This is a genomic window from Streptomyces sp. NBC_00887, assembly GCF_045207585.1.
Window position 1 is genome coordinate 3,372,592 of the sequence record NZ_CP108788.1, and the last position, 56,834, is coordinate 3,429,425.

Here is a 56,834-nt window from a genome sequence, read left to right on the forward strand (position 1 = left end):
ACGGAATCCGCCGCGCATTCCGGGGCAGCTCCGCGAGTGGCGAAGTAGCCGTTCCCCAGGGTGCACAGAGACTCCCTGAGCCGCTCGGCATCCGGCTCGTAGCCCTCGTACGTCCACGTCCAGTCCGGCATCGTCAGTCCTTCTCGTCCGCGTCCAGTCCGGCATCGTCAGTCCTTCTCGTCCGCGTGGTCGTCGAGCAGCTCGGCCAGGTCGTGGACCACCAGGTCCGCGCCGTGCCGGAGCAATGCTGCGCCGGTGTCCGGTTCCGCGGCCCGGTCCACGCCGATCACCAGGCCGAATCCCCCGCGTCGGCCCGCCTCCACCCCCGCCAGGGCGTCCTCGACGACCGCGGTACGGGCCGCGGGTGCACCGAGCCGGCGGGCGGCTTCCAGGAAGAGCGCCGGGTCGGGCTTGCCCGCCAGCCCGAGGCGGGCGGCTTCGCCGCCGTCCACGAGCGTGTCGAAGAGCTCCAGCACTCCGGCACCCTCGAGGAGCTCACCGGCGTGGCGGGACGCGGAGGCAGCGGCAAGGGGAACTGCCTCGTGGCGCAGCGCGTGCAACAGCGTCACCGTTCCCGGGTAGGCGTCGATACCGCCCTCCCGCAACCGCTCGGTGAAGAGCCGCTCCTTGGCCGCGGCGACGGATCGCACCATGGCGTCGGACAGCCGCAGACCGCGTGAGGCGAGAAATCCGGCGGCGCCGTCCAGCCGCGACCTGCCGTCCACATACCGCAGATAGTCCTGACCCGTGTCGAAAGGGCGCCTCAGCTCAGGATCCGCGGGCGGGTGCTCCCGCAGGCACGCGTCGAAGGCCTGCTTCCACGCCGCGGCGTGGACCCGTGCGGAGTCGGTGATCACTCCGTCGGTGTCGAGGACCACTGCCTCCACGGCCCGCAGCGCGGCAATCATCGCTCGTACCCCCAGCGGTTCGACGGCGGGCACGGCCCGGGCGGCGTGATGGAGTGAGGCGTGGGCCGACCGGCCTGCAGCGTGCATGGGAGTGACCGGTCGTCCCGTGCACGGCAGCCGGTGCGGTCGTCGTGCCCCTCCGGCACGAGCGATTCCGGTTCACCCACGCCCAGGATGCCCAGGACGAGGGGCGTCTGCACCGTCCCCACCACCTTTCGGCCGGCTGATCGGGGATCCGGCCCCGCTGTCACCGTCCCATCGTGCGCGGTGCGGCGGGGATGGGCGCTTCGACCCTCTGCCGGGAGTTCGGTCCAACCCGTTCACCCGAGACCGCGCCAGGATCCGACGGCGCACCGATCGGGGTCGGCGCCGTCCTCGAACGGCTCACCCGCGCTTCCGGCCGGCCGCCGCGACACCACCGGAGGACGGGCGATCCGACCGCGACCCGGGAGTCCTCCCACGTGGCTCCAGCGGTCGTATGGATCGGGGTGATTTATGGTGACTCAAGGAATACGCCCCTACCGGAGGTGCAATGAAGCGCACCGCGGCAGCGATCGTCTCTCTGGCCGCCAGCGGGGCGCTGATCGTCGCGACACCGGCCTGCGACGAAGGCGGGTCGAAGTCGTCGAACGCCCACTACGGCGACTGTCAGGTCTCGGGACGCTACGGGGAGTTCCAGCTGTCGCCCGTGACGTCGGGCGCCCTCACGGTCAAGACGACCCTGCCCGCGCCCGGCTGGTGGAACGGCAGCACACCTGATTCCGTCAAGAGCGGCTACGAGTACTGCATGGCCGCCAACATCGCCTACAGGTCCGGACTCGACCGGGTGAAAGTGGTGAACGCGCCCTTCCCCGAGGTCGTGTCCGGCCGGACGAAGGACTTCGACCTGGCCCTGGCGCAGATCACGATCACCCCTGAACGGAGCAAGGTCGCCGCGTTCTCCCCGCCCTACCTCTCCTCGACCCTCGGAGTGCTGATCAGGGACGGTGAGAAGATCGACGAGGACAACATCCGCGACGTCCGCATCGGAGTGGCCGAGGGCACCACGGGTGAGACGTTCGTCAAGGACCGCCTCAAGCCGGCAAAGCCCGTCACCGTCTTCGCCAACGATCCCGAGATGGTCACGGCGCTCGAGGAGGACCGGATCGACGCGGTCGTCCACGACACGACGATTCTGCTGGCGTATCCGCAGAAGCGGGAGGGCAGGGTGCGACTGGTGGGCCAGTACAGGACCGACCAGGGGTACGGCGCCCTGTACCCGAAGGGGTCACCCGACAAGGGCGAGCTGGATCTGATCATCATGCAGCTGATCGACGACGGGACGCTCGCCAAACTGTCGGCCGTCTACCTCGGGGCCGCGTTCAACCAGGACCCGGCCAAGATTCCGTACTTCACGGCCGACGACGGCTCCTGAACGCTCCCGGCGCGCGTGCGCACACCCCCGGGTGTGCGGTGCACCGATTTTCCGTTCGTCTCACAGGTCCGCCATCAAGAGACCGCTCAGGTCCCCGGCGGCTCCGGTGCCGAGCGCCTGCTCGGCCCAGATGATCTTGCCTCGGTCGGTGTACCGGGTCCCCCAGCGGCGGGACATCTGCGCGACGAGGAACAGACCACGTCCCCCCTCGTCGGTGAAGGCCGCGCGGCGCAGGTGCGGGGAGGTGCTGGTGCCGTCGCCGACCTCGCAGATCAGGCTGTCACGGTCGCGCAGCAGCCGCAGGCTGATGGGGCTGGCTCCGTACCGGATGGCGTTCGTCACCAGTTCGCTGAGGATCAGCTCGGTCGTGAAGGCGGCCTCGCCGATCCCCCAGGCTTCCAGCTTGCGGGTGGCCTCGGTGCGGATCCGGGAGACGGCCGCGGGGTCGGGGGGCACCTCCCACTCCCCGACCTGCTCCGGGTCGAGCAGCCGGGTGCGTGCGACGAGCAGGGCGACGTCGTCACTCGACCTGGTGCGCAGCATCGCGTCGAGCACCGTCCGGCAGGTGTCGTCCGGGGTGGCGCCGTCCGCCCGGGCGAGCGCCTCCCTCAGCATGCCGAGCCCGGTGTCGATGTCACGGCCGCGGGCCTCGACCAGGCCGTCGGTGTAGAGGACCAGTCGGCTGTCGGCGGCCAGCTGGAGTTCCGCGGTCTCGACCGGCAGACCTGCTCCCACGCCGAGCGGTGGGGAGACGGGGACGTCGGGAAAGGTCACGGAGCCGTCGGGCGAGATCAGCGCCGGACCGGGATGACCGGCCCGGGCGAGAACACACCGCCCGGAGACCGGGTCGTAGACCGCATACAGGCAGGTGGCACCGGTGATGGACTCGGTGTTGCCCTCGACTGTCGCATCCCGGTCGATCCGGGTGATCAGCTCGTCCAGGTGCGCGAGGAGCTCGTCCGGAGGCAGGTCCAGGGCGGCGAAGTTGTGGACCGCGGTCCTCAGGCGGCCCATCGTCGCGGCGGCGTGCAGGCCGTGTCCGACGACGTCGCCGACCACCAGGGCCACCCGGGCACCGGGCAGCGGGATGACGTCGTACCAGTCGCCGCCCACCCCCGCCTGGGCGGGCAGGTACCGGTGCCCGACCTCCAGGGCGGACAGCTCGGGGAACACGCCGGGCAGCAGGCTGCGCTGGAGAGTGACGGCCGTGATGTGCTCGCGGGTGTAGCGGCGTGCGTTGTCGATGCACACGGCCGCCCTGGCGACGAGTTCCTCGGCGGGGGACAGGTCGTCCGACTCGAAGGGGTCCTGCTCCGAACGCCAGAACTCCACGACCCCCAGCAGTTGGCCACGGGCCTGCAGCGGCACCGAGATCATGGAGTGGATACCGTATTCGACGACTCTCTGGGTCCGCTCCGGGTCCTGGGCCCTCCACGCGTCGGCCGTGGCGAGGTGCTCCACCAGGACCGGCCGGCCAGTGGTCAGGCCCAGGAGGGCCACGGGGTTGCCGGGCACGTAGTGCATACGCGCCCCGACGGGGTCGAGGGGCGCGTCGTCCCGGATGCCCGCAGCGGCGACACGGCACATTTCCATACTCGTCCCCGTGGGTTCACCACCGTGCAGCACGGGGTCCAACAGCTCGATGGTGGCGAAGTCGGCGAAGCGCGGGACCGCCACCTCGGTCAGCTCCTCAGCCGTGCGCTTCACGTCGAGGGTGGTACCGATCCGTGTACTGGCCTCGTAAATCAGTCGCAGGCGCCCGCCCGCCAGGTCCGCCCGGCCGGCGAGGGCACGCAGCTCCGTCGTGTCCCGCAGGGTGGCCACGCTGCCCCCCTTCGGGCCCACCGGCCGCACATTGACCGCGAGCAGAGTGTCCCCGGCCAGGAAGACCTTGTCCGTGGCCGCCCTGCCCGATCCCAGCAGCCCGGCCAGGGCCGGGCTCAGCCCCAGTCCGGTGACCGCCGTGCCCTCGACCTCCGGCGGCAGTGCGAGCAGTCGGCGCGCCTCGTCGTTGGCCAGCAGCAGCCGTCCGTCACCGTCCAGGATGATCACGCCTTCACGGACCGCGTGCAGCACCGCGTCGTGGTGCTCGTACATGCGGGTCATCTCCACCGGCCCCAGGCCCCCGGTCTGGCGACGCAGACGCCCGCTGACCAGTGCCGACCCGCCCGCGGCCAGCAGCAGCGCGACACCGCCCGCGGCGAGGATCACCGGAAGCTGGTGCTCCACCACACTGGTCACCTTGTCCACGGTGACCCCCACCGTGACGAGGCCGACCGCGGTCCCCTGCGCGTCGAAGACGGCCACCGTCGAGTCGACCGCCTTCCCCAGACTGCTGTCGAACGTGGTCTGGTGGGGCTCGCCCTCGAGCGCCTCTCCGTAGGAGGTGGAGACGTGCTTCCCGATCTGGTCCGGATCCGGGTGGGTCCACCGGAAACCGTAGGGGCTCAGCGCCACGACGTAGTCGACGCCGGTCTTCACACGCAACGCCTCGGCATGTGGCTGGAGTGCCGCCGTCGGATCATCGCTCTTCATCGCCGTCGCGGTGCCCGGGGCGTTCGCGAACGACTCGGCCGCCACCAGCGACCGGTCGCCGGCCTCCTGGATCGCGCGGTTGCGGTCCTGGATCACGAGCGCCACCACGGCCGTGGCGATGAGCAGCAGGACGACCGCCAGTTGCAGCAGGAAGACCTCAGTGGCGACGCTGCGCGGCCTCAGCGACGACAGCAGACGCCGGGCGGCCGAGCGGTGAGGGGCGTCCGGGCCTGCTTCCGGCGGCCCGGCCTTCGGCGGCGGCACACGGTCGCGCCGTCGGCTCGCTGGGACGTTTCGCCCGAGTTTGCCCATTCTCTCAGTATCAGTGACCGACCCGTCCGGCGCGGCTCAGGACGGGCTCGGACTGGTCCGGTCGGCCCGGTGCCACGGCAAGCGGCGAGCAGCATCCGGACGCTGCCGCACCGCCTTCGGCCTCACCGAGCACACGACCGAAGGCCTCAGAAACGACGAAAAACCGGCGAGTCCTAGGACTCGACCGGCAATTCGTGCACGTACCGGGGACGCTCTTACGAACGTCCCGTACTGGTGTCCGAGGGGGGACTTGAACCCCCACGCCCGATAAAGGGCACTAGCACCTCAAGCTAGCGCGTCTGCCATTCCGCCACCCGGACAAGGTGTCTGTCGTTCACGGTGTGTTCCCCGTGGCGACAAAGAAAACAATACCAGGGGTTTGGGGCGCCTCTCACCTGCATTTTCGGTGGTCAGTGCGGTGCGGGTGGGGATGGAGTGCCGAACCGGCGGGCGGCGCGCGCCGACGCGCGTACGGTCTGTCGCCTGCCGTGTACGAGGAGTCGTCCGGGCTACCTTCGCGGGCATGAGTGGCACGAACGGTATGAGTGGCATGAGCGGCATGAACGATCGCACCGGGCCGCCTCCCCGCGCATCCCGGCCCGGCGCACTGGCCTCCCTGCGCGAGGATCTGCGCGACACGTTCTGGTTCGCGCCGACGGTGGGGCTGGCCTGCGCCTTCGCGCTGTGGTGGGCCCTCTCCGAGGTGGACACGAAGATCGTCACCTACCTGAAGGACGAGGAGGCGTACGAGGAGCTCGGGGACCTCCTCTCCTTCGCCGAGGACGCCAGGCTGATCGTCACCACGATCAGCGCGGCCATGATGACCTTCATCGGGGTCGTCTTCAGCATCTCGCTGGTGGCCGTGCAGATGGCGAGCGGGCAGCTCACCCCGCGCGTGGTCCGGATCTTCGTGCGGAGCCGGATCAGCAAGCTCACGCTGACCGTGTTCCTCGCGACGTTCGCGTTCTCGCTGCTGGTCCTGACGTCGTACGAGGGAGGGGCGGCCGCGAATCCGCGGCGGATCACCTCCGTACCGGTGCTGCAGAGCATGCTGACGCTGGGCATGGTCGGCCTGAGCCTGCTGCTGTTCATCGCCTTCGTCTCCTCCACGCTGCGGCTGATGCAGGTCGGCCCCGTCCTCGACCGCATCACGGGCGAGGCGGTCCGGGCTCTGGAGCACCAGCCCGGTGGCGAGCGCGGGGAAGCCCTGCTCGGGCCCGCGACGGCGTGGGTCGTGCACCGGGAGCGGGCGGGGGTGGTGAGGGATGTGAATGTGGCCCGGCTGGTGCGGGCCGCGCGCCGGCGTGGGGTGGTACTGCGGCTGATGCCGCGGACCGGGGACTTCCTGGTGCCGGGGACGCCGCTGCTGGCCGTGCACGGTGGGGCCGCGCCACCCCCGCCCGCACTGAGGCGCACCGTCGGCGTCGGGGTCGAGCGGACGGTGCACCAGGATCCGGCGTTCGGGCTGCGGCAGTTGTCGGACATCGCTCTGCGCGCCCTGTCGTCGTCCGTGAACGATCCGACCACCGCGGTGCAGTGCCTCGACCGGATCGTGCAGTTCCTCGCGGTCGCCGTGCGCCTGCCGCTCGGCCGGCTGTACCACCGGGACCGGCGGGGTGACGTGCGGCTGGTCCAGGAGGTGCCGGGATGGCCCGATCTCGTGGATCTCGCGTTCGAGGAGATCCGGGGGCACGCGGCCGGCAGTCCGCAGGTCACGCGGCGGATGCTGGCCGGGCTCGACGATCTGCTGCTCCTCGCGGCCGAGGAGCGGAGGAAGCCGCTGCTCAGGCACCGTGCGCTCCTGGTGGGGGCGGTGGAGCGGACGGTGCCCGAGGCTGCCGGGAGGGCCTTCGCCCTGGACCCTGACCGTCAGGGGATCGGCTGACGCCGCCGGCCGGTCACGGCATCAGGTGGTAGTCGGGGAAGTTGCCGGGCAGCCGCTCCCCCGCCGGACCCTCGGTCACTGCTCGCACGAGCAGTTCGCCGCCCACGAGGGCGCCGCGCCACGAGGCGCCGAAGCCGCCGAAGAGCTCGTCGCGGTCGCCCCGCGAACGGGGCTTGCCGTGGCCGGTCTCGAAGGCGCGGATCTGCGGGGCCAGTCGGTCGTACGTGGCGGGGTCGTCGGTGGACTGGGTGGCCACCAGTGCCCCGTTGGAGGCGGGAGGTAGGCCGCCAGGCAGACGGGCAGCATCTCGTTCCTCGCGGGATTCCTCGCCCGCCCCACACGTATGTGCCGTCGGGCGTCAGTCGCCGCAACGCTCCCGGAGCGAGTGCAGGTGCTCGCTGGACTTGCGGGCGAAGGCGAAGGACTCGACCGGGTTGTCGTGCTCGGTCTGCCAGTGGTGGTAGGTGCGGCCGCGGTGGGTCCGCTCGGTGACGCGGCTGAGGAAGGTCTTGTAGTCGATGTCCCCGTCGCCGACGTCCGTCATGTCGTAACCGTCGCGGGCTGCGTCGTTACGGGTGCCGTCCTTGACGTGGAAGAGGGGGTAGCGGTCGGGCTGCCTGAGTACGTAGTCGACGGGGTTGAAGGGGGCGGGAGTGCCGTCGGCCTTCTTGCCGAAGCGGAACTGCGCGCAGAACGCCCAGTAGATGTCCATCTCCAGATAGACCAGGTCGGGGTCTGTCTCGGCGAGCAGGACGTCGTAGAGCCGCACACCCGGCTTGTCGGTGGCGAACGAGAACTCCTCCGCGTGGTTGTGCTGGTAGAACTTCATGCCGCGCTTGCGGGCGGCCGCGCCGTAGGTGTTGAACTCCTCGGCCGCACGCTTCCAGCCGTCAACGGTGGAGCCGTAGCGGAACGGGCCGGACGCGGTGCCGATGTGCTTGAGGCCGAGGGCCTCGGCGTCGTCGAGGACCTTGGTGAGGTTCTGGGCGAACGTGTAGGCGCCGGGGTTGTTGTCGTCGTAGTAGCCGACGTGGCTGCCGATGGGGTTCAACCCGTGGTCCTTGGCCAGCTGCCTGAGCTGGCCGAGGGTGATGGCGCCGGCCGAGCCCTGGTTGTATCCGGCGAACTCGATCTCGTCGTAGCCGTAGTTCTCCAGCTCGGCGAAGACGGGGGCGAAGCCGAGCGTGGACACCTTGTCGCGGAGGCTGTACAGCTGGATTCCGAGGCGGCCGGGGGGCAGGACGGCACGGCCCTTGCCGTGGCCGTGCCCGTGGCCGGGCCCTTGACTCGTCCCTGCCGCCTGGGCGGTCGCGGCGCCCAGGAGGGTGGCGGCGGTGGCTCCGGCGGCGACGCCCAGGACGTTGCGGCGGCTGAGTCTGCGGGCCAGTTCGGAGTCCTTCGGGGTGCGGCTCGTCATCACGTAACTCCCTTTGTGGGTGTGGGGGCTGAGCGGATTGTCAGTGCAGTCCGGCAAGCCGGAGGAGCAGGGACTTCACTTCGGTGGCCTCGACCCGGCCGGTGAACGCGTGAGGGGTGGAGCAGAGGATGAGCGGACCTTCGTCGTCGCTCGTGGGAAGGCGGCCGTGGCTGCCGCGAATGGGTGAGGGGTCCAGGGGGACGACCGCCATGCGGTAGCGCATCCCGAGCTTCTTGCGGGCCACCGCGGTCACGGCCTTGACCCGGACGTAGGGGTCCTGGGGGTCCATGAAGAGCTCGACGGGGTCGTAGCCGGGTTTGCGGTGGATCTCGACGAGCTGCGCGAAGTCGGGCGCGCGGGCGTCGTCGAGCCAGTAGTAGTACGTGAACCAGGCGTCCTTCTCCGCGACGGCGACGAGTTCCCCGGAGCGGGGATGGTCGAGGTGGTGGGCCTTCTTGCCCTCGTCGTCCAGGAGCTGTTCGATGCCGGGCAGGTCCGCGAGGGCTTCCCGGGTCGCGTCCAGGTCCTCGGGGCGGCGTACGTAGATGTGGGCGAGCTGGTGGTCGGCGACGGCGAAGGCCCGGGAGGCCATCGGGTCGAGGTACTCCATGCCGTCCTGGGTGTGGACCTCCAGCAGTCCGGCGCGGCGCAGGGCGCGGTTGATGTCGACGGGCCGGTCGACACGGGTGATCCCGTACTCGGACAGTGCGACGACGGTGCGCCCCTCGGCGCGTGCGTCCTCGAGGAGGGGTGCCATGGCCCGGTCGAGGTCGGTCGCCGCCCGGTGGGAGCGGGGGTCGTCCGGGCCGTAGCGCTGGAGGTCGTAGTCGAGGTGCGGGAGGTAGCACAGGGCCAGGTCCGGGTTGCGGGTGGCGAGGATGTGCCGGGTCGCGTCGATGATCCACTGCGAGGAGACGAGATCGGCGCCCGGACCCCAGAAGTGGAAGAGGGGGAAGGTGCCGAGCTTCTCGGTGAGCTCGTCGTGCAGGGCCGGCGGCCGGGTGTAGCAGTCGGGCTCCTTGCGGCCGTCGGCGTAGTACACGGGGCGGGGAGTGACGGTCCAGTCGGTGTCGGCGCCCATCGCGTACCACCAGCAGATGTTGGCGACGGTGTAGCCGGGGTGGGCGCGGCGGGCGGCGTCCCATAGTTTGTCGCCCTCGACGAGGCCGTTGTGCTGGCGCCACAGCAGAACGTCGCCGAGCTCGCGGAAGTACCAGCCGTTGGCGACGATGCCGTGTTCGGCGGGGGTGGTGCCGGTGAGGAAGGTGGACTGGGCGGCACAGGTCACGGCGGGCAGGACGGTGGACAGGGGTGCCTGCACACCGGCTGCCGCCATGGCCCGCAGGTTCGGCATGTGTTCCAGCAGCTGGGGGGTGAGGCCCACGACGTCGAGGACGAGGAGCGGGGTGGGGACGGCGGTCATGGCAGCTCCTTGAGTCCGAGGTCGACCAGGAGGTCGCGGGCGAGGGTGAGTTCACTGGCGATGCCGTCGGCGAGCTGGGCGCGGGTACGGGGCCGTAGTTCCGCCGGGAGTGCCTGCCAGGTGTACGTCTCGATCTCGAGGTGCCGTGTCAGGGGCTTCCGGCCGCCGACGAGCCGGGTCAGCACGGACTGGAGCACGGGGAGCGTGGAGGTGAGCGGGGGCGCCGGGGGTGCGTGCAGCGGTACGTGGAAGTGGGAGCGCCAGGGGGTGCTGTCGGGGAGCGTCCCGCCGTTCAGGGCCTCGTCGAGGTCGTCGGTCCCCCGCAGGCCCGCGGCGGTGAGGGTGCGCGTCTGGTGCAGGAAGCGCGGTTCGGCGAAGGCGGCCAGTGCGGTGCGCACCTCGGGCAGGTGGGGGTGCTCCGCGTGCAGGGCCGCGGAGAGCTGGGCCTTCGCGATGGGCACCCCGGCCGCGGACAGGGCGTCGAGTGCGGTGTCCGGGTCCTCGAAGGAGGTGGCGAGGTGGCAGGTATCGACGCAGATGCCGATGCGGTCGTGGCCCACGGCGGTCAGGGGAGCGATGGCGTCGGCGGTGGTCTCCACGGTGCAGCCCGGCTCGGGTTCGAGGCCGATCCTGATGGACTTCCCGGTGAGCTCGGCGAGGGCGTCGAGCCGCTGTGCAAGCGTGGTGAGTGCCTTCAGCGCGATGCCGGCCGCCGTGGGATCGGTTGCGTACGGGGTGCGCCAGGCGATCGGCAGGGTGGAGATGGTGCCCTCGGCGACGTCGTCGGGCAGCAGTGCGGCAAGGAGCCTGGCGAGGTCGGTGGTGTGGGCGAGCCGTTCGGGGTCGGTCCAGTCCGGCGTGTAGACGCGGTACTTGACCTCCTCGGCCCCGAACCCCTCGTACGGGAAGCCGTTCAGGGTCGCCACTTCGAGGCCGCGGTGCTCCAGTTCGGTCCGCAGGGAGCGTAGGGCGGAGGGGTCGTTGATCAGGGTGCGGGCGGCGTCCTTGGCGAGCCAGAGACCGATGCCGATGCGGTCGCGGCCGAGCCGTTTGCGTACGGGCTCGCAGTGGTCGCGCAGCTGGGCGCGGACTCCGTCGAGGGTCTCCGCCGGGTGCACGTTGGTGCAGTACGCGAGGTGGACGACGGACCCGTCGGGGTGGCGGAAGCGCATCGTGTCACTCCCCGCCGCGGAGGATGGAGTTGCCCTCGTGAAGGGGGTCGGGGGCGGCGATGTCGAGCTGGAGCCGGCCGCTCTGTCCGTAGAAGGCGACCGGGTTGCGCCACAGGACCTTGTCGACGTCGTCCTCGGTGAACCCGGCCTTCAGCATGGCGTCCGCCACCTTGCGGGTCTTCAGCGGGTCGCTCCTGCCCCAGTCGGCGGCCGAGTTGACGAGGATCTTGTCGGTTCCGTGGTTCCTGAGGATCGTGACCATGCGGTCCTCGTCCATCTTGGTGTCCGGGTAGATGGAGAAGCCGGCCCAGCAACCGCTGTCGACGGCGTCCTTCACGGTCGTCTCGTTGAGGTGGTCGAGCAGGACGAGTTCCGGGGCGAGGTCCGATTCGCGGACGACGTCGATGGTGCGGTGCAGACCGGCGAGCTTGTCGCGGTGCGGGGTGTGGACGAGCGCGGGCAGCCCGTGGTCGGCGGCGAGCTGGAGCTGGGTGGCGAGGGCGGTGTCCTCGGCCGGAGTCATGGAGTCGTAGCCGATCTCCCCGACGGCGACGACGGAGTCCTTGACGAGGTAGCGGGGCAGCGCGTCGAGGACGGGCGTGCAGCGGGGGTCGTTCGCCTCCTTGGGGTTGAGGGCGAGTGTGCAGTGGTGCGCGATGCCGTACTGGGAGGCGCGGAAGGGTTCCCAGCCGAGGAGGGCGTCGAAGTAGTCGAAGAAGCTGGCGGGCGAGGTGCGTGGCTGGCCGAGCCAGAAGGAGGGTTCGACGAGGGCGCGGACGCCCGCGTCGTACATCGCCTGGTAGTCGTCCGTGGTGCGGGAGGTCATGTGGATGTGGGGGTCGAAGATGCGCATCAGGACTCCTCCGTGGGGGCGGGGGCGGGGGCCGTGAGATCGAGGACGGTCCGCAGGCCGACCGGGACGGCTCGGCCCGCCGCGGTGCGTTCGGCGGCGAAGTCGCCGAGCATGCGCGCGAGTTCGGCGTCGCCCCGGGCGCGGCGGCCGAGCTCGGCGATCGCCTCGACGGGGACCTCGGTGAAGAGGCACTTGAGGACGGCGTGCCGCCAGCCGTGCGTGTCGAGGTGGGCGGCGGCGTACGGGCCGACGGCCGCGGCGACCAGCCGGGTGTCATTGGTGCGCAGGGCGTCCTCGACGAGCGGAAGGGCGGTGGCACCGAGGTCCAGCCGGTGCAGGGTGAGCAGGACGGCCCGGCGCTCGGCGGCGGTGCCCTGTTCGTAGAGCCTGGTCACGGCGGGCAGTCCCGCCCGGGCTTCGAGGAGCAGCAGTGCGCGTACGGAGTCGGCGTGTTCGAGGCCGCAGTGCCGGCCCGCGGAGGCGAAGCGCAGCTCCCAGGGCGGGGTGCCCGCATCGGTGCCGGGGTGGGCGGCGGCGTGCGCGGCCTCGGCGAGCGCCTCGTCGAGCCAGGCTCTGGGCGCTCCGCGCAGCAGGGCGTCGAGTTCCTTGCGGCTGGTCAGCACGTGGCGGCTCCGTTCGTCGCTCCGGCGGCGCTTCGCAGGAACTCCATCGAGCTGCGGGCGAGTTCGGGCCCTGCGTGGGAGTGGCGCGGCAGCTCCACGACGGTGAGGCCGCCGTACCCGGTGGCGGCGAGGGCTTCGAGCACCGGTGGGAAGTCGATCTCGCCGTCGCCGAACGGCAGGTGTTCGTGGACCCCGCGTCGCATGTCCTCGATCTGGACGTGGCGCAGCCAGGGCCCGGCGGCCTTGACGCAGTCGACGGGCGGGGTGGGTTCCAGGCACTGGCAGTGGCCGATGTCGAGGGTGAGTCCGAGTGGTTCCGGGTCGCCGAGGAGGGTGCGCAGGTGGTGGAAGTCGGCGAGTGCCGCGAGGAGGTGGCCCGGCTCGGGCTCGATGGCGAGGGGGACGCCGGTGCGCGCTGCGGCGTCCAGTACGGGGGCGAGTGCGTCGGTCAGCCGTTGCCAGGCGGTGTCCGTGGTGGTGCCCGGCGGGGTGATGCCGCTGAAGCAGTGCACGGCGTGCGCGCCCAGGTCGGCGGCGACGTCGACGGCCCGGACGAGCAGCGCGGTGCGGGCCGCACGGTCCTCGGGGTCGGGGTCCAGGAGGGACGGGCCGTGCTTGCGTCGCGGGTCGAGGACGTAGCGGGCGCCGGTCTCCACGGTGACGCCGAGACCCAACTCGCTGAGGCGGTGGGCCACATGGCGGGTGCGGGCTGCGAGGTCGGGGGCGAGGGGGTCGAGGTGCATGTGGTCGAGGGTCAGCCCGACCCCGTCGTACCCGAGGTCGGCGAGGAGCCCGAGGGCGTCGTCGAGGCGGAGGTCGGTCAGACCGTTGGTGCCGTAGCCGAGGCGGAGGCTCATGTCGGGCTCACCTTCCGTGCGAGTCTGCGGGCGAGGGGGACGAGTCCCATGACGGCGAGCCCGCCGAGGGGTGCCCCTGCCCGGACGGCCAGCGCGGCCTGCAGCGGGATCATGGCCCGGATGCCGCCGCCGACGGCGCGCTGGGTGAGGGGCGCGGACGGGTTGAGGGCGGCGTGGAACAGGGGTGGTGCGGCGGTACGGAGGTAGGCCCCGGCGAAGGTGGCCAGCAGGAGCCGGTCGGTGACGGCCCTGTGGCCACGGGGTGGTTCCCCTGCCGCGCCCCTCGTGCCCGTCGTGCCCGTTGCCGAGAGCTGTGGTGGGCCTTGGTCGCCCGTTCGCTCGCGGACGACGGCAGCGCCGAGCGCCATGGTCGCCGCGAGCGCCGCGAGGGGCACTGCCGTGGACCCTCCCTGCGCCTCGTGGCGGGAGACGGCGGTGACCGAGTAGGTGTGCGCCCCGAGCAGGAGGGCGGCGGGGAGCGCGGTGCGGGTGGCTCCTCGTTCCGCCGCCCCCGCCGTGACCGCGGTCGCTGCTCTCGTCGTGGCCGGCCCCGTGGCCGTCGCACCCAGCAGGAGGTCCAGCGCGCGGGCGGCTGCCATGGCTGCCGGGCCCGCCTTCGTGTGCTTCAGGTGCAGGTCGTAGGCCCAGACCGTGGCTGCCAGGCCGGTTGCCAACGCCAGGGCGGGGCGGCCGGCGCGTGCCGCCAGGGTCAGGCCCGCGGCCGTCAGGACGCCCGCCGCGGCCAGCGCCGCGACGGGTGCGATCCGGCCGGACGGGATCGGGCGGTGCGGACGGTCGACGGCGTCCTCGTCGCGGTCGGCCCAGTCGTTGAGGGCCATGCCCGCCTCGTACAGGCACAGCGACGCCCCGACCGCGAGGGCCGTGCCACGGGTGGGGCGCCTGCCGGCGGCGGCCGCCCCGGCCAGTGCGTCACCGGGGACGGTGAACAGGGCGGACACCCGCAGCAGTTCCGCCCAGGCGCGGACGGGCACCCGGGTCGGGGGCCTGTCCGGTGCGGGCGCAGTCCCGCCCCCACCGGACAGGCTGTCTGGTGAGCTCACGCCCGGGGTGCGGCCGGCAATGCGAACACTCCGGGCACTCCTGGCGCCGAGCAGCGCCGGCAATCCTGTCAACGTCGCGAACAGCCGGAGCGGCCTCACAGGGCCGCCCGCAGCCGCTCGGCGAAGGCCAGCAGGACCGCGTACTGCTCGGACAGCGCTGCCGGGCCGCCGTCCGGGTCCTTGAAGTAGAAGCCGAGCTCCGGGCGCGGTCCCGTCAGACCGGTTTCATGGGCGCGGGCCATCAGCCGGGCCAGGTCCAGGACGAGTGGGGCGGCGAGCGCCGAGTCGCATCCCTGCCAGATCGTCTGCAGGATCATCCGGGAGCCGAGGAAGCCGTCGAACGCGATGTGGTCCCACGCGGTCTTCCAGTCACCCATCGCGGGGACGTCGTCGATGTGGACCTCGCCCTCGGGTGCCGCCCCGAGCGTGTCGGCGAGTACGCGTTCCTTGCCCGCGTTCTTCGCCGCCGCGGCGGCCGGGTCGGCCAGCGCCGCTCCGTCCCCGCCGCCCAGGAGGTTCGTGCCCGACCACGCCCGTACCGGCAGGGCGCGCTGCACGAACATCGGGGCGAGTACGGAGCGGAGCAGCGTCTGGCCTGTTTTGCCGTCGCGTCCCGCGTGAGGAAGTCCGCAGGAGTCGACGGCGTCCTGGAGTGCGGGGCTGCGCAGCCCCGTGGACGGGGTGAAGTTGACGTAGGGGCAGCCGGCGCGGAGCGCGGCCGCCGCGTAGAGGGAGCTGGCGGGCAGGCGGGTGGCGTCCTCGCCGGGTGCCGGTTCGGTCGAGGCGACGTTGATGACGACCGTGCGGGCGAGTGCGTGGCGGCGGGCGAAGTCGTCGAGGTCCGCGGCGAAGGCCGTGATGAGCTCCTCGTCGGAGCGGGTGTCACCGGGGAGAGGTCCCCCCGAGCGTATCTCCGCGTCCGCGGCGGCGAGTTCGGCCCGCACGGCCGACGGCAGTCCGTACGGCAGGACCTCTCCGGCGGCGAGTGCCTCGGCCCGCTTGGGCAGCGGGCAGTCGATGGTGTCGTGCCCGCCGAAGACCAGGGAGGTCAGGGCCGGAAGCCCGCTGTCGGCGAAGGGCGGTGTCTCGGTGACCATGCCGGTCGCCGGGTGCAGGCCCGCGGCGATGGCGGCGCACCCCGCGGTGGCGGTGGTGGCGACGGAGCCGCGTGCTCCGATGAACCAGACTCCGGTACGAACGGCGTGTGCGGTCACGGGCTGCCTCCCTGGGGGGATGAAGAGGGGGTGGAGGACGGTGGGCGGGGGAAGGTGTGTGGGCCTCCCCCGCCCACCGTCGGCAGAGGGTGGCCGCCCTACGTGGAGGGCAGCTCCTTCAGCTGGATGTTGCGGAAGGACACCTGGTCGTCGGCCCCGTGGTTCTGCAGGCCGATGTAGCCGTCCTTCAGGCTGCGCACCGGGTCGGTGTTGGTGAAGTCGTTGATCTTCACTCCGTTGAGGAAGATCTGGAGGCGTTCTCCCTGGACCCGGATCTCGTAGGTGTTCCATTGCCCGGGAGGCCGCAGGACCTGGTCACGGGCTTTGATGTTGGCCGATTTGAAGGTGTAGACGGCCCCGGTGGTGCGGTCGGCGGCGTCCGTGGCGTCGATCTGGATCTCGTAGCCGTTGTTCACCGCGGACCAGGGGTCGTCGGACTCCGGGAAGCCGACGAAGATGCCGGAGTTGTCGTCGCCCGCCATCTTCCAGTCGAGCTTCAGCGAGTACGACTTCAGCTCCTTGGCCTGGTACGTCAGCAGGCCCATGCCGCCCTCGGAGCGCAGTTCACCGTCGGTGACGGCGAACTGTCCCGGGCCGCTCTGCTTCCAGCCGTCGAGCGACTTGCCGTTGAAGATGGACCGGTAGCCGGTGTCCGGCCTGCAGTCGGCCTTCACCTGGCCGGTGGCGTAGCGCAGTCCGCCCAGCAGGTGCTGGCGCAGGGCGGGTTCGGCGTAGGACTCCTTGGTGTGGCCGAGGCCGGTGTAGAAGGAGCGGCCGCCCTGGTAGGCCTGGCACCAGGCGATGGGGTGGTCGCCCTTCATCTTCCCGCCGGTGTAGCTGGTCTCGTCCAGTACGGCCAGGACCTGGGCCTTGTCCCGGGGGTTGGTGCGGTAGTTGTACCACTCGTCGGTTCGGTCCCAGGCGTCGTCCAGGTGGGCGGTGGCCGGGTGGTCGTGGTTCTCCACGCGGACGGTCGCGGGCTGGATCTGGGGGTGCGAGTCGAAGTACGCGCCGACGAGCCCGCCGTAGAACTCCCAGTCGTACTCGGTGTCGGCGGCCGCGTGGACGCCCATGTAGCCGCCTCCGGTGGCCACGTAGTTCTCGAAGGCCTTCTGCTGGTCGCCGTTGAGGACGTCACCGGTCGTCGACAGGAAGACGACGGCGTCGTACCGCGCCAGGTTGCTGGTGGTGAACTGGCCGGCCTCCTCGGTGGAGTCGACGGTGATGTCGGTGTCCTTGCCCAGTTCCTTCAGTGCGGCGACGCCCGTCGGGATGGAGTCGTGGCGGAAGCCGCCGGTCTTGGAGAAGACCAGGACACGCTTGGCGGTCCGGTCGGGGGCGCTGCTCGAGAGCTCGAAGTCGTCGACGTCGTAGAGCGCTCCGGCACCGCCCTTGAAGACCAGGAAGAGCTCGGTGGCCTTCTTCGGCGCACCGCGCAGGGGCACGTCGATGTCCTGGAAGGTGTCCCAGCTGCCGGTCACGGGTACGGGCGCCGAGCCGAGGATCGTTCCGGTGGGCGATCCGGTCCGCACTTCCAGGAAGCCTCCCGCGCCGGCCGAGGAGACGCGGGCGGTGAGCTTGGTGGTGCCGTCGAGGATGTACGGGGTGAAGGAGATCCAGTCGTCGTTGTCGATGTCTCCGACGGTCCGGCCGCCGTGGGCGCTCGCCTTCTCCGGTGTGGTGATGCCGGAGGCGTCGTCGAAGTGCTCGGCCTGGCGGTGGCGCGGCTGCAGCTGGGCCTGGTCGCGGCCGGTGAGTGCGGCCTGGCCGCCGCCCCCGCCGTCGGTGTACGAGGCCGAGACGCCGCCGTAGATGTTGGCGTTCGGGTCGTGCCCGCCTTCCATCGCGGTCTTGATGGTGCCTTCGCAGCCGTGCTCCGTGGTGATGTCGTGGCCGTGGCTGTCGTGGCCCAGGGTGAACTTGATGACGACCTTGCTGCAGTCGATGGTGCCGTCCTCCGGGTCGGTGACGGTGGCCTTGAAGGGCACCTCGTCCCCGAACTCGAACTGCTGTCCGTCGGAGGGGAACTGCAGGTTGACGACGGGCGCGGTGTTGCCGACCGTCACGTGGACGCTCGCGGCGCCGGTGCGGCCGGTCGGGTCCTTGGCCGTCACCGTGGCGGTGTACGTGCCGTTCTTCTTGTACGTGTACGAGGGGTTGGCCTCCGTGGACGTTCCGCCGTCGCCGAAGTCCCAGGCGTAGGTGAGCGCGTCGCCGTCCCCGTCGGTGGTGCCCGCCGAGGAGAACTTCACCCTCAGCGGTGCGATGCCGGAGGTCTTGCTGGAGGAGGCCTCGGCGATGGGTGAGCGGCCACCCGTCGCGTTCTCGATGCGGTACACGGCGGAGTTCTCGTCGCCGCCGAACCAGTCGATGCCGTAGTCCAGGACGTACAGCGCCCCGTCGGGCCCGAAGGCCATGTCCATCACCTGGGTCCCGGTCCACGGGATGTCGTTGACGGACTGGACGGCTCCGTCACCGTCCTGCTCGATGCGCTTGATCCACTGCCGTCCGAACTCACCGGCGAAGAAGTCCCCGTCGTACTCCTCGGGGAACTTGACCGGTGAGTCGAGGTCCGCGTCGTAGCGGTAGACGGGCCCGCCCATCGGGGACTCGGAGCCCGTGCCGAACTCGGGCACGGACCCGCCGTCGTACGGGATCCAGGCGGCCTGCGCGGGGGGCAGGTCGACCAGACCGGTGTTGTGCGCCGACTCGTTCTTCGGGGCTGCGCAGTCGAAGGCGGGACCGGAGGTGTTCGTCGCGAAGTCGTAGTCGGTGTAGGCATCGTTGTCACCGGTGCAGAACGGCCAGCCGAAGTTGCCGGCCTTCGTCACCCGGGCGAACTCGACCTGGCCCGCGGGTCCGCGGCTCGGGTCGGCCGCGCCCGCGTCGGGACCGTAGTCGCCGACGTACACGATGCCGGTGGCCTTGTCGACGCTGAAGCGGAAGGGGTTGCGGAAGCCCATCGCGTAGATCTCGGCGCGGGTCCTGTCCGTACCGGGGGCGAAGAGGTTGCCCTCGGGGACGGTGTACGAGCCGTCGTCCGCGACCTTGATGCGGAGGATCTTGCCGCGGAGGTCATTGGTGTTGCCCGAGGTGCGGCGGGCGTCGAACGCCGGGTTGCGGTCGGGCCGGTCGTCGATCGGGGAGAAGCCGTCCGAGGCGAACGGGTTGGAGTCGTCGCCGGTCGACAGGTAGAGATTGCCCTGCGCGTCGAAGTCGATGTCGCCGCCGACGTGGCAGCAGATGCCACGGCTGGCGGGGATGTCGAGGACCTTCTTCTCGCTGGCGTTGTCGAGGGTGCCGTCCTCCTTGAGCACGAAGCGGGACAGCCGGTTCACACCGTCGAACTTCGCGAAGTCGGCGGCGGTGCCGGTCTCCGGCGCGTCGCCGGCGGGGGTGTCCAGCGGCGGGGCGTAGTAGAGGTAGATCGCCCGGTTCTCGGCGAAGCCGGGATCGATGCCGACCCCTTGGAGCCCTTCCTCGTCGTGCGAGTAGACAGGGATGGTGCCGGAGATCCGGGTGTTGCCGGCGCTGTCGGTGATGCGCAGCTCTCCGCCGCGGGAGGTATGCAGCACGCTGCGGTCGGGGAGCACCGCCAGCGACATGGGTTCGCCGGTCTCGGCGACGCCCTTGGCGAGGGTGACCTGCTGGAAGTCCTCGGCGGCCGCGGCCGGGGCGTCGGCGGTGGCCGCGGGCGATGACCCCAGGGTGAGGGTGGCGGCCGCGAGCAGTCCGCCGGTGAGGAGAGCGAGTGTCTTTCGGGCGCGGAACCGTCTGCTGCTTCTGTGCACGTGCGTCCTCCGGAGAGTGCCGGTTGTACGGGCGGGTGGAGCCGTACCGTTTCGCGCGGGGACTGCCGCGCTCGTTGACCCCGGGGCGTGAGGGACCCGGGTTACGCGAGTCATGCTGTGTACACCTAGGGGACGGTAGACCTGTTCGTCCCGGACGGAAAGCCCTTACGCAGCCTTCGGATCGGCCTTTTCCCTCTGGAAGGACAAAGCGGCGCGGGGGCAGGGCGAGGCGGCCCGGCGGCGGTGTACGCAAACCGCGGGCTGTGGTCGCCGGGCGGGCCCGACGCGGCGGGCCACGTGAGGTGCCGAGCGGCAACTCACGTGGCCGGGCTGCGCGTCGAGCCTCCCCGGCGGTGGTGGAGCGGGGTCCTGGACGGAGCCCTCACCTCTCAGTCGCCGCCCCCGAAGGCGGCGTCGAACGACGCGCTCGGCGGGTCGAAGTCGAACCGCTTCAGCGAGGCGAGCGCCTCCGGCGCACCGGTCAGGCGGTCCATCCCCGCGTCCTCCCACTCGACGGACACGGGCCCTTGGTAGTCGATGGACCGCAGCATCCGGAACACGTCCTCCCACGGCACGTCGCCGTGCCCCGCGGAGACGAAGTCCCAGCCGCGCCGGGGATCGCCCCACGGCAGATGGGAGCCCAGCCTGCCGTTGCGCCCGTCGAGGCGCTTGCGGGCCTCCTTGCAGTCCACGTGGTAGATGCGGTCCCGGAAGTCGTACAGGAAACCGACCGGGTCGAGGTCCTGCCACACGAAGTGGCTCGGGTCGAAGTTCAGCCCGAACGCGCGACGGTGGCCGACGGCCTCCAGGGCGCGGTGCGTGGTCCAGTAGTCGTACGCGATCTCGCTCGGGTGCACCTCGTGGGCGAAGCGCACGCCCTCCGCGTCGAAGACGTCCAGGATCGGGTTCCACCGCTCCGCGAAGTCCTCGTAGCCGCGTTCGATCATGTGCGGTGGCACCGGCGGGAACATGGCGACCAGGTGCCAGATCGACGACCCGGTGAAGCCGATGACCGTGTCGACACCGAAGGCGGCTGCCGCACGGGCCGTGTTCTTGATCTCCTCGGCGGCCCGCCGGCGCACGCCCTCGGGCTCCCCGTCCCCCCAGATCCGGGCCGGGAGGATCCCCTGGTGGCGCTCGTCGATCGGGCTGTCGCAGACGGCCTGGCCCACCAGGTGGTTGGACACCGCCCAGCACTTGAGCCCGTACTTGTCGAGCAGCTCCCGCCGCCCGTCGAGGTAGCCGGGGTCGGAGAGCGCCTTGTCTACCTCGAAGTGATCTCCCCAGCAGGCGAGTTCGAGCCCGTCGTAGCCGAAGTCCCGGGCCAGCCGGCAGACCTCCTCCAGCGGCAGGTCGGCCCACTGGCCGGTGAAGAGTGTGAAGGGGCGGGGCATGCGCAGGACCTCCTAGAACGGGACCGGTACCGGGGTGTGTACGGAGTTCTTCTCGGCGCTCTCCTCGACGGCGGCGAGCACCCGCTGCACCTGCAGTCCGTCGGCGAACGACGGTACGGGCGCCGCCCCTTCGGCGATCGTCCGCACCACGTCACGGGCCTGGTGGACGAACGTGTGCTCGTAGCCGAGCGCATGGCCCGGCGGCCACCACGCTTCGAGGTACGGATGCTCGGGCTCGGTGACCAGGATCCGCCGGAACCCGGCCGAGGTGGCGGGCTCGGTGTGGTCGTGGAAGGAGAGTTCGTTGAGCCGTTCCAGGTCGAAGGCGAGCGAGCCCCGCTCCCCGTTGATCTCCAGCCGCAGGGCGTTCTTGCGGCCGGCCGCCATCCGCGTCGCCTCGAAGGAGGCCAGCGCACCGGAGGCCAGCCGTCCCGTGAAGAGCGCCGCGTCGTCGACGGTGACCGCCCCCCGTGCGGTACCGTCCGCGGCGCCCGAGAGACCGGCCGAGGAGCCGGCGAGCACGGGCCGTTCGCGTACGAACGTCTCGCTCACCGCGGAGACACCGACCAGCAGCTCCCCCGTCAGGTACTGGGCGAGGTCCACGATGTGGGCCCCGAGGTCCCCCAGCGCACCGGATCCGGCGTGCTCCCGCTTGAGCCGCCAGGTGAGCGGCGATTCCGGGTCGACCAGCCAGTCCTGGAGATAGGTGGCCCGTACGTGCCGCAGAGCGCCGAGGCGCCCCTCGGCGATGAGCGTGCGGGCATAGGTGACGGCGGGCACCTTGCGGTAGTTGAAGCCCACCATCGCCACCTGGCCGCGCGCCGCCGCCCGCTCGGCGGCCGCCACCATGGCCTCAGCCTCGGCCACCGTGTTGGCGAGCGGCTTCTCGCACAGCACGTGCTTGCCCGCCTCGAGGGCGGCGATGGCGATCTCCGCATGGCTGTCGCCGGGGGTGCAGATGTCCACGAGGTGCACATCGTCCCGGGCGATCATCGCGCGCCAGTCGGTCTCCGCCGCCGCCCAGCCGTGCCGGGCGGCGGCGGCCTCGACGGCCGTACGGTCGCGTCCGCAGATCGCGGCGAGAGCGGGTCTCATCGGCAGGTCGAAAACGTGTCCCGCGGTGCGCCATCCCTGCGAGTGGGCGGCGCCCATGAACGCGTAACCGACCATCCCGACCCCGAGCGTCGCCGTCGGCTGCTGTACCGGCGGCGGAGCTGCGGGCTCCTGCTCCGTCTCTTCCCTACGGGCCATGCGGACTTCCTCCTCGTCGGTGGTTCGGTGGCGGCGGCGGTGCGGGATCAGCTGAAGCCCGTCGGCAGGTACTGGTCGATGTTGTCCTTCGTGACCACGGCCGAGTAGAGCGTGAGGGAGGTCGGGATCTCCATTTCGGCGAGGCCCGAGACGCCCTTGCCCTGGCCGAGAGCACGCGCCAGGTCGATCGCGGACGCGGCCATCGTCGGCGGGTACAGAACGGTGGCCTTGAGGACGCTGTTGCCGGCCTTGATGGCGTCCATGGCCGACTTGGCCCCGGCGCCGCCGACCATGACGAACTCGTCGCGGCCGGCTTGCTCGATGGCGCGCAGCGCGCCCACGCCCTGGTCGTCGTCGTGGTTCCACAGGGCGTCGAACTGCTTCTGCGCCTGGAGGAGCTGGGCCATCTTCGCCTGGCCCGACTCGACGGTGAACTCGGCGGCCTGGCGGGCCACCAGCTTGATGTTGGAGTAGTTCTTGAGGGCGTCGGCGAATCCCTGGCTGCGCTGCTTGGTGAGCTCCAGGTTGTCCATGCCGGCGAGCTCGACGACCTTGGCGTTCGACTTGCCCTTGAGCTGCTCACCGATGTAGTGCCCGGCGTTGAGGCCCATACCGTAGTTGTCGCCGCCGACCCAGCAGCGGTAGGCCTGCGGAGAGGCGAAGATCCGGTCCAGGTTGACGACGGGGATGCCCGCCTTCATGGCTTCGAGGCCGACCTGGGTGAGCGCCTTGCCGTCGGCGGGGAGGATGACGAGGACGTCGACCTTCTTGTTGATGAGGGTCTTGACCTGGCCGATCTGGGCGGCCGTGTCGTTGGAGCCCTCGGTGATCTCCAGGGTCACCTCGGAGTACTTCTCCGCCCGCGACTTGGCGTTGACGTTGATCGCGTTGAGCCAGCCGTGGTCGGCCTGCGGGCCGGCGAAGCCGATGGTGACGGGCTTGCCGGGCTTGTCGTCGGCGGCGGGCACATTGGTCTGCGCCGCTGCCTTCTCCTTCGGCTCGTTGCTGGTACAGGCGGTGAGGAAGGCGCCCGCGGAGACGGCTGCGGTACCGAAGAGCAGTCCTCTGCGGCTGGTTTCTGGCATGGCTGTCAAACCCTTCATCCGGTGCGTGGCATACGGAACAGCGGGTGGGTGGTGAGGGAGCGGGGGTTTCTCAGGTCTCGCCGTGACGCGTCGTGCGGTGCTGGACCAGGACGGCGGCGACGATGATCGCGCCCTTGGCGATCTGCTGGACATCGCTCTGCAGGTTGTTGAGCGCGAAGATGTTGGTGATGGTGGTGAAGACGAGGACGCCCAGGACGGAGCCGACGATCGTGCCGCGGCCGCCGCTGAGCAGGGTGCCGCCGATGATCGCGGCGGCGATGGCGTCGAGTTCGTAGAGGTTGCCGTTGGTGTTCTGGCCGGAGCCGGACAGGATGATCAGCATGAAGGCGGCGATGCCGCAGCAGAGGCCGGAGAGCAGGTACAGGTAGAGCCGCTGGCGGCGTACGTCGATGCCGGCGAGCCGCGCCGCTTCCGCGTTGCCTCCCACGGCGACCGTACGGCGTCCGAAGGTGGTCCGGTTCAGGATCAGCCAGCCTGCGACGGTGACCGCGGCGAAGACCAGGACCAGGGGCGGGATCCCGAGGACGTACGAGTCGGGGAGACCCAGGTCGAGTACGGACGCCACGGTGACGATCTGTGTCTTGCCGTCCGTGATCTGCAGGGCGAGACCGCGGGCCGAGGCGAGCATGGCCAGCGTCGCGATGAACGGGACCATGCGCCCGTAGGCGATGAGGACCCCGTTGACGAGTCCGGCGGCCAGCCCGACGATCACGGCGGTGAACAGGATGCCCGCGAAGCCGAACTCCTGGGTGGCCAGCGTCGTCGCCCAGACGGACGCGAGTGCGACCATCGCACCGACCGACAGGTCGATGCCGCCGCCGATGATGACGAGGGTCATGCCGACGGTGACGACGCCGATGACGGACGACTGGGTCAGGATCAGCTGGAGGTTCCCGGTGTCCAGGAACGCCTCGGGTTCGGTGAGGCCACCGATCGCCACCAGTGCGAGGAGTACGCCCAGCAGCGAGAGGTTGCGGACGTCGGCGCGCAGGCCGAGTGCGCGCAGGCCACCGCTCTGCTTCGAGGGCGGCGCGTCGGAGGGGCCGGTCAGGGTCCCCTTGTCCGGCCCGTGGTGCTGCGCCGACGGTGCGGGCTGTGTCATGACGTCGGGCTCCCTTCCATGACGAGGTCGAGTACGCGGTGCTCGTCGAGCTCCCGGGCGTCCGCCGAGTGCACGACGTGGCCCTCGCGGAGCACCAGCACCCGGTCGGCGAGGCCCAGCACTTCGGGCACTTCGCTGGAGACGAGCAGAACGGCCAGGCCTTCGTCGGCCAGCCGGCGGATCACGGCGTAGAGCTCGGCGCGCGCGCCGACGTCGACACCACGGGTGGGTTCGTCGAGCAGGAGGATCCGGCAGCCGCGCAGCAGCCAGCGGGCCAGGACCGCCTTCTGCTGGTTGCCGCCGGAGAGGGTGCGGACGGGGGCGTCCGGGTTGTCCGGGCGCAGTGAGAGTTCGCGGGTGGCGGCCTGTGCCGCCTCCCGCTCGGCGCCCCGGTCGACCCAGCCGCCGCGCGAGAAGCGGGACAGGGAGGAGAGGGAGACGTTGCGGGTGACCGACTCGATCAACAGCAGTGCCTGGGCCTTGCGTTCCTCGGGTGCGAGACCGATCCCGGCGGCGACGGCCGCCCGGACGCTTCCCGGGCGCAGGGGTTTCCCGGCCACGGTGACCCGCCCCGCCGTGGGCTTGCGGGCGCCGTAGATGGTCTCCAGGATCTCGGAGCGCCCCGAGCCGACCAGTCCGGCCAGGCCGACGATCTCGCCGGGCCTGAGCTCCAGGTCGACGGGCGCGAACTCGCCCTTCCTGGACAGTCCTTCGACCTTGAGTACGGGCTCCGCCACCTCCCGCTCCACGGAGTGCCCGGGCCGCTCGGGGAACACGTACTCGACATTACGGCCCGTCATCAGGGCCACGACGTCGCGCGTGGGTGTCGACTTGGCGGGGAGGCCGACGGCCACGGCCCGGCCGTCCTTGAGTACGGTCACCCGGTCGCCGATGCGGCGGATCTCCTCGAGACGGTGGGAGATGTAGACGACGGCCACACCGTCGGCGGTGAGACCGTCGACGATCCGGAAGAGGTTGTCGACCTCGTCGGGGTCGAGGGCGGCGGAGGGCTCGTCCATCACGATGAGCCGTACGTCGTGGGAGAGCGCCCGCGCCATGGAGACGATCTGCTGGTGGGCGGCGGAGAGGTCGCCGACCTCCCGGGCGGGGTCGATCTCCGGGTGGCCGAGGCGCGCGAGCAGTGCGGCGGCGGCGGCACGGCCCTCGCGGGTGCGGACGACGAAGCCTGCGGAGGTCGGTTCATGGCCGAGGAAGATGTTCTCGGCGACCGACAGACCCTCGACCAGGTCGAGTTCCTGGTAGATGGTCGCGATTCCGAGGCGCATCGCGGCGATGGGCGAGGAGAGCGAGACGGGCTCGCCGCGCCAGGTGATCCCGCCGCCGTCGGGCTGGTGGGCCCCGGCCAGCACCTTGATGAGGGTGGACTTGCCGGCACCGTTCTGGCCGAGGAGGCAGTGGACTTCGCCGGCCTGGACCTCGAGGTCGACGCCGTCGAGGGCGCGCACACCGGGGAAGGACTTGGTGATGCCGGACATCGTGAGCAGGGGTGGTTCGGGTGCCATGACGATCCCCTCGGCGAACGAGGTCTCCCCTGCTCGGGCGAAGCCGAGAACTCGGGGAAGGCCGGTGAGCGGGCAGGGCGCAGTGCCGGCTGTGCCGTACTGCTGACGGAACTGCTGAGCGGGGTGCTGCGGGCAGAGCTCGGAACGGGCTGTTACGGAGGTGGCTGCGGAACGCTTGGTGAGCGGCGCGCCGGCCCGGACATCAGGCCGGCGAGAACAGGTGGTCGCTGATGAGCCTGGCCGCGCCGATCACTCCGGCGGTCGGCCCCAACTCACCGAGGACGATGGGGAGGTTGCCCGTGGCCAGCGGCAGGGACTGCCGGTAGACCTGCGTCCGGACGCTGGCCAGGAGATTGTGGCCGAGTCCGGTCACCCCGCCGCCGATCACGACAAGACCCGGGTTGAAGAAGCTGACGAGTCCGGCGATGACCTGGCCGACCCGGTTTCCGCCTTCGCGGATCAGGTCCAGCGCGGTGGGATCACCCGCTGCCGCGGCAGCGGCCACATCGATGGCCGTGAGCTTTCCGGCCGCTTCCAGTCTGGCCGCCAGTTCCGCGGACTGCCCCGCGCGCGCCGCGTCCTCCGCGTCGCGTGCGAGGGCCGCTCCGCTGAAGTGGGCTTCCAGGCAGCCCCGGTTGCCGCAGGCGCAGGCGCGTCCGTCGGGTTCCACCTGGATGTGTCCGATGTCGCCGGCGCTTCCCGTCGTACCGCGGTAGACCTCTCCGCCGACGACGATGCCGCAGCCGATGCCCGTACCGATCTTGACGCAGAGGAAGTCGCCGACGGAGCGTGCGACGCCCGCGTGCTGCTCCCCCATGGCCATCAGGTTCACGTCGTTGTCGACCATGACGGGGCAGCCCAGTTCCTGGCTGAGTGCCTCGCGGACCGGGAAGCCGTCCCAGCCGGGCATGATCGGCGGTGCGACCGGGACGCCCTCGGGGAAGCGGACCGGACCGGGTACGCCGATGCCGGCGCCGTCGAACCCTTCGGCGAGCCCGGAGGCGCGCAGCTTGGACGCCATCGCCAGCACCTGCTCGAAGACGGCGACGGGTCCCTCGCGCACGTCCATGGGGTGGTTGAGGTGGCCGAGCACCTCCAGCTCGGCGTTGGTGACGGCCACGTCGATGGAGGTGGCGCCGATGTCGACGCCGAGGAACCGCAGTGCGGGAGCGAGCCGGATGTTGTGCGAACGGCGTCCGCCACGTGAGGCGGCGAGTCCGTCGGCGACGACGAGTCCGGTCTCCAGCAGCCGGTCCACCTCGACGGCGAGCTTGGAACGCGAGAGGTCGACCTGGTCACCCAGCTGCGCCCGGGAGTTGGGCCCGCCGTCACGCAACAGCCGGAGCAGCCGCGCCTGATGGGCGTTTGCAGGTCGTGCCGTCATCCGTCTCACGCGTCCCTCCCCGCCACATCGGCCAGTCCGTCGGGCTTTCGAGTGGAACGTAGCAGCGCTTTCCCCGACTGGGAAGAAGTTGAGCGGGAATCCGCTCCAACTTTCTCCACACCGAGGACAAAGGTCGCCCGGGGCGCCTCCCGACGGAGGCACCGACAGCCCGCCGCGCCGGATCCGACGAGGGTGGCACGGCGTCAGGGGAAGGGCCTGGACGTGCAAAAAAGGCCGGGGCGGTCGGCCCCGGCCTTCTTCCCGTGCGCGACGGTCAGCTCTTCTCGCGCTCGTGGTACGTCTTGCGCGTGTGCTCCGTGTGCGCCCGCATGATCTCGGTCGCCCGCTGCCCGTCCCGCGAGGAGATGGCCGCGATCAGCGAGCGGTGCTCGATCCAGGACCGGGTGCCACGCCGGCGGGCCACCGGCGTGTAGTACCAGCGGACCCTGCGGTCGACCTGCGCGGCCAGCTCGGAGAGGACGACGTTGCCGGCCAGCTCCATCACCTTGGCATGGAAGGCGGCGTTCGTGGCGACGGCGAGGTCCACGTCGTCGTCGGCGACGGCCCGCTCCCCCTTGACGCAGAGCGCTTCGAGGGCCTCGATGCCGGCACTCCCGGAGTTGGCCGCGGCGAGCCGGGCCGCCTCGGCCTCCAGGAGCGTACGGACCGAGAGCAGCTGGTCCGCCTCCTCCTCGGTGGGTACGTGGACGAAGGCGCCCTGCGCGGGCCGCAGGTCCACCCAGCCCTCGGTGTTCAGTCGCTGGAGCGCCTCGCGCACCGGCTGTCGCGACACCCCGAGGTGCCCGGCCAGTTCGCTCTCGATGAGGTGCTGACCGGGGCCGAGCGCGCGCGTGGTGATCAGCTCGAGCAGCGCCTCGTAGACACGCTCGCGCAGCGGCCCCGGCCGATCCAGCTTCGGCACCGTTCCTTGCGGCAGTCCTGCGGACAACATCGCGGTTCCCCCTCCGGGCGCCGGGCAATTGCCTATCGTCTACAGTCTACCGAGCACCATGCGATTCAGGGGCAGCGGATCACTTGGCCCGCATAAGAGAGGTTGCCTCCGAAGCCGAAGAGCAGGGCCGGAGCACCGCTCCCGACCTCCCCGCGCTCGACCAGCTTGGACAGGGCCATCGGGATCGACGCGGCGGACGTATTGCCGGAATCCACGACATCCCGGGCGATGACCGCGTTGACCGCGCCGATCTTCCTGGCGACGGGTTCGATGATCCTCAGATTGGCCTGGTGCAGCACGACGGCGGCCAGGTCCTCGACGGTGACGCCGGCCTTCTCGCAGACCTTGCGGGCAATGGGCGGCAGCTGGGTGGTGGCCCAGCGGTAGACGGACTGACCCTCCTGCGCGAACCGCGAGGGCGTCCCCTCGATCCGCACCGCGTTGCCCATCTCGGGTACCGAACCCCACAGGACCGGGCCGATCCCGGGCCGGTCGCCGGCGCCCGGGTCGGCGACGACGACGGCGGCGCCCGCACCGTCGCCCATCAGGACACAGGTGGAACGGTCGGTCCAGTCGACGATGTCGCCCATCTTGTCCGCACCGATGACCAGGGCACGGGTGGCGGCCCCCGCGCGGATGGCGTGGTCGGCGGTGGCCAGCGCGTGCGTGAAACCCGAGCAGACCACGTTGATGTCCATCACCGCGGGCGAACCCATACCCAGCCGCGCCGCGACCCGCGCCGACATGCTCGGCGAGCGGTCGATCGCCGTGGAGGTGGCAACGAGGACCAGATCGATGTCGGAGGGCTGCAGGCCTGCTCCCGCCAGCGCCTTGGCGGCCGCGTGCGCGGCCAGCTCGTCCACGGGCTCGTCGGGGCCTCCCACGTGCCGGGTCCTGATGCCGACTCGGCTGGTGATCCACTCGTCGCTGGTGTCCACCATGGCGGCCAGGTCGTGGTTGGTGAGCACCTTGGCGGGCTGATAGTGGCCGAGCGCCACGACACGTGAGCCGGTCATGTACGGGTTCCCCTCGCTACGTATGGCAGGAACTATCCAGTCTTGGTTGCTACCGATCGGTACAAGGGCACGTAACCCCACAGATATATGGGCCGGAGCTTGGAGCGTCTCGAACGGCTTCCCGGGAACTTACGCGCCTACCGCTGTGCACCCACCGTAACCCCGGCGATGAAGTCACCCGCTGTCAGGAGTATTTCCCCTGAAGGCATACTGTAGACAATATGCCTTCGACTTGACACCTCGCTCGGTCCTCTCACCGAACGGAGAGCCCCGTGAACGTCGCAGTTGTCGGTGCCGGTGCCATCGGCGCCTGTGTCGGGGCCGCGCTCCACCGCGCAGGCGCCGAGGTCCATCCCATCGCCCGGGGCCCGCATCTGGCGGCCATGCGCCGTGACGGCGTGCGCGTGCTCAGCCCGCGCGGTGACTTCACCGCACGGCCCGCCGCCGAAGGGCAAGCCCCTCGAACTCGACGTGCTGCTCGCGGCCGTCGTCGAGCCGGCCTCGCTGGGCGGCACGCCCGTACCGACGCTGCGCGCGGTGCACGCGCTCGCCGATCTCCTCGCCACCACCTCCTCGGCCCCAGCAGGGAGCGCACCATGAACAGCGACCGCACGGGCCCCCGGAACCGCAAGGGCCGGCAGCCGAAGACCCACGAGCGCCTCACCCGTCCTCTGGTCCGCGGCACCGACGGCGTGCTGCGGCGCGCGAGCTGGGACGAGGCACCGGCACGGGCGGCTGCCGGATTCCGGCAGACCCGTGACGCGTACGGCCCCGATGCCTTCGCCATGCTGTCCTGCGCCCGCGCCACCAACGAGATGAACTACGTGGCGCAGAGGTTCACCCGCGTCGTGATGGGCACCAACAACGTCGACAGCTGCGACCGCACCTGCCACGCCCCCAGCGTCGCCGGGCTGTCGGCCACCTTCGGATCGGGCGGGGGACCTCCAGTTACGAGGAGGTGGAGCACACCGACCTCATCGTGATGTGGGGCTCCAACGCCCGCTTCGCCCACCCGATCTTCTTCCGGCACGTCCTCAAGGGCATCCGCAACGGGGCCCGCATGAACGCGGTCGACCCGCGCCGCACCTCGACCGCCGAGTGGGCGGAGAGCTGGCTCGGGCTCAACGTCGGGACCGACATTCCGCTCGCCCATGCCTACGCCACGGCCGAGCGGGCCCAGGTGTGCTGGACCCTTGGCATCACGGAGCACCACAACGGCACCGACAACGTCCGCGCGCTGATCAATCTCTCCCTGCTCGCCGCCCACGTCGGACGGTACGGCTCCGGGGTCCAGCCCCTGCGCGGGCAGAACAACGTGCAGGGCGGCGGCGACATGGGCGCCATCCCCAGCAAGCTGCCCGGCTTCCAGGACATCCTCGCCCTTCGGTACCGGCAGAAGTTCGAGCGGGCCTGGAACCGTCTGCGCGTACTGCGGCGTGGGCTGCAATGTCACGCTCCATGTGCAGGACAATGAAGTCGTCAAGGTCACCTCACCGCACGACAACCCGGTGACCCACGGCAACCTCTGCATCAAAGGCCGCTTCGGCTACCGACACGTACAGAATCGGGTTTAACGGCTATGGGACGGGTCACCGAGCGTCGCCGCACCATCCGCATCCGGGACGGGGCGGTCACCACGCGCCCCGACACCCTCGTCGCCGAGGAGCCCCTGGAGATCCGGCTGAACGGCAAACCGCTCGCCATCACGATGCGCACCCCGGGAGACGACTTCGCGCTCGCGGCCGGCTTCCTGGTGAGCGAGGGCGTGCTCGGTGAGGGCTCCGAGGTGCAGTCGATCGTGTACTGCGCCGGCGCGACGGCCGACGGCGTGAACACGTACAACGTGGTCGACGTGAAGCTCGCGCCGGGTGTCGTGGTCCCCGACATCACGCTGGAGCGCAACGTCTACACGACGTCGTCGTGCGGGCTCTGCGGCAAGGCGAGCCTGGACGCCGTCCGCACCACGACCCGGCATCCCGTCGCCGACACTCCCCCGGTCCGGGTGGAACCCGCGCTGCTCTCCGCCCTCCCCGACCGGTTGCGCGAGGCGCAGCGGGTCTTCGACCGGACCGGGGGTCTGCACGCGGCGGCCCTGTTCTCGCCGGAGGGGGAGCTGCTCGACATCCGGGAGGACGTCGGCCGCCACAACGCGGTCGACAAGCTGGTCGGGCGGGCCCTGACGGACCATCGGCTGCCCCTTTCGCAGACGATCCTGCTCGTGTCGGGGCGCGCCTCGTTCGAGCTGGTGCAGAAGGCCGTGATGGCGGGGATCCCGATGCTCGCGGCGGTGTCCGCGCCGTCGTCGCTGGCCGTGGATCTGGCGGCCGAGAGCGGACTGACCCTCGTGGGCTTCCTGCGGGGTCCGTCCATGAACGTGTACGCGGGTGAGCACCGCATCGCCCTGGAGGCAGCGGTGAGCCAGGGCTGAGATGCCCCGCCCGCTGCACGGGTCAGGGGTCCGGCCGGCGGGGAGCGCCCCCTGCGCCGGCCGGGCCCTCCGTGCCACGACCGTCCGTGCCCGTGGTCTCCTATCCGGCTCGGCGCCCCGCAGGCGCTGCTCCGCGCTCACTCTCCGCGCTCACTCCCCGGCGAACGAGAGCCCCTTCGCCTCCAGCGCCGCACGCAGCACTCCCACGGCTTTCGGTCCCACGCCGTGGAGCCGCAACAACTCCGTCCCACTGATGGCCGGGAGCTGGTCCAGCGCGGTGTAGCCCGCCGCGTGCAGGGCGCGGCGGGCCGGATTGCCTACGCCGTGCGGAAAGTCGTCCGGCGGTGTGGTGCTGTCACTCGTCAACGGTGTCGTCCTTCCGGCGCGGGGCTCTTGTCAGCCCACCGTAACGGGCACCTGTGACATCTCACCGGACTCCGGCAGCGGATCGCGCGAGCGGCGCTTGGCGATCACCGCGCAGACCATCAGCTGCATCTGGTGGAAGAGCATCAGCGGCAGCACGGCAAGGCTCGCGTGGGCGCCGAACAGCACGCTCGCCATCGGCAGTCCGGCGGCCAGGCTCTTCTTCGACCCGGCGAACTGGATCGCGATCCGGTCCGCGCGCCCGAAGCCGAGCCGCTTCGCCCCGTACCAGCTCAGCGAGAGCATCAGCGCCAGCAGAACCGCTTCCGCGGCCATGAGCGCACCGAGCCGGACCGGGGTGACCTGGTGCCAGATTCCGCCGACGACGCCCTCGCTGAACGCCGTGTAGACGACGAGCAGGATCGATCCGCGGTCGACGTAGCTCAGCACCTTCTTGTGGCGGGCGACGAAACCGCCGACCCAGCGGCGCAGCAGCTGTCCGGCCAGGAAGGGCACCAGGAGCTGGAGGACGATCTTCACCAGGGAGTCCGCCGAGAAGCCCCCGGTGCCACCTCCGAGCACCAGGGCGGCGAGCAGCGGGGTGAGCAGGATCCCGGCAAGGCTGGAGAAGGAACCGGCACAGATCGCGGCCGGTACGTTGCCGCGGGCCATCGACGTGAAGGCGATCGACGACTGGATGGTCGAAGGGACCAGGCACAGAAAGAGGAAGCCGTCCTGCAGCTGTGGGGTCAGCACGTAGGGCACGAGGCCGTGGCTCGCGAGACCCAGCAGCGGGAACGCGACGAAGGTGCAGGCCAGGACCGTGAGATGGAGCCGCCAGTGCTTCAGTCCTTCGAGCGCCTCGGCGGTCGACAGACGTGCTCCGTAGAGGAAGAAGAGGAGGGCGACCGCCCCGGTCGACGCCCCCGAGGCCACGTCGGCGGCCGCTCCCGAAGCGGGCAGCAGCGCCGCGAGGGCCACCGTGCCGATCAGCGCCAGGATGTACGGGTCCACCGGCAGCCAGGACGGCAGCGTCGGGATACGGCGGCTGGTGCGGCTGCTCATGTGCTCCCACGTGCTCTCTCGGCGTAGTCGTGCCCTCCCCATCCTGCTCCTGATCACCGTGATCGGGAATCCGGTATACCGCTCTGACTGTCATCACGATTCGCGATAGCCTGTGCCCATGTACGAACCGGTCCAGCTCCGCACGTTCCTGGCCGTCGCGCAGACCCTGAGTTTCACCCAGGCGGCACGCAGACTCGGGATCAGGCAGTCCACGGTCAGCCAGCACGTACGGCGGCTGGAGGCCGAGGCGGGCCGGCAGCTGTTCGTCCGGGACACCCACCGGGTCGACCTCACCGAGGACGGTGAGGCGATGCTGGGCTTCGCTCGGACGATCCTGCAGGCCCATGAGCGGGCTGCGGCGTTCTTCACCGGCACCCGGCTGCGCGGACGGCTGCGCTTCGGGGCTTCCGAGGACTTCGTCCTGACGCGGCTGCCGGAGATCCTGGAGTCCTTCCGGCGCGAGCATCCCGAGGTCGAGCTGGAACTGACCGTGGAGCTGTCCGGGACGCTGCACCAGCAGCTCGAGGCGGGCCGGCTCGACCTCGTACTCGCCAAGCGGCGCACCGGGGACACGCACGGCGAGGTGGTCTGGCAGGACACGCTGGCCTGGATCGGCGCCCCGCAGCTGAGGATCGACCCGGACCGGCCGCTCCCGTTGATCGCCTTCCCACCCCCCGGCATCACCAGGGCCCGTGCCCTGGAGGTCCTGGAGGAGCACGGCAGATCCTGGCGGTTCGCCTGCACGAGCGGGAGCCTGAGCGGCCTGATCGCCGCCGCCCGCGCGGGCCTGGGGGTGATGGCGCACACGCGTGGGCTGATTCCACCGGGGCTGGTCCCGGTGCCCACCAGGGCGGGGCTCCCGGAGCTCGGCGACGTGGACTTCGTCCTGCTGCACGGGAGGCGCAGGGACGTCGCCGCGCAGGAGGCGGCCGACGCCCTGGCTGCGGCGGTCCTCGCGGGTGGCGACCGTCTTCACCGGGTGACGGACCTGCCCGCCCACCCGGAGCGCGCGTAACCACCGCGTACAGATTCCGTGGAGATTCCCGTGCGAGCTACTTACCCGGCGGTCAGAAGTGCGCCCGAGCCTTGCCCATCTGGCCCGATTTCAGTGGCTGACCTGTGCAGATGCCACGTTATCCGGAGACTTCGGACCCTCCCGCTCACACGCTCGGTGGGGTAGCGTCGCGGCGCCGTGCGGAGCGCCACAAGGAGCAGGTCATTGCGCGAGTTCACTGTCCCACCCATGGCAGCCGCCCCTCAAGTCGGCGGTCTGGCCGATACCGTCTTCGACCATGCCGAGGACGATCCCCACCGGATCGCCCTCGGCCGCAAGGACGCGGACGGCCAGTGGCACGACGTCTCCGCCACTGTCTTCCGCGACGAGGTACTGGCGCTGGCCAAGGGTCTGATCGCGCACGGCGTGCGCTTCGGCGACCGCGTCGGCCTGATGTCCCGTACGCGCTACGAGTGGACGCTCTTCGACTTCGCGCTCTGGACGGTCGGCGCCCAGTCCGTGCCGATCTACCCGACGTCGTCGGCCGAGCAGGTCCTGTGGATGCTCCATGACGCCGAGGTCGCGGCCGTCATGGTCGAGCACGAGGACCACGCGATGACGATCGGTTCGGTGATCGACCGGCTGCCGAACCTGAAGCGGCTCTGGCAGCTGGACGCCGACGCGGTGACCGAGCTCGTGGACGCGGGGGTCCAGATCGACGACGAGACGGTGCACAGGCACCGGCGCGCGGTGACGCCCGACTCCGTGGCCACCGTCATCTACACCTCCGGTACGACGGGACGCCCCAAGGGCTGTGTGATCACACACGCCAACTTCATGTTCGAGGCCGACACCATGGTCAGCCGCTGGGAGCCGGTGTTCCACTCCAAGCCCGGCGACGAGGCGGCGACGCTGCTCTTCCTGCCGCTCGCCCATGTCTTCGGCCGCATGGTGGAGATCGCGGCGCTGCGCGGCCGGGTGAAGCTGGGCCATCAGCCGGAGCTGTCGGCGAAGGCACTGATGCCGGACCTGGTGTCGTTCCGGCCCACCTTCATCCTGGCGGTGCCGCACATTTTCGAGAAGGTCTACAACGGCGCGCGCCGCAAGGCGGAGGCGGAGGGCCGGATCGGGCCCTTCGACAAGTCCGTCGAGGTCGCGGTGAAGTACGCGGAGGCGTTGGAGGAGCGGGCGTTCGGGACGGGCCCCGGCCCCTCCGCCGGGCTCCGGATGCAGCACCAGTTCTTCGACAAGGTCGTCTACAAGAAGGTCCGCGACGCGATGGGCGGCCGGGTGCGGCACGCGATGTCGGGCGGCTCCGGCATGGACCGTCAGCTCGGACTGTTCTTCGCGGGCGCGGGCGTCATCGTCTACGAGGGCTACGGCCTCACCGAGTCGACCGCCGCGGCGACGGCCAATCCGCCCGAGCGCACCCGGTACGGCACGGTCGGGCAGCCGATCCCCGGGTCCACGGTGCACATCGCCCAGGACGGTGAGATCTGGGTCCACGGCGCGAATGTCTTCGGCGGATACCTGGGCGACCCCAAGTCGACCGACGCCGTGCTGCACGACGGGTGGCTGGCCACGGGGGACCTCGGCGCACTCGACGAGGAGGGCTATCTGACGATCACCGGGCGCAAGAAGGAGATCCTGGTGACGTCGGGCGGCAAGAGCGTCGCCCCGGCCGGCCTGGAGGAGCGGGTGCGCTCGCATCCGCTGGTGGCGCAGTGCATCGTCGTCGGCAACGACCGGCCCTACATCGCCGCGCTGGTGACCGTGGACCAGGAGTCGGTGGACCACTGGCTCGCCATGCAGGGCCGTGCGCCGATGCGCGCGGCGGACCTGGTGCGGGACCCGGATCTGGAGATGGAGGTCCGACGCGCCGTCGTGGCCGCGAACACGGCGGTGTCGCAGGCGGAGTCCATCCGCACGTTCCGTATCCTGGCGCACCCGTTCACGGAGGAGCACGGTCTGCTGACACCGTCGCTCAAGCTGAAGCGCAAGGCGATCGAGACGGCGTACGCGTCCGAGGTCGACGCTCTCTACCACTGACCCACCACTGACCACTGAGGCTTCTGATGCGGCTGGTGCCGGCGGTCGTCACGCTGCGTGCGCCCTGGGTTCCGGCGTGCCCGGTCCTCCCGTTCGCCGGTTCTCCCGTTCGCCGGTTCTCCGCAGACGGGAATGCATAGGCTTCGTTGATCGTTTCTCAACGGGAGTACCAACCGACAACGTAAGGATCGACTGCTCGTGAGCCAGGTCCCCTCCATCACCCTGAACAACGGTCTCGAGATGCCGCAGCTCGGCTACGGTGTCTGGCAGGTGCCGGACGACGAGGCCACGACGGCCGTCGCCACGGCCATCGAGTCCGGGTACCGGAGCATCGACACCGCCGCGATCTACGGCAACGAGGAGGGCACCGGCAAGGCCATCGCCGCCTCCGGTGTGTCGCGTGACGAGCTGTTCGTCACCACCAAGCTGTGGAACGGCGACCAGGGCTACGACTCGACACTGCGGGCCTTCGACGCCTCGCTGGACAAGCTGGGTCTGGACTACGTCGACCTGTACCTGATCCACTGGCCGCTGCCGGCCAAGGACGCCTACGTCGACACGTACAAGGCCCTCGAGAAGATCCACGCCGACGGCCGCGCCAAGGCCATCGGCGTGTCGAACTTCCTCCCCGCGCATCTGGAGCGCCTGATCGACGAGACCTCCGTCGTCCCGGCGGTCAACCAGATCGAGCTGCACCCCCAGCTCCAGCAGGCGGAGGCCCGCGCCTTCCACGCGCGGCACGGCATCGTCACCGAGGCCTGGTCCCCGCTGGGGCAGGGCAAGGGACTCGACGTCCCGACGGTCGTCGCGATCGCCCGGAAGCACGGCCGGACCCCCGCCCAGGCGGTGCTCCGCTGGCATCTGCAGACCGGCCACGTGGCGATCCCGAAGTCCGTGACGCCGTCGCGGATCGTGGAGAACCTCGACGTGTTCGGCTTCGAGCTGGACGCGGACGACCTCGCCGCGTTCGCCGCGCTGGACGAGGGCAAGCGCATCGGCCCCGACCCGGCCGAATTCGCCGTGGGCGCCTGAGCCGTGGGCGCCTGAGACCACAGGTGACGGTGCCCCGCCCCTGCGGCGGGGCACCGTACCCGAGCACACCGGAGGGGGAACGGACCATGAGCGGGGAGACCGCGCCCGTCGTCGAGGCGGGCGTGTACCGCCTGCGGAACGTGGGCAGCGGACTGCTGCTCGAGGTGTACGGCGGGGCCACCGGCAGCGGCGCCAACGTCCAGCAGGGCAAGGAGAACGGAACCGCGGCCCAGCACTGGCGGCTCGACCCCGTGCACGAGGGCGCCGCCCTGTACCACCTGGTCAACGCGCACAGCGGCAAGCGGCTGGACGTCGCCGGCGCCTCCACGGAGAACGGCGCGAACGTCCAGCAGTGGAAGGCGAACAACTTCGGTGCCCAGGAATGGCTCATCGAGCAGCACCTGGAGGCACCCGGCACCGTGACGCTGGTCAGCTTCGTCAGCGGACTCGCCCTGGAGGTCGCCGACGGGGCCACCGACGACGGGGCCAACGTCCAGCAGTGGGAGGACACCGACTCCCCCGGCCAGTGGTGGCGGCTGGAGCCTGTGCCGGAGTCCTGACCCGGTACGTCAGTCCGCCGTGCGGGGCTCCCGCCGGGCCAGGTGCACGGTGCGCGCGGAGAGCAGGAAGAGGTCCGGGCGCCGCCGCAGCCCCTCGGGGTCACCGGGTTCCAGCAGCCGGTCGAGCGTCGCGGCGTCCTCGGCAGTGAGCCGGTCGGCGAAGGCCTCGCGCCTGCGGGCGAATTCGGTGACGGTGCGGTCGCGCGCGACGCCGGTGAGCGGGGCGGGCAGATCGAGCAGGAAGCTGCGGGTGCCCTGCGGCGCCAGGCCGACGGCGGTGAGGAGGGCGCTCCAGTCCTCGATCTCCCGTGTGCTGTCCGGAAGTCCCGCCCGCATGTCCTCGAACCGGTCGGCGTGGAGCGCCTCGAGCCGGGTTTCCAGTCCCGGCCTGCCGATGCCGATGTCGCGGGGAAGCTGACGGGCGGCCAGTCCTCCTTCGAGCAGGGCGACGGTGCCGCCGGGGCGGAGCAGCCCGGCGAAGCCCGCGAGGAGGCCCCGCTGGTCGCCGATGTGGTGCAGGGAGTTGCCCGCCCAGATCAGATCGGCTTCGTCCAGTTTCCCCAGGTCCTCGGGGAGCTCCGCGTGCACGGTCCGCACCCGCTCCCCGAAGCCGTGCCGGTCCGCGCGGGCCCGGGTGCGCTCCAGGAGGGCCGGAGTGCCGTCGACGGCGACGATCTCCGCCCCGGGGAACACCTCGGCGAGCAGACAGCTGATCACGCCGGGGCCGCTGCCGATGTCGAGGACTCTGCGCACGTCCTGGGCCCCGGGGAGTTCCGCGATCCAACGGGCGGCTGCCTCGTACTGGGGCCTGCTGAGTTCGGCCTCCTCCTCGAGGCTCGGACCCACGGTGTCCCAGTCGAGGTCTTCGGTGCGGTGGGCGTGGGCATGGGTGTGGGTGTGGCCGTGACCGTGGCCGTGCGCGGTGTGCTTGCTCATGGGCTCACCTTCTCCCTGAGGGGCCACCGGGGGCCAGTTTCCTTGCTGTTTCAGCAAGCCTGTTTCCCGTTGCGGTACTGCTGAGGGCTGAGGCCGCGCACGCGTTTGAAGGCGGCACTGAACGCGAAGGAGCCGCTGTAGCCGACCTTGCGCGCGACCGCGTCGATCGTGGCATCCGTCTCGCGCAGCAGATCGGCGGCCAGGGCGAGGCGCCAGCCGGTCAGGTAGGCCATCGGGGGCTCTCCCACGAGTTCGGCGAACCTCCGGGCCAGTCCGGCCCGGGACACTCCGGTTCCGGCGGCGAGCGAGGCGACCGTCCAGGGGTGTGCCGGACCGTTGTGGAGGAGCCTCAGGGCCTGTCCCACGACAGGGTCCCCCATCGCCCGGTACCAGGCGGGCGCCTCGGCACCGGGCCGGGCGAACCAGGTACGGAGCACCGCGATCAGCAGCAGGTCCAGCAGGCGGTCCAGGACCACGCTCTGCGCGGGTTCGTCGCGTGAGATCTCGCCGTCGAGCAGCTGCAGCAGAGGACCGCTCCTGTTGTCGGAGGGGAGGCTGAGAAGCGGTGGCAGCGCGTCCAGCAGGCGGCTGCTGATCTCGCCGTCGAGCAGATACGTTCCGACGAGAACGGTGGTCGTACCGTCGGGTGCGTTGCCCCATGACCGTACGCCCAGCTGCATCGACTCCGAGAGCGGCTCCCCGTGCAGCGTGGTGCAGATGCCGCCGGGTCCGACGCGCGCGTGCGGCACCGTGCCGGGCGCGTCCGCGACGGTGTAGGGGTCCGGACCGCGGACGACGGCGATGTCGCCGGGGCGCAGCAGGGTGGGGTCGGCGCCGCCGGCCGGGAGCACCCACACCTCACCCCGGGTCACGGACATCAGGCAGAGCGGGGCGTGGTCCTCGATCCGGACCGACCAGGGCGGCCTCATCACCATCCGGAGCAGAAAGGCACCTCTGGCCCGCGGTCCGTCCAGCAGCCCGGCGAGTGCGTCCATGGCCGCCAGCCTATGACCTCATTGGACGCACGCGTATGGAGATGAGTCTGTGGAGGATGTTCCGCTCCCGGCATCCCGGCGAGGCTTGGGACATGACAACGAACACGGAGAACCAGAAGCGGGAAACAGTGCTGGTGACCAGCGGCACGGGCAAGACCGGTCGCCGTGTGGCGGAGCGGCTCGACGCCCTCGGGGTGCGGGTCCGGGCGGGCTCGCGCGGGGGCGACGTCCCCTTCGACTGGGAGGACGAGCGCGGCTGGGAGGACGCTCTGCGCGGTGCGGACGCGGCGTACGTCGCGTACTACCCCGATCTGGCGTCACCCGCGGCACCGGAGGCGATGGCCGCCTTCGGACGGGCCGCCGCGCGGACCGGTGTACGGAGGCTGGTGCTGCTCTCGGGGCGTGGTGAGCCGCAGGCCGTGATCGCGGAGGCGGCGCTGCGGGAAGCGGCTCCGGACGCGGAACTCACCGTCGTGAGGTCGGCGTTCTTCACGCAGAACTTCAGCGAGGGCGCCCTTCTCGACGGAGTGCTGACCGGGGAGCTCGTCTTTCCCGCGGGCTCGACGGGCGAGCCGTTCGTGGACGCGGACGACCTGGCCGATCTGGTCGTGGCCGTCCTCACCGGCGAGGCTCCCGCGGGCACGGTCCACGAGCTGACGGGACCGAGGCTGCTGACCTTCGAAGAGGTGGCGGGCGAACTCACCCGCGCGTCGGGGCGCGAGGTGCGGTACGTACCGGTGACCGGGCCTCAGTACGCGGCGGCGCTGGAGCAGTTCGGCATGCCGGTGGCGGAGGCGGAGTTCCTTGCCGAGCTGTTCACGATGCTGATGGACGGACACAACGCCATGACGACGGACGGTGTGAAGCGAGCACTGGGCAGGGAGGCGAAGGACTTCTCCGCGTTCGCCCGGGAAGCCGCCGAGGACGGCGCCTGGCGCGGCTGAGGCCTTCCCCGCCGCTGCCGGGCGGCCGGATCGCCGGAGCGCGGCGCGGCGGGACGGCTCAGCCCCGTCTGCGGAAGGCGAGCAGCCGGTAGGAGGGGTCCTGACGCTGCCGGTCGGGGTCGGGCAGCGCGGTGAGTTCCGCCGCGAGCCGTTCCGCCGCCGTCCCGGGCAGCGACAGGCGTGCGGCGTAGTCACCCCGCAGCACCGAGCGTGCCGCGCGTCCGGGGGTGCGGCCCTGACCGTGGCCGGCGAACCCTGCCCCGCCCACCCGTTCCAGGCCGTGGGAGTCGGCGTACGCGGTGACCAGGTCCGCGGAGTCGTACGGCCGGTGGGCGCTGTACGGGGCGAGCAGCGCGTCGATGCCGCTGCCCACGTGGTGCCCCGCGTCCTTGTCGACCGTCGTGACGAAGACGCCTCCGGGCCGGAGTATTCGCGCCGCCTCGGCCACCACGGCCCGCACCTCGCCGTCGCCCCGCAGCAGGTGCAGCAGCCAGACCGCGCTGACGGCATCGGCCGTCGCACCGGCCGGCGGCAGCCTCCGGGCGTCGGCGAGGGCGACCGCTCCGATCCGCTGCCCGGCCGGCCGCGCCATGCCGTACGAGGTGTCGGTGCCGAGCACCCGCAGTGCGGGGCGCGCGAGGGCGATCCGCTCCGTGACGAGTCCCGTACCGCAGCCGACGTCCACCAGCCGGCGGGCGGACTGCGGCACCAGCCCGAGTACGGCGCGGGCGGCTGCGTCGGCGCGGGGCACCCCGCCCCGGGTGGCGTCGTAGACGGCGGCTTCGGCGTTGTGGTCCAGCACGGGGCGAGTCCAGAAGGCCCGTCCCGACCGCGGCGCACAATGGGTGCCGGATGTATTGCCGGTGAGTGGTGGCGGACATAACGTGCGCTCATGGAGCTGGAGTTACGTCATCTGCGCACGGTGCGGGCCATCGCCGACACAGGCAGTCTCACCAAGGCGGCTGCCGCTCTGGGGCTCGCACAGCCCGCGCTCAGTGCGCAGCTGCGGCGGATCGAGAAGACCCTCGGCGGCCCGCTCTTCGACCGGGACCACACGGGTGCCCGGCCCACCCTGCTCGGTGAGTTGGTGCTGACACGGGCCCGGGTGGTGCTGCCCGCGGTGAGCGAGCTCCAGGAGGAGGCGGTGCGCTTCGCCAACGCCTGGGCCACCGTGGAGCGCTTCCGGCTCGGCGGGACGCACGGTCCGCTGCTGGGCGGCCTCGTCGACCGGCTGGCCGCCGCGCATCCGACGGCGCCGGTGACGACGTACACCTCGTGGTCGGTGGCCGAGATCGCCTCGCTGCTGATCGAAGGACGGCTCGACTTCGCGCTGATCGGTGTCTGCGGCGAGAGCCCGCCGCCCATGGCGGACCGGCTCGTCTGGCAGGTCATCGGCATCGACCCGGTGTTCGTGATGCTGCCGGAGAACCATGTGCTGGCAGGCGAGACGGAGCTCGAACTCTCCGCGCTGGCAGGCGAATCCTGGGCCGACGTGCCGGGGGACGGCTGTTTCGCGGACTGTTTCGCCACCGCCTGCGCCCGGGCCGGCTTCACTCCGCTGTCGGTGTACGAGACGGACACGACGTCCGTCGTCCACCTGGTGCAGGTGGGGCGGGCCATCGGGCTGTGCCGGGCCACGTTCCCGCCGACGCAGGGACTGGTGACCCGGCCCCTGGCGGGCTCGCCACTGAGCTGGCGCCATCTGCTGGGCCGGAACCCCCGCTCCCCCGCGGCGGACGGAGCGGCCGGTGCGGTGAGCGGGCACACCCGCTCGGCGTACGCGGAGGCGGTGCGGCGCAGCGACAGCTACACGCGCTGGCTCGCCGCCCATCCCAGGTTCGGTCCGACGTCCTGGGAGGCCGTCACGTCGCTCCGTGACCCGGAGCCACCGCCTCCACCCGGCCTGCCAGCGTCAGGTCCTTCTGTGTGACCGCGCCGCCCGCGTCGTGCGAGTTCACGGACAGGCGCACGGTGTTGTAGCCCAGAGTCAGGTCCGAGTGGTGGTTGAGCTCGTCCTGGATCCGGGCGATGTGGACGGTCAGCCCGGTGGCGGCGAAATGCGACGGCAGCCGGTAGGTACGGGTGATCCTGTCCCCCTCCAGTTCCCAGCCGGGCAGGTCGCGCAGACCGGCCTCGATGTCGTGCGGGGACAGCGGTTCAGCAGGCATGCGGCAGCTCCTACCGGGATCGGTGCGATCAGCAGTGCCCGTGACGTTACGGTCTGGATATGACAACTGTCGCGCTTGACACGGGGGTAGGGTCGCTGCTGCGTGGCTGGCGGGAACAGCGGCGGATCAGCCAGCTGGAGCTTGCCCTGCGCGCGGACTCCTCGGCCCGGCACATCTCGTTCATCGAGACGGGCCGCTCACGCCCGAGCGAGGAGATGATCCTGCGGCTGGCCGAGCACCTCGACATTCCCGTCAGGGAACGCAACGCGCTCCTGGTGGTGGGCGGTTACGCGCCTCGCTTCGCTCAGACCGCACTCGACGACCCGTCGATGGGTGTGCTGCGCGAAGCCATCGACCGGCTGCTCGCCGGCTACGACCCGTATCCGGCGCTCGTCCTCGACGCGATGTACACGGTGGTGGCGGCGAACCGGGGGATGCGGCTGCTGCTCGAAGGCGTGTCGGAGCGGTTGCTCACTCCGCCCGTCAATGCCATGCGGCTCACCCTGCACCCGGACGGCCTGGCCCCGCGCATCCTGAATCTGCCGGAGTGGCGAGCCGATCTGCTGGCCCAGATGGGGCGTCAGATCGCCCTGGTCCGTTCGGTGGAGCTCCGCGCCCTGTACGACGAGGTCGCGGCCTATCCTCTCCCCGGGCAGCCCGCGGACCCGGCAGGGACGGCGGCGGCCAAGGGCGTGCCGTCGCTCGCGCTGCCGCTGCGCATCGCGCACGGTGAGCGGGAACTGTCGTTCATCTCGTCCATCGCCACGTTCAACACACCGATGGACGTCACCGTGGCCGAGCTGGCCATCGAGACGTTCCTGCCCGCCGACCGGGAGACCGCCGCGTATCTGCACGCGCTCATGCCGTGACGAGCGGACGGGTCCAGGGCGCGTCACTGCGGGCGAAACGGATCGCGGCCGCGCTCGCGAGGACCAGGAACACGACGGTGATCAGCAACGGCAGCGTCGGATGCCCGTTCAGCACGGCCGCGGCTCCGGCAAGGGCTCCGGCCAGCATGGCGACGACCGAGAGGATCCGGGGCCCGGCGCGGCGCCCCGGGCCCTTGGCGAGCCGGCTGTCGGCGACGACCCCGGTGATCGTGAGGGTCAGCACGGTGGTGGTGAGGTCGGGGACCGCGAGCGCTCGGGAGGCGGCGTTCTGGACACCGAGTCCGAGGCCGAGCAGCGCGATGAGGGTGAAGCGGGCGGCTCCGGTGTACGGCTCGCCCGAGGTCAGCGTGACGACCATGGCGGCCGCCACGACGGCGGTCTCGACGAGGAGCGCGTGCTGGAGCTGCCGGCCCCGGTGAGCACGGGCCCGGTGCACGACGATCCCCCCGGCCAGTGCGCCCGCGGCGAACGCGCCCAGGGCCACGGCCGAGGCGAGCAGTGAGAAGCCTGGAGCACCGGCGGCGCCGAAGCCGCAGAAGACCACGTTGCCGGTCATGTTGGCGACGAAGACCCTGCCCAGCAGCAGGTAGCTGAACGCGTCGACCAGCCCGGTGATGACGGTCATGGCCAGCATCAGCGGCGGCAGGGGACCGTGCCGGGCGGTCATGTCGGGTACGAGGGTGGCCCAGGCCTCACGCAGGACGACGGGCATGGGCGGCACACTCCGATCACTGGATGTGCTCGGAGTGTGCCGCAGCCGGTGGACCGTTTTGTCCGCACGCGCCGGACGGGCCCGGAACCACCCGTCCGGCAAGCGTCTTCAGGAGGGCGGACGGCCCCGCTTCGACGGCACCGCTTCACCGCACGCGCTATACGCGGGCGCCGTTGTCGCGCGGATCCCGGCGCGCCCGTGCGGCGCCCTGCTTGCGTCCCGGGCCACGTTTCCGGGCCGGTGGCGGGGCCTTGCTGCTCCTCTCCAGCAGGAGCGCCCCCGGTACGGCGGTGAGTACCGAGGAGTACGTGCCGACGCAGATGCCGATGAGGAGGGCGAGGGCGAAGTCCGCGAGCGAGTCCCCGCCCAGCACGGCCAGGGCGACCAGGATGAACAAGGCGCCCATGCCCGTGTTGACGGTTCGTGGGACGGTCTGCAGGACGGCCCGGTTGGCGATCTCACCGACCGGTGTGCGCCGGTTCCCGGCCCACAGCTCCCGTACGCGGTCGAAGACCACGACCGAGTCGTTGACGGAGTAGCCGATCACGGTGAGCAGGGCGGCCAGGAAGATCCCGTCGACGGGGCGGCCGAGCCAGGCGAAGGCGCCGACCAGAATGATGACGTCGTGCACCATCGCCCCGACCGAGGCAACGGCGAAGGTCCAGCGGAACCGGGCCGCGAGATAGGCGAGCTGGACGAACACGGCGACGGCCAGAGCGATCAGCGCGTTGCGCCGGAGTTCGTCGCCGAGGCTGGGACCGATCAGCTCGTCGCGCACCTTGGTGGTCTGACCGCCCTCGGCGGCCAACGCCGTACGCAGCGCGTGTTCCCCGTCGTTGTCGAGCTTTCCGGACCGTACGGAGAGATCGCCCTCGCCCGCGGTGGTGACCTCGGCGTCGCCGAACCCGGCTGCGGCGATGGTGGTGCGGGCGGTCTCCACGTCGACGGGGCGGCTGGTCGAGTACTCGACGAGCCGGCCCCCGGTGAATTCGACGCCGAGATCGACGCCGCGGACGACGATGCCGAGTACGGCTGCGGCGACCAGCGCGGTGGAGACCAGCAGCCAGCGGCGCGGGGACCGGAACAGCTGGGGGTCGCGCTCGTTCAGCCAGGTGCGTACGCGGCCCGGCCGTGCGATGCCGTTGACGCTCCGGTAGTCGCTGACGAACCGGGAGCCCGCCGCCGTCTCGGTGAGCGCGCGGGCGATGACGAGCGCGGAGAACATCGAGGCGAGGACACCGATCGCGAGCGTGAGACCGAAGCCCTTGACCGGTCCCGAACCGAGGAGGAAGAGCAGGCCCGCCGCGATGAGGGTGGTGACGTTGGAGTCCGCGACGGCACTGAAGGCGCTACGGAACCCCGCGGTCAGGGCGGGGCGCAGCGAGCGGCTCGGGCGGGCCGCGCACTCCTCGCGGGCCCGCTCGAAGACAAGGACGTTCGCGTCGACCGCCATCCCGATGGCGAGGACGAATCCGGCGAGCCCCGGCAGCGTCAGGGTGACGCCGAGTGCGACGAGAGCCGCGTAGGAGATGACACCGTAGGCCGCGAGTGCGACGGCTGCGAGAGCACCGAAGAGCCGGTACACGAAGGTGATGAAGAGCGCGGTGGCCGCTGCGCCGATGAGCGCCGCCCGGGCGCTGGCGTCGATGGCCGCGGCCCCGAGCGTCGGACCGACGGTCCGCTGCTCGGCGATCTCGACAGGGACGGGAAGTGCGCCCCCCTTGATGAGGAGGGCGAGATCACGTGTCTCGTCGGCGCTGAAGGAGCCCGTGATCTGGGTGGATCCGGAGGGCAGTCCGGCCTGGCAGCCGATCGACGGATCGACCTGGGGCGATGAGATGACCTTCCCGTCGAGGACGATCGCGACCCTGCGGCGTTCGTCCTGGGGCGGGTTGCAGGCCGCCTCCCCGGTCAGTCCGGTCCACTTCCTGCCCGCGTCCTTGTGGAAGTCGAGCGATACGGACCAGCCCGTACCCTGCTGGGCGTCGAAGGCCGCGGTGGCGTCCTTCACTCCGGCACCGTCGAGCCGCACCGGGCCGAGGGCGAGGGGAGTGCCCTGTTCGTCCGCGAGCGTCAGCCCCGTCCGTGGGGCCTCGCCCTTCTGCTCGGTTCCGGGGCCCTGAACGGCGTGGAAGCTCAGCTGGGCGGTTCGGCCGATGACTTCGGCGGCCTGGCGCGGGTCCTGGACGTCCGGCAGTTCGACGATGATCCGGTTCTCGCCGGAACGTGTCAGGGACGGTTCGGCGACACCGAGGGAGTCGATGCGACCGCGGAGCACCTCCAGGGTGCGTTCTGTGCTCTCCCGGTCCGCTTTCGCGGTGTCCGAGTCCTTGGTCTGCAGCACGATCCGGGTCCCGCCCTGAAGGTCGAGTCCGAGTCTGGGTGACATGGTCAGCGTGATGAGCACGGAGACGAGCAGAACGGCGGCAGCCAGAACTGCTCGCACCGTGGCGGCGCGAGTCATGGGAATCCTCCGAGGGGCGTCGTCCGCCCCTCTTCAGAGAGGACGCGACGACAGGTCTGACGAACAGGACCGGTGAACGGCCGGCTGACCGGCCGTCACCCCTGGAGGGCCCCGCACTCCGGGCAGCGCGGTGCGGACCCGGCCGGGTACGAAGGGGCGCGTCCCGGCAGCCGCTCGCGGCGCGTCACGGGGCTCGGGCAGGGCCGTCACGCACGGCGGCAGTGCCCCGTGGTCCGGCGGAAGGAAGTGGTGCGGGGAGTGCGGGCGGTCGGCCCCGGCCCAGGGGCCGGACCGGGGCAGGGCCTCGGTCGACGGCCCCTGGGCGGCGGCGAAGGTGCCGGCCCTGCCTGTTCCGATGGACTCGCCGTACGTGAGGCTGCCGGAAAAGGGCGACGCTGCCGCGGCCGCACGGAAGCGGCGGGTGTCGTGGGCCGAACCCTGGCGCGCCGTCCGGTCGGAATGAGGCGAGGGTGGCTGCGCTCCAGGCGCGTGCGCGGTGACCGGGGACCGGCCTGTGAGCGCACCGAGGGGCACCACTGATCCGGCTGCGGCCGGCGCGCCGGCGACGAGCGTGAGGACAGCGAGAAGGAGCGCCGCAAGGGCATGCCGGGCCCGGTGCGCCGGGGCGTCCGGCCGCCCCGGCGGGGGCGCGTTCCCCCGGGGCGCCCCTGGGTGGGGGCTCACCTCGCCCGGCCCGGCAGGACGGCCGGCGTACCCGTACCGGTATGGCGCAGGAAGGAGTCGAGGATCAGGCCCGCGCCCCGTACGACCGTGGTCGCGGGGTCGTCGGCCAGGCGCACGGGTACGCCGAGGCACCCGGCGATCCCGTCGGTGACGTCCCTGCGCAGCGCACCGCCGCCGGCGAGCACCGGGCCTCTGCGCAGCGCGCCGCTCACCGCTCCGTGCTTGTCCTGTCGCCACATCGACATGACCATGTCGAGCACCGTCCGCACGAGTTCCGCGGGAGGAGCCTCCGGCTCGAGGTCGGTGAGCCCGGCCTCGGCCTGCCTGGCGTCGGCGATCGTCCCGTCGACGAGCAGGGTGACTTCGGTGATCTCGGCGCCCGTGTCGACGACGAGCAGCGGACCACCGCTCCGCGGCCCTGCGCATGCGGCGGCGGCTCTCGCGCTGCTGAGCACCACGGCTTCGGAGGGGCGAAGGGCGGTGAGGAGGTCCCTGGCCAGGGACCGGTGCTCGGATCCGGCGAGGACCGGATGACTGAGGACGAGCACGGCGCCGCTGCGGTCGGCGCCCAACGCCACATCGGCGAGGTGTCCGAGGAGTTCGGCGCAGGACTCCGGGTCGACGATGCGTCCACGCCGGACCGGACGGCCGCGGCCTTCCTGCGACGCGGGGCCGACGACGAGGCCACGGCCGGGAACCCAGCCACGCACCCCGGAACTTCCCAGGTCGATGGCCAGTCCCCGGGTCGCCCCGTGGTGGTCCGCCGCAGCGGCACGGCCACCGGGCCACCGGTGGACGGGCCGGCTGTGCCGCCGTCCGTCGCGCAAAGAACGCATCGCCCCTCACCCCCCGGTCTGCCACCGCAGCCGCTCACCACCCACGACCCGCAGATAGCGAGGCATGACCGAACCCTCACTATGCAATAACGGGGTGAGGAACGCTACTCCCTCAGTGATTCCAAGGGCCGCACCCTCGCTACCCCGTCTCATACCTCCGAGCTCAGGAATGACGCGATCAGCTCCGCGAACTCGTCCGGCGCGGTGATCCTGACGCCCAGGTCCTCGGCCTTGGTGCGCTTCGATCCGGCCTTCTCCCCCGCGACCAGCAGACTCGTGCGCTTGGAGACACTGGACGAGGACTTCCCTCCTGCCCGTTCGATCAGCTCGTTCATCTGGTTGCGCGAGAGCTTCTCCAGCGGGCCGGTCATGGCGCCGGTGACCACCACGGTCATACCGTCGAGGGGCAGCCCGGACACCGCCCCGTCGCCCGCCTCACCGTCCGCCTGCGCTTCCCCGGGCTCCGGCGGCGGGGTCGCACCGGGCTCCGTCATGTTGACCCCGGCGGCCACCAGCTTGCCGATCAGCGGGGCCAGCTCCACCAGTTCCCCGACCACCCCCGTGGCCTTCTCCTTGCCGATGCCGTCGACCTGCTGCAGGGTGTCCGCGTCGGCGGCGACGATCCGGTCCATCGCCGCGAAGTGGCGGGCGATCCGGCGGGACATGGAGCGCCCCGTGCCACGTACGCCCAGGGCGCAGAAGACGCGGGACAGCGGGCGCGTCCGCGCCGTGTCGATGGCGGCGAGGAGGTTGTCGGTGGAGGTCTCCCCCATCCGCTCCAGGGAGAGCAGCTGCTCCCGGCCGAGCGTGAACAGATCGGCGAAGTCGGTGACGAGACCGGCTTCGACGAGCTGGACGACCCGGGTGGCGCCGAGGCCCTCGATGTCGAGCTGGTCGCGCCCGGCGGCATACGAAATGGAGGCGACCAGACGGCAGTTGCGCCCCCTGGTGCAGCGCCAGCGCTGCTCGCTGGTGTCGATCTCCGAGCCGCACTGCGGGCATGCCTCGGGGAACTCGATCGGCTTCTCCTCGCCCGTCCGCAGATGTGCGACGGGCGCCTCGATGCGGGGGATGATGTCGCCCGCCTTGTAGACCATCACCTGGTCGCCCAGGCGCAGATCGCGGCGGGTGATGTCGGCCGGATTGTGCAGGGTGGCGTACCCCACGGTCGATCCGTCGATCTCCACGGGCTCGAGCACGGCGCGCGGGGCGATGATGCCGGTCCTGCCGACATTCCACTCGACGCCCAGGAGGCGGGTGACCTTCTCGACGGCCGGGAGCTTGTACGCGATGGCCCAGCGCGGCGCCCGCGTCCCGGAACCCGCCTCGCGCTGGTCGGCCGCCAGGTCCGCCTTGATCACGATGCCGTCGATCCCGAACGGCAGCGAGGCGCGCAGCGCGGCGATGTCCTCGACCCCGGCCTGCACCTCTTCGGCCGTACCGACGGTGCGCGGCGCCACCGCCGTGTCCGCCGCCGTGTGCACGCCGAGGCCGGCCACGAGCTCCAGGACCTCGCTGTGCGGGAGTTCGGCCAGGGTGCCGGTCAGTTCACCGGAGTCGGGCAGTGCGAGCGCTCCGTACGCGAAGAAGGTCATCTCGACGCGGTAGGGCCGGTCCTTGGCGCGGAGGGTGCCCGCCGCCCCGTTGCGCGGGTTGGCGAAGGGGGCGCCACCGTGCTCCGTGCGTACGGTATTGGCCTGTTCGAACTGCTCGTTGGTCATGAGGATCTCACCGCGCACCTCGATGGTGGCAGGAGAGGTCAGCTGCTCGGGAAGGCCGAGCACCGTGCCGATCGCATGCGACACGTCCTCACCCGCGGTCCCGTCGCCCCGGGTGATCAGCCGGTCGAGACGGCCCTGGTGGTAGCGCGCGGCGACCGCGAGGCCGTCGAGCTTGGGCTCCACGCTCCATGCCGCGACGGGCCTGCCGATCCGCCGCTCCAGGGACGCGGTCCAGGTGACGAACTGCTCGGCGGAGAACACGTTGTCCAGGGAGAGCATCGGGACCGTGTGCGGTACGTCGCCCAGGGCGGCGCCGCCCGCGACCTTCCCGGTCGGCGAGGCCTCCAGCGTCTCCTGCGGGTGCTCCAGCTCGTATGCCGCGATCCCCCGAACCAGGCGGTCGTACGCGTCGTCGTCGAGCGTGCTCTCGCCCGTGGCGTAGTAGGCGGCGGCCGCCTGCGTCGCCTCTTCCACCGCGGCGGCGTAGGCGGCTGCATCGGCGAGCACAACAGCTGAGTTCGTCGTCATGACCACCATCCTGCCGCCCATCACTGACAACGCCCCGCGACGCCGGTCCGACCCCCATCCCGAGAGAGCGCTCTCCCGCCTCTCGCACCGTCAAGTCGGTTCAATGACGAGGCAATTGCTGGCGTTGCGCGATCGCTTGACATGCTTACGTCACCCTCTTACGTTCTGCGAGAGAGCGCTCTCTACGTGATCAGAAAAGCTGGTCAAGGAACCCCACTTCCTCAGAACAGGAGTGCCGTGCTCTTCCGAAACCGACGCACGACCGAACACCGCGGGCGCAGAACCCTGCCCCCGTGGCGCCACAGAATCGCGGGGCTGGCGGTCGCCGCCCTCGCCCTGTCCCTCGTCCAGGCGAACGTGGGCAACGCGGCCGGTGACCTGACGGCCGGTGCCGCGCCCAAGGCCCCGGCCGACGTGGTCCGGGTCGCCGAGTTCCTCGCGGAGTGCCCGTACACCCACCGCGCTCCCGACGACCCGATCGTGCTGCCCAATCTGCCGGGTGCCTCCCACATGCACAGCTTCTTCGGCAACGACACCACGAACGCCCACTCCGATCTGGCGTCCCTGGAGAAGGGCGGCACCAGCTGCGCCCCTTCGACCGACATCTCCTCGTACTGGGTTCCCACGATGTACGACGGCAACAGGGAGGTGGAACCGACCGGCACCACCTTCTACTACCTGGGAGAGGGAGTCCGGGACGACATCATCCGCACGATCAAGCCCTTCCCCCGTGGTCTGCGGATCGTCGCGGGCAACGCGAAGGCGACCGGCCCCGACGACAACACGATCGCGCGCTGGTCGTGTCTGCACCACGGTGAGGTCAACCCGTCCCACGACTTCGTCAACTGCCCTGCCGGCGCGATGCTGGAGTCGTACCTCGACTTCCCGCAGTGCTGGAACGGCAGGGACCTGGACTCGGCCGACCACAAGAGCCACATGGCCTACCCGGTGGGCGGCGCCTGCCCGGCGACCCACCCTGTCCCGGTACCCAAGCTGCGCCAGGTGCTGCGCTATCCGGTCAACGGCGACCCCGCCCGTCTCAGACTGGCATCGGGACGCGGCTACACGATGCACGGCGACTTCTTCAACGTGTGGCCCGAGGCGGAAATGGCCCAGCGCGTACGCGACTGCATCAACGCCATCGTGAAGTGCGGGGCTGACGGCACCCCCTGACGGCCCGGCCGTCGCGATTCACCCACTCCACCGGTGGGTTCCCGTCCGGGGCCGCACTGCCTCCGGACGGGGACCGACCGGTTCCACACCCAAGGACACCCTTGTGAAGGCGGTTCGCCGCGCAGCAGCGTCGCTCCTGCTCCCCCTGCTCCTCGCCACCGGGCTCACCTCGTGTTCCGCCTCGGCCGACCCGGAGCCCCCGCCCCGCCCGGCGGCCCCTCCCCCTTCCGGCCCGGCACCGTCACGGTCCGGCGACCCGACGGACTCCGCCTGGGTCCAGCTGATGATCCCGATGGACGAACAGGCCGTCGCCCTGCTGGCCATGGCCGCGAAGAAGACGTCCGACCCACCGCTCCGGTCCTGGGCGAACCGTCTGCGTATGGCGCAGAACTCCGAACTGACCGCGCTGCGCGGGCTGCGGGACCGGATGGGTCTGCCCGCCACCGATGTGCACGCGGGCCACAACATGCCGGGCATGGTGACGGCCGACGACCTCCTGGAGGCCCGCGCGGCGGAGGGCGGCGCGTTCGACCGGATGCTCGTGGCGCAGATCCGCGACCATCTCCGCCAGTCCGCGCAGGTATCGCGTTCCGAGACGACGGCGGGCACCAGGGCCGACGCCAGGGAGCGGGCAAGGGCCCTCGTGACGGCGCGCGAAAGCCAGTTGGCGGACCTGGACGCACTGGCCGTGAACGGCGGCTGACGTGCCCGAACCGGTGCGCGCAGCCGCCGGACCACCCGGTATAAAGGCTGCATGACTGCCCATGTGACCCCGCCCGCACGCCCCGCCACCTTGGAGGATGTGGCCGCGGTGGCGGGCGTCTCCCGGGCCACGGTGTCCCGGGTGATCAACGGCGCGACCACGGTGGACCCGGCACTGCGGCGGGTCGTGGAGGAGGCGGTGGCGACCACGGGGTACGTCCCCAACCGTGCGGCGCGTTCTCTCGTGACCCGCAGGACGGACTCGATCGCCCTCGTCGTGTCCGAGCGGGAACGGCGCCCGGTGTCCGAACCGTTCATAGGCCGGATGTTCTCCGACCCCTACTTCGGCCGTGTGGTGAGTGGTCTGCTCGAGGTGCTCCGGCCCGCGGGCATCCAGATGGTGCTGATGCTGGCCGACAACGAGGCCTCACGCAACCAGCTCCTGTCGTACCTGCGCCAGGGCCATGTCGACGGCGTGGTGCTGATCTCCTCCCACGCGGAGGATCCGCTGCCCGGTCTCCTCCATGACACGCGGCTGCCCGCCGTGCTCGCGGGCCGGCCCAGGCGGCCGTCCCCGCTCACCTATGTCGAGGCCGACCAGCGTGCCGGGGCGCAGCTGGCCGCCGACCACCTGGCGTCATTGGGACGTCTGCGCATCGGCACGGTCGCGGGGCCGCAGGACATGCCCGCGGGTCAGGCGCGCCTGACCGGGTTCCTGGACGCGCTCGCCCTGCACGGCATCCACGACGTGGCGCGTGCCGAGGGGGATTTCACCCATGCGGGAGGCGCGTCGGCGATGCGGCAGCTGCTGCGTGACCGGCCGGACCTGGACGCGGTGTTCATCGCTTCGGACCTGATGGCGCTCGGTGCCCTGCCCGTGCTGCTGCGGGCGGGCAGGGACGTGCCGTCGGACGTGTCGGTGGTGGGTTTCGACGACAGCAGCGCGGCGCTTGCCTGCGATCCGCCGCTGACCACGGTGCGGCAGCCGGTGGAGGAGATGGCCGCGGAGATGGCCCGGCTGCTGCTGCAGCAGATCGGCAAGCCGGGTGGCCCGGCTCCCTCGGTCGTCTTCCATCCGACGCTCGTGGTGCGCAAGTCCACCTGACGCGGCGGCCGCCGGGCAGCCGGTGACCGTCAGCCCCGCGCGCCCGGTACCTCGGCGTCCGGGAAGGGCTCGTCGGCCCGTTCCGCCCCGGTGAAGCCCTCGGTCAGCAACGGCACCTGGGGCCCGGAGAGCTCCCGCAGCCAGCGCGCCAGTATCCGGTGCACGGCCTCCGCACCCACCGGACCGCTGGACGACGTCCCTCCCTCCGCCGCCACGACGTCCCGCGGGTCCGCCAGCGTGCGCGGCCAGAGCAGGAACGGCCGCGACTGTTCGCCGCCGAGTCCGCCGTGCGAACCGATCTGCTCCTCGAAGGCGTGCACGCGTCCGCTCTCGGGGTCGTACATCGAATTGACCATGACGTCGGCGACGTGCGGAAAGGTGTCGGTGCGCCGCACCGCCTCGGCCGCGCCCGCCCCGAAGACGGCGATCGGCCCCTCCCCGTCCTTCAGTTCGGGGACGGGGACCTCGGCCCCGCCGGGTCCCAGCACCACCGAGCCGTGCTCCTCGCTGCGCACGAGCAGGAAGCCGATGCCCGGATGGCCGGCGAGTGTGGCGAGGAGCGCGGGGTGGCGGCGTTCGAGCTGTTCGCGCGAGGCACGCCCCTCGATGTCCGGGAAGGACAGCAGCCCGAGGTTGCCGGAGGCGAGCACGATCGGGTCGGACGGCGTCGCGGCATGCTCCGCCTCCTTCTCCCCGACGGGCCGGTGCAGCGCGATGCGCACGGCGTCCCGCGCCTCGGACGCGCTGCGGGTGCGCTGTGCCCTGCGGGGGACGGGCAGCCCGCAGCCCGCCCGCACCAGGTCCTTGAGCGTGAGTCCGTACCTCCCGGCGAAGGTCTCCCCGGGGCTCTGGCCGTGGTCGGAGAGGAGCACGATCCGGTAGGTGCGCGGGGTGTGTTCCGCGACCTTCGCGATGAGCTCCAGGGAGCGGTCGAGCCGTGTCAGGACCTTCTCCGCGTCCCTGCTGTGCGGCCCCGAGTGGTGGGCGACCTCGTCGTACGCGAGGAGGTCGGCGTAGACGGCGGTGCGTCCCGCGAACATGTCGCCGATGACCGCGGCGACAACGACATCGCGTTCGACCACCGTCGCGAACGCCCGGATGAAGGGGTACAGCCCGCCGCGCTTGACCCGGGGGGACTCCTTCCTGCCCCGGGCCCGGGTGGACTGGCCGATCTCACGGCACACTTCGGCGACGAAGGACAGGGCGGTCCGGACGGCGTTGGCCGGGTCGGAGAAGTAGGCGAAGTATCCGGCGCGCGACCGGCGCCCCTTGCCGCGCCTGGCTGCCATGGAGAGGACGAGGGCGAGCTGGTCGGCACCGCCGCTGAAGAGGTTCCCCCGGCTCGCCCCGTCGACGGTGAGCAGGCCGCCGTCGCGGGTACGGGTGATGGCCCTGCGCTGCAGCTCGAGTGCGCTCGCCGGCCTGCTGGAGACCATCACGGTGCCGGTCTCCTTCTCGTACCAGCGGAACGCGGGCACGTCGAAGTTGCTGCCGTGCAGGATGCCGAGCTGGCTGGCGCCTGTCTGGCTGGACCAGTCGGTGCTCCACGGGGTGAGCCGGTGGCCCGCCTCGTCGGCGAGGAGGCCGGCCACGGTCGGCATCAGACCGGCGGCGGCAGCCTGCTCGAGCACGTCGTGACCGACGCCGTCGAGCTGTACGAACACGATGCCCGGCGGGCCGCCGCGGCCGCCGTCCGCGGTGCCTGCCGTGCCGCTGCGCCGACGGCGGCGGTCGGCCAGCCGGGAGAGCCTTCGCCGGTAGGCGTCGTCGTCGCGGACCGCGAGCGCGGTGGAGGTGGCCGAGGCGACGGCGGACATGACGGCCGCGACGACCACCGCGGTCTCCGGGTTGGCCGTTCCGCGCCCGTCCGGGATGAGACCGAGAGCGATCAGCAGCAGCGAGCCGTTGAGGAAGAAGACCAGCGCGCCCAGCACCAGGGCGGGCACGATGAGCAGCGCCCGGACGAGGACCGGCCACACCAGTGCGGAGAGCAGACCGAAGGCGCCCGCCCCCCAGGCCGCGGTGAACGCGGTCCTCGTGACGCTGTCGCCGTCGTCGGACTGGAGCTGGAAGTCGGGCAGGATCCCGGCGAGCGCCAGCAGGGTGAGGGTGGAGACCGCCCACACCGCGACCACGCGTATGAGGGCTCTGCCCGCCGTACGCCATCGCCCGTCACCCACGCCGCTCCACCTCACGTCCCGACCCGGTGCCGTCGTGGGTCAGGTTCCAGCTTTTCACAGCTGGTCCGAGCCCCGGCCGGTGGTCAGCAGCCGTCGTATCCCGCGGTCGGCATGGAGAGTCTGCGGTGGACGCTCGCCTTCGTGCGTGCGGTGTACACGGGCTCGGCGAGGCAGGCGAGCTCCAGCCGTACGCCGCGCCGCTCGCATTCGGCGGCGAAGTCCGGCACCGAGACGACGGCCCGGGCGAGCACGCGGTCGTTGGGGGCGACGAACAGTTCGACCTGCCCGCCCTCGACGTCGGCCCACAGAGCGTGGTGATCGGGGCGCAGCCCGTAGACGCGCAGCTGCCGGGTGACGACGTACCCCTGGTCGGCGGCCCAGCGTGCGCACATGGCGTGCTGGCTGCGGGTGTCGACGATGAACGGATCGCCGTCGAGCTCTTCCAGCGGTGTGAGACTGGCGATGGCCGCCACCCGTACGCCGTCGACGACGTCCCCCATGAACGGATCCCCCCGCGCTCGGATGATGCGCCCGACCCTACCCCGGCCGTAGCCCTCCGTAGCCGCGTGGACCCAGGCGGACAGGAGTGGAAAGGCGCGCGCCGGCGTGAGGACGGCGCGGAGCGCCTACGCTCGTACGGGACAGCGCACGGCCGGGACGGGTGCGCGGGCCGACGGAGCGAGGAGGCAGGGCGGTGGAGGTCACCTGGTGGGGTCATGCCACCTGCACGATCGAGGACTCCGGGGTCCGGGTGCTGACCGATCCTCTGTTCGTACGGCGCTTCGCGCATCTGCGCCGGCGCCGGGGCGAGGTGCCGCCGCCCGAGGCCGCTGTCGCCGACGCGGTCCTGATCTCCCATCTGCACTCCGACCATCTGCATCTCCCCTCCCTGGCCCGTCTCGCCCCGGGCAGTCTGCTGATCGTGCCCAAGGGGGCGACCGGAGCCGTACCGGGGCTGCGGGTCCTGCGCCGGCTGCGCGGGCTGCGGATCACCGAGGTCGCTCCGGGCGACGAGGTCCGTGTCGGCGCGGTGCTCGTCAGGGCCGTACCCGCTCTGCACGACGGACGGCGGCTGCCGGTCGGCCCGCACCGGGTGCCTGCCCTGGGCTTCG

47 protein-coding genes, 1 tRNA gene and 4 pseudogenes (2 of these 52 only partly in view) are annotated in these 56,834 nt (G+C 71.3%); 18 read left to right on the forward strand and 34 right to left on the reverse strand.

What is annotated here, in order from left to right:
• Positions 1–131, reverse strand: partial view of a glycoside hydrolase family 65 protein gene (locus tag OG844_RS15405; RefSeq protein ID WP_406390719.1) — the start only. It extends 2,263 nt beyond the left edge of the window; 131 of the gene's 2,394 nt are visible here — the first part of the coding sequence; the start codon lies at positions 129–131; the stop codon falls past the left edge of the window.
• A 36-nt stretch (positions 132–167) separates the two neighbouring features.
• On the reverse strand, positions 168–908 hold the full coding sequence (locus OG844_RS15410) for an HAD family hydrolase (RefSeq protein WP_406396151.1): 741 nt from the start codon (positions 906–908) through the stop codon (positions 168–170).
• A 532-nt stretch (positions 909–1,440) separates the two neighbouring features.
• Between OG844_RS15410 and OG844_RS15415 the strand changes: the two genes are divergently transcribed.
• Positions 1,441–2,322, forward strand: a complete 882-nt coding sequence (locus tag OG844_RS15415; protein WP_406390720.1) for an ABC transporter substrate-binding protein — start codon at positions 1,441–1,443, stop codon at positions 2,320–2,322.
• Between the two features lie 60 nt (positions 2,323–2,382).
• On the opposite strand, the gene OG844_RS15420 is transcribed toward OG844_RS15415, so the two are convergent.
• Both OG844_RS15420 and OG844_RS15425 read right to left on the reverse strand, forming a co-directional pair.
• Positions 2,383–5,169 carry a SpoIIE family protein phosphatase gene (locus OG844_RS15420; RefSeq protein ID WP_406390721.1) on the reverse strand — a complete coding sequence of 929 codons (2,787 nt, stop codon included), beginning with the start codon at positions 5,167–5,169 and terminating at the stop codon, positions 2,383–2,385.
• Between the two features lie 232 nt (positions 5,170–5,401).
• Positions 5,402–5,489, reverse strand: a tRNA-Leu gene (locus OG844_RS15425).
• A 239-nt stretch (positions 5,490–5,728) separates the two neighbouring features.
• On the opposite strand from OG844_RS15425, the gene OG844_RS15430 reads away from it, so the two are divergent.
• Entirely contained in the window at positions 5,729–7,054 is a 1,326-nt protein-coding gene (locus OG844_RS15430; protein ID WP_406390722.1) for a DUF2254 domain-containing protein, read from the forward strand.
• A gap of 13 nt (positions 7,055–7,067) precedes the next feature.
• On the opposite strand, the pseudogene OG844_RS15435 reads toward OG844_RS15430, so the two are convergent.
• The 18 genes and pseudogenes from OG844_RS15435 to OG844_RS15520 form a co-directional block, all read right to left on the reverse strand.
• A pseudogene (locus OG844_RS15435) lies at positions 7,068–7,328 on the reverse strand (aldehyde dehydrogenase); the annotation flags it as partial.
• A gap of 84 nt (positions 7,329–7,412) precedes the next feature.
• Positions 7,413–8,471 carry a sugar phosphate isomerase/epimerase family protein gene (locus OG844_RS15440; RefSeq protein ID WP_406390724.1) on the reverse strand — a complete coding sequence of 353 codons (1,059 nt, stop codon included), beginning with the start codon at positions 8,469–8,471 and terminating at the stop codon, positions 7,413–7,415.
• Positions 8,472–8,511: 40 nt separating this feature from the next.
• Positions 8,512–9,894 (reverse strand): nucleotide pyrophosphatase/phosphodiesterase family protein, encoded by a 1,383-nt coding sequence (locus OG844_RS15445; RefSeq protein ID WP_406390726.1) that lies wholly within the window; start codon positions 9,892–9,894, stop codon positions 8,512–8,514.
• Positions 9,891–11,066 (reverse strand): metabolite traffic protein EboE, encoded by a 1,176-nt coding sequence (gene eboE / locus OG844_RS15450; RefSeq protein WP_406390727.1) that lies wholly within the window; start codon positions 11,064–11,066, stop codon positions 9,891–9,893. The genes OG844_RS15445 and eboE overlap by 4 nt, the downstream gene beginning before the upstream one ends.
• A 4-nt stretch (positions 11,067–11,070) precedes the next feature.
• Entirely contained in the window at positions 11,071–11,919 is an 849-nt protein-coding gene (locus tag OG844_RS15455; protein ID WP_329205691.1) for a TatD family hydrolase, read from the reverse strand.
• The gene (locus OG844_RS15460; protein WP_406390729.1) at positions 11,919–12,542 is read right to left on the reverse strand and encodes an EboA domain-containing protein; all 624 of its coding nucleotides are present in this window, start codon (positions 12,540–12,542) and stop codon (positions 11,919–11,921) included. The genes OG844_RS15455 and OG844_RS15460 overlap by 1 nt, the downstream gene beginning before the upstream one ends.
• Positions 12,536–13,399, reverse strand: a complete 864-nt coding sequence (locus tag OG844_RS15465) for a sugar phosphate isomerase/epimerase family protein (RefSeq protein ID WP_406390731.1) — start codon at positions 13,397–13,399, stop codon at positions 12,536–12,538. Before OG844_RS15465 ends, OG844_RS15460 begins: the two co-directional genes overlap by 7 nt.
• The gene (locus OG844_RS15470) at positions 13,396–14,559 is read right to left on the reverse strand and encodes an SCO3242 family prenyltransferase (RefSeq protein WP_406390733.1); all 1,164 of its coding nucleotides are present in this window, start codon (positions 14,557–14,559) and stop codon (positions 13,396–13,398) included. The genes OG844_RS15465 and OG844_RS15470 overlap by 4 nt, the downstream gene beginning before the upstream one ends.
• Positions 14,556–15,674, reverse strand: coding sequence for an inositol-3-phosphate synthase (locus OG844_RS15475; RefSeq protein ID WP_406390734.1), 1,119 nt, complete (start codon positions 15,672–15,674; stop codon positions 14,556–14,558). Before OG844_RS15475 ends, OG844_RS15470 begins: the two co-directional genes overlap by 4 nt.
• Positions 15,675–15,772: 98 nt before the next feature.
• Positions 15,773–19,465, reverse strand: coding sequence for a ThuA domain-containing protein (locus OG844_RS15480; protein ID WP_406390735.1), 3,693 nt, complete (start codon positions 19,463–19,465; stop codon positions 15,773–15,775).
• A gap of 389 nt (positions 19,466–19,854) precedes the next feature.
• Complete coding sequence (locus OG844_RS15485; RefSeq protein ID WP_406390737.1) at positions 19,855–20,859, reverse strand: sugar phosphate isomerase/epimerase family protein; 1,005 nt, start codon at positions 20,857–20,859, stop codon at positions 19,855–19,857.
• A 12-nt stretch (positions 20,860–20,871) separates the two neighbouring features.
• The gene (locus tag OG844_RS15490) at positions 20,872–22,110 is read right to left on the reverse strand and encodes a Gfo/Idh/MocA family protein (protein WP_406390738.1); all 1,239 of its coding nucleotides are present in this window, start codon (positions 22,108–22,110) and stop codon (positions 20,872–20,874) included.
• Positions 22,111–22,157: 47 nt separating this feature from the next.
• Positions 22,158–23,195: a substrate-binding domain-containing protein gene (locus tag OG844_RS15495; protein ID WP_406390740.1), complete on the reverse strand. Its 1,038-nt coding sequence runs from the start codon at positions 23,193–23,195 to the stop codon at positions 22,158–22,160.
• A 70-nt stretch (positions 23,196–23,265) separates the two neighbouring features.
• Positions 23,266–24,318 (reverse strand): ABC transporter permease, encoded by a 1,053-nt coding sequence (locus OG844_RS15500; RefSeq protein ID WP_406390741.1) that lies wholly within the window; start codon positions 24,316–24,318, stop codon positions 23,266–23,268.
• Positions 24,315–25,841 (reverse strand): sugar ABC transporter ATP-binding protein, encoded by a 1,527-nt coding sequence (locus tag OG844_RS15505; RefSeq protein ID WP_406390743.1) that lies wholly within the window; start codon positions 25,839–25,841, stop codon positions 24,315–24,317. The genes OG844_RS15500 and OG844_RS15505 overlap by 4 nt, the downstream gene beginning before the upstream one ends.
• A 202-nt stretch (positions 25,842–26,043) precedes the next feature.
• On the reverse strand, positions 26,044–27,225 hold the full coding sequence (locus OG844_RS15510) for an ROK family protein (RefSeq protein ID WP_406390744.1): 1,182 nt from the start codon (positions 27,223–27,225) through the stop codon (positions 26,044–26,046).
• A gap of 274 nt (positions 27,226–27,499) precedes the next feature.
• Positions 27,500–28,177, reverse strand: a complete 678-nt coding sequence (locus tag OG844_RS15515) for a GntR family transcriptional regulator (protein ID WP_406390746.1) — start codon at positions 28,175–28,177, stop codon at positions 27,500–27,502.
• Between the two features lie 65 nt (positions 28,178–28,242).
• Entirely contained in the window at positions 28,243–29,193 is a 951-nt protein-coding gene (locus OG844_RS15520) for a beta-ketoacyl-ACP synthase III (protein WP_406390748.1), read from the reverse strand.
• Between the two features lie 272 nt (positions 29,194–29,465).
• On the opposite strand from OG844_RS15520, the pseudogene OG844_RS15525 reads away from it, so the two are divergent.
• From OG844_RS15525 to fdhD, 5 genes and pseudogenes are all read left to right on the forward strand, one after another.
• Positions 29,466–29,639, forward strand: a pseudogene (locus OG844_RS15525) (2-dehydropantoate 2-reductase N-terminal domain-containing protein); the annotation flags it as partial.
• Entirely contained in the window at positions 29,614–29,793 is a 180-nt protein-coding gene (locus OG844_RS15530; RefSeq protein WP_406396403.1) for a hypothetical protein, read from the forward strand. The pseudogene OG844_RS15525 and the gene OG844_RS15530, both read left to right, overlap by 26 nt.
• A pseudogene (locus tag OG844_RS15535) lies at positions 29,790–30,610 on the forward strand (molybdopterin oxidoreductase family protein); the annotation flags it as partial. The gene OG844_RS15530 and the pseudogene OG844_RS15535, both read left to right, overlap by 4 nt.
• Positions 30,609–30,767 (forward strand): annotated as a pseudogene (locus tag OG844_RS15540) (Fe-S-binding domain-containing protein); the annotation flags it as partial. The pseudogenes OG844_RS15535 and OG844_RS15540, both read left to right, overlap by 2 nt.
• Positions 30,768–30,772: 5 nt before the next feature.
• On the forward strand, positions 30,773–31,621 hold the full coding sequence (fdhD, locus tag OG844_RS15545) for a formate dehydrogenase accessory sulfurtransferase FdhD (protein ID WP_406390750.1): 849 nt from the start codon (positions 30,773–30,775) through the stop codon (positions 31,619–31,621).
• Between the two features lie 150 nt (positions 31,622–31,771).
• Here the strand turns inward: fdhD and OG844_RS15550 are convergent, their stop codons facing one another.
• The gene (locus tag OG844_RS15550) at positions 31,772–31,987 is read right to left on the reverse strand and encodes a DNA-binding protein (RefSeq protein WP_406390752.1); all 216 of its coding nucleotides are present in this window, start codon (positions 31,985–31,987) and stop codon (positions 31,772–31,774) included.
• A gap of 30 nt (positions 31,988–32,017) precedes the next feature.
• Positions 32,018–33,049, reverse strand: coding sequence for a bile acid:sodium symporter family protein (locus tag OG844_RS15555; protein ID WP_406390753.1), 1,032 nt, complete (start codon positions 33,047–33,049; stop codon positions 32,018–32,020).
• Between the two features lie 118 nt (positions 33,050–33,167).
• On the opposite strand from OG844_RS15555, the gene OG844_RS15560 reads away from it, so the two are divergent.
• From OG844_RS15560 to OG844_RS15575, 4 genes are all read left to right on the forward strand, one after another.
• Positions 33,168–34,064, forward strand: a complete 897-nt coding sequence (locus OG844_RS15560; protein ID WP_406390755.1) for a LysR substrate-binding domain-containing protein — start codon at positions 33,168–33,170, stop codon at positions 34,062–34,064.
• A gap of 228 nt (positions 34,065–34,292) precedes the next feature.
• A complete protein-coding gene (locus OG844_RS15565) occupies positions 34,293–36,092 on the forward strand; it encodes an AMP-dependent synthetase/ligase (protein ID WP_406390757.1) in 1,800 nt (599 codons plus the stop codon).
• Between the two features lie 198 nt (positions 36,093–36,290).
• Complete coding sequence (locus tag OG844_RS15570) at positions 36,291–37,124, forward strand: aldo/keto reductase (protein ID WP_406390759.1); 834 nt, start codon at positions 36,291–36,293, stop codon at positions 37,122–37,124.
• A gap of 86 nt (positions 37,125–37,210) precedes the next feature.
• A complete protein-coding gene (locus OG844_RS15575) occupies positions 37,211–37,684 on the forward strand; it encodes an RICIN domain-containing protein (protein ID WP_406390761.1) in 474 nt (157 codons plus the stop codon).
• A gap of 9 nt (positions 37,685–37,693) precedes the next feature.
• On the opposite strand, the gene OG844_RS15580 is transcribed toward OG844_RS15575, so the two are convergent.
• Both OG844_RS15580 and OG844_RS15585 read right to left on the reverse strand, forming a co-directional pair.
• On the reverse strand, positions 37,694–38,620 hold the full coding sequence (locus tag OG844_RS15580) for a class I SAM-dependent methyltransferase (protein WP_406390763.1): 927 nt from the start codon (positions 38,618–38,620) through the stop codon (positions 37,694–37,696).
• Positions 38,621–38,670: 50 nt separating this feature from the next.
• Positions 38,671–39,615: an AraC family transcriptional regulator gene (locus tag OG844_RS15585; RefSeq protein ID WP_406390764.1), complete on the reverse strand. Its 945-nt coding sequence runs from the start codon at positions 39,613–39,615 to the stop codon at positions 38,671–38,673.
• Between the two features lie 92 nt (positions 39,616–39,707).
• Between OG844_RS15585 and OG844_RS15590 the strand changes: the two genes are divergently transcribed.
• Positions 39,708–40,559 carry an NmrA family transcriptional regulator gene (locus tag OG844_RS15590; RefSeq protein ID WP_406390765.1) on the forward strand — a complete coding sequence of 284 codons (852 nt, stop codon included), beginning with the start codon at positions 39,708–39,710 and terminating at the stop codon, positions 40,557–40,559.
• Positions 40,560–40,617: 58 nt separating this feature from the next.
• Here the strand turns inward: OG844_RS15590 and OG844_RS15595 are convergent, their stop codons facing one another.
• Positions 40,618–41,361 carry a class I SAM-dependent DNA methyltransferase gene (locus OG844_RS15595; protein WP_406390766.1) on the reverse strand — a complete coding sequence of 248 codons (744 nt, stop codon included), beginning with the start codon at positions 41,359–41,361 and terminating at the stop codon, positions 40,618–40,620.
• A 90-nt stretch (positions 41,362–41,451) separates the two neighbouring features.
• Between OG844_RS15595 and OG844_RS15600 the strand changes: the two genes are divergently transcribed.
• Complete coding sequence (locus OG844_RS15600) at positions 41,452–42,489, forward strand: LysR family transcriptional regulator (RefSeq protein WP_406390767.1); 1,038 nt, start codon at positions 41,452–41,454, stop codon at positions 42,487–42,489.
• Here OG844_RS15600 and OG844_RS15605 read toward each other — a convergent pair.
• Positions 42,422–42,727 carry a 4a-hydroxytetrahydrobiopterin dehydratase gene (locus OG844_RS15605; RefSeq protein ID WP_351169465.1) on the reverse strand — a complete coding sequence of 102 codons (306 nt, stop codon included), beginning with the start codon at positions 42,725–42,727 and terminating at the stop codon, positions 42,422–42,424. The genes OG844_RS15600 and OG844_RS15605 overlap by 68 nt on opposite strands.
• Positions 42,728–42,786: 59 nt before the next feature.
• On the opposite strand from OG844_RS15605, the gene OG844_RS15610 reads away from it, so the two are divergent.
• Positions 42,787–43,596, forward strand: coding sequence for a helix-turn-helix domain-containing protein (locus OG844_RS15610; protein WP_406390769.1), 810 nt, complete (start codon positions 42,787–42,789; stop codon positions 43,594–43,596).
• On the opposite strand, the gene OG844_RS15615 is transcribed toward OG844_RS15610, so the two are convergent.
• From OG844_RS15615 to ligA, 4 genes are all read right to left on the reverse strand, one after another.
• The gene (locus OG844_RS15615; RefSeq protein ID WP_406390770.1) at positions 43,586–44,329 is read right to left on the reverse strand and encodes a DUF1275 family protein; all 744 of its coding nucleotides are present in this window, start codon (positions 44,327–44,329) and stop codon (positions 43,586–43,588) included. The genes OG844_RS15610 and OG844_RS15615 overlap by 11 nt on opposite strands.
• Before the next feature lie 157 nt (positions 44,330–44,486).
• Positions 44,487–46,793 carry a protein translocase subunit SecD gene (gene secD, locus OG844_RS15620; RefSeq protein WP_406390772.1) on the reverse strand — a complete coding sequence of 769 codons (2,307 nt, stop codon included), beginning with the start codon at positions 46,791–46,793 and terminating at the stop codon, positions 44,487–44,489.
• A 680-nt stretch (positions 46,794–47,473) separates the two neighbouring features.
• Complete coding sequence (locus tag OG844_RS15625) at positions 47,474–48,313, reverse strand: rod shape-determining protein (RefSeq protein WP_406390773.1); 840 nt, start codon at positions 48,311–48,313, stop codon at positions 47,474–47,476.
• A 149-nt stretch (positions 48,314–48,462) separates the two neighbouring features.
• Positions 48,463–50,562 (reverse strand): NAD-dependent DNA ligase LigA, encoded by a 2,100-nt coding sequence (gene ligA / locus OG844_RS15630; protein ID WP_406390775.1) that lies wholly within the window; start codon positions 50,560–50,562, stop codon positions 48,463–48,465.
• 237 nt (positions 50,563–50,799) lie between these two features.
• Between ligA and OG844_RS15635 the strand changes: the two genes are divergently transcribed.
• The 3 genes from OG844_RS15635 to OG844_RS15645 all read left to right on the forward strand — a co-directional run bounded on the left by OG844_RS15635 (position 50,800) and on the right by OG844_RS15645 (position 53,542).
• The gene (locus tag OG844_RS15635) at positions 50,800–51,735 is read left to right on the forward strand and encodes a DUF1996 domain-containing protein (protein WP_406390777.1); all 936 of its coding nucleotides are present in this window, start codon (positions 50,800–50,802) and stop codon (positions 51,733–51,735) included.
• Between the two features lie 103 nt (positions 51,736–51,838).
• Positions 51,839–52,438 carry a DUF305 domain-containing protein gene (locus tag OG844_RS15640; protein WP_406390779.1) on the forward strand — a complete coding sequence of 200 codons (600 nt, stop codon included), beginning with the start codon at positions 51,839–51,841 and terminating at the stop codon, positions 52,436–52,438.
• A gap of 51 nt (positions 52,439–52,489) precedes the next feature.
• The gene (locus tag OG844_RS15645; protein WP_406390780.1) at positions 52,490–53,542 is read left to right on the forward strand and encodes a LacI family DNA-binding transcriptional regulator; all 1,053 of its coding nucleotides are present in this window, start codon (positions 52,490–52,492) and stop codon (positions 53,540–53,542) included.
• A gap of 29 nt (positions 53,543–53,571) precedes the next feature.
• Here the strand turns inward: OG844_RS15645 and OG844_RS15650 are convergent, their stop codons facing one another.
• Positions 53,572–55,722 (reverse strand): phage holin family protein, encoded by a 2,151-nt coding sequence (locus OG844_RS15650; protein ID WP_406390781.1) that lies wholly within the window; start codon positions 55,720–55,722, stop codon positions 53,572–53,574.
• A gap of 83 nt (positions 55,723–55,805) precedes the next feature.
• On the reverse strand, positions 55,806–56,222 hold the full coding sequence (locus OG844_RS15655; protein ID WP_406390782.1) for a hypothetical protein: 417 nt from the start codon (positions 56,220–56,222) through the stop codon (positions 55,806–55,808).
• A gap of 194 nt (positions 56,223–56,416) precedes the next feature.
• Here OG844_RS15655 and OG844_RS15660 point away from each other — a divergent pair, with 194 nt between their 5' ends.
• Positions 56,417–56,834 carry the 5' portion of an MBL fold metallo-hydrolase gene (locus OG844_RS15660; RefSeq protein ID WP_406390783.1) on the forward strand. It continues 359 nt past the right edge of the window, so the window shows 418 of its 777 coding nt (coding positions 1–418); its start codon is at positions 56,417–56,419; its stop codon lies off the right edge, out of view.

Excerpts from the sequence above, each read along its gene's own strand:
- OG844_RS15410 (WP_406396151.1), bottom strand. The coding sequence starts at position 908 with ATGATTGCCGCGCTGCGGGCCGTGGAGGCAGTGGTCCTCGACACCGAC.
- OG844_RS15415 (WP_406390720.1), top strand. The coding sequence starts at position 1,441 with ATGAAGCGCACCGCGGCAGCGATCGTCTCTCTGGCCGCCAGCGGGGCG.
- OG844_RS15420 (WP_406390721.1), bottom strand. The coding sequence starts at position 5,169 with ATGGGCAAACTCGGGCGAAACGTCCCAGCGAGCCGACGGCGCGACCGT.
- OG844_RS15430 (WP_406390722.1), top strand. The coding sequence starts at position 5,729 with ATGAACGATCGCACCGGGCCGCCTCCCCGCGCATCCCGGCCCGGCGCA.
- OG844_RS15440 (WP_406390724.1), bottom strand. The coding sequence starts at position 8,471 with ATGACGAGCCGCACCCCGAAGGACTCCGAACTGGCCCGCAGACTCAGC.
- OG844_RS15445 (WP_406390726.1), bottom strand. The coding sequence starts at position 9,894 with ATGACCGCCGTCCCCACCCCGCTCCTCGTCCTCGACGTCGTGGGCCTC.
- eboE (WP_406390727.1), bottom strand. The coding sequence starts at position 11,066 with ATGCGCTTCCGCCACCCCGACGGGTCCGTCGTCCACCTCGCGTACTGC.
- OG844_RS15455 (WP_329205691.1), bottom strand. The coding sequence starts at position 11,919 with ATGCGCATCTTCGACCCCCACATCCACATGACCTCCCGCACCACGGAC.
- OG844_RS15465 (WP_406390731.1), bottom strand. The coding sequence starts at position 13,399 with ATGAGCCTCCGCCTCGGCTACGGCACCAACGGTCTGACCGACCTCCGC.
- OG844_RS15485 (WP_406390737.1), bottom strand. The coding sequence starts at position 20,859 with ATGCCCCGCCCCTTCACACTCTTCACCGGCCAGTGGGCCGACCTGCCG.
- OG844_RS15490 (WP_406390738.1), bottom strand. The coding sequence starts at position 22,110 with ATGGCCCGTAGGGAAGAGACGGAGCAGGAGCCCGCAGCTCCGCCGCCG.
- OG844_RS15495 (WP_406390740.1), bottom strand. The coding sequence starts at position 23,195 with ATGCCAGAAACCAGCCGCAGAGGACTGCTCTTCGGTACCGCAGCCGTC.
- OG844_RS15500 (WP_406390741.1), bottom strand. The coding sequence starts at position 24,318 with ATGACACAGCCCGCACCGTCGGCGCAGCACCACGGGCCGGACAAGGGG.
- OG844_RS15505 (WP_406390743.1), bottom strand. The coding sequence starts at position 25,841 with ATGGCACCCGAACCACCCCTGCTCACGATGTCCGGCATCACCAAGTCC.
- OG844_RS15510 (WP_406390744.1), bottom strand. The coding sequence starts at position 27,225 with ATGACGGCACGACCTGCAAACGCCCATCAGGCGCGGCTGCTCCGGCTG.
- OG844_RS15515 (WP_406390746.1), bottom strand. The coding sequence starts at position 28,177 with ATGTTGTCCGCAGGACTGCCGCAAGGAACGGTGCCGAAGCTGGATCGG.
- OG844_RS15520 (WP_406390748.1), bottom strand. The coding sequence starts at position 29,193 with ATGACCGGCTCACGTGTCGTGGCGCTCGGCCACTATCAGCCCGCCAAG.
- fdhD (WP_406390750.1), top strand. The coding sequence starts at position 30,773 with ATGGGACGGGTCACCGAGCGTCGCCGCACCATCCGCATCCGGGACGGG.
- OG844_RS15555 (WP_406390753.1), bottom strand. The coding sequence starts at position 33,049 with ATGAGCAGCCGCACCAGCCGCCGTATCCCGACGCTGCCGTCCTGGCTG.
- OG844_RS15560 (WP_406390755.1), top strand. The coding sequence starts at position 33,168 with ATGTACGAACCGGTCCAGCTCCGCACGTTCCTGGCCGTCGCGCAGACC.
- OG844_RS15565 (WP_406390757.1), top strand. The coding sequence starts at position 34,293 with ATGGCAGCCGCCCCTCAAGTCGGCGGTCTGGCCGATACCGTCTTCGAC.
- OG844_RS15575 (WP_406390761.1), top strand. The coding sequence starts at position 37,211 with ATGAGCGGGGAGACCGCGCCCGTCGTCGAGGCGGGCGTGTACCGCCTG.
- OG844_RS15580 (WP_406390763.1), bottom strand. The coding sequence starts at position 38,620 with ATGAGCAAGCACACCGCGCACGGCCACGGTCACGGCCACACCCACACC.
- OG844_RS15585 (WP_406390764.1), bottom strand. The coding sequence starts at position 39,615 with ATGGACGCACTCGCCGGGCTGCTGGACGGACCGCGGGCCAGAGGTGCC.
- OG844_RS15590 (WP_406390765.1), top strand. The coding sequence starts at position 39,708 with ATGACAACGAACACGGAGAACCAGAAGCGGGAAACAGTGCTGGTGACC.
- OG844_RS15600 (WP_406390767.1), top strand. The coding sequence starts at position 41,452 with ATGGAGCTGGAGTTACGTCATCTGCGCACGGTGCGGGCCATCGCCGAC.
- OG844_RS15605 (WP_351169465.1), bottom strand. The coding sequence starts at position 42,727 with ATGCCTGCTGAACCGCTGTCCCCGCACGACATCGAGGCCGGTCTGCGC.
- OG844_RS15610 (WP_406390769.1), top strand. The coding sequence starts at position 42,787 with ATGACAACTGTCGCGCTTGACACGGGGGTAGGGTCGCTGCTGCGTGGC.
- OG844_RS15615 (WP_406390770.1), bottom strand. The coding sequence starts at position 44,329 with ATGCCCGTCGTCCTGCGTGAGGCCTGGGCCACCCTCGTACCCGACATG.
- secD (WP_406390772.1), bottom strand. The coding sequence starts at position 46,793 with ATGACTCGCGCCGCCACGGTGCGAGCAGTTCTGGCTGCCGCCGTTCTG.
- OG844_RS15625 (WP_406390773.1), bottom strand. The coding sequence starts at position 48,313 with ATGCGTTCTTTGCGCGACGGACGGCGGCACAGCCGGCCCGTCCACCGG.
- ligA (WP_406390775.1), bottom strand. The coding sequence starts at position 50,562 with ATGACGACGAACTCAGCTGTTGTGCTCGCCGATGCAGCCGCCTACGCC.
- OG844_RS15645 (WP_406390780.1), top strand. The coding sequence starts at position 52,490 with ATGACTGCCCATGTGACCCCGCCCGCACGCCCCGCCACCTTGGAGGAT.
- OG844_RS15655 (WP_406390782.1), bottom strand. The coding sequence starts at position 56,222 with ATGGGGGACGTCGTCGACGGCGTACGGGTGGCGGCCATCGCCAGTCTC.